This window comes from Sutcliffiella horikoshii (assembly GCF_044809035.1).
Lineage (GTDB): Bacteria > Bacillota > Bacilli > Bacillales > Bacillaceae_I > Sutcliffiella_A > Sutcliffiella_A horikoshii_G.
Map to the genome: position 1 here is coordinate 4,246,945 of NZ_CP085237.1, position 57,671 is coordinate 4,304,615.

The following is a 57,671-nucleotide window of genomic DNA, read 5'->3' on the forward strand; positions in this document are numbered from 1 at the left end:
TTCTCTTTGATGTTTTTTCAATAAGCTCACCTCAAAACGATACCGATAGATTTATCCCTCTATTTTCCAAACCACGAACCAACTTTGTTTATAATACCAGTGGTTCCCTTTTTAATTGCATCTCCAACAGAATCTTTCTTTCCATCGTTATCTACGTCCATAAATTTCAAGTCACTCAACAAACTAGTAACAACAATACCTGCCACTGCACCTACAGCTGCCCCTACAACTATGCCGACTGGTCCTCCCAGTACAGCTCCTGCCGCAGCTCCTGCTTTTGCACCAAAGGCCGCGGAAGCTGCAATGGAAGCACCCGCAACCACTACATCACCAGTTACATTCCCAGCAATTTCACTAGCAGATTGGTTGTTCTGTACCCCATGGACAATGTCTCCTGTTACGGTTGCCCCTACTCCAATATACCCTAATCGATTACCAGTCCATTTAAAGGCATCTTTTACGCTTGCAGCCGGGTTGACCATTTTCCACAGTTTAGGATGTGAAGTTGCATTTGGACCTTTATAATTATTTTTATTAATTCCACCTAGATGAGGCTCACTTACTTTGATGTGCGGCTTGGTCACTCCTTGTGCAGTTGTATAACTTAATAACTGTACGCCAAACCCTTGTCTGGCAAGATTAATTCGCTTGGAAGCCCCATATGCTGTCGCAGTAACTACACCTAAATTAGTTGCTGCATTAATTGGCTGCTCTCTCCATTGATCAAAGTTTAAACCGAGTGTAGGGGTCGGATCCCATTCAAACGGCACATCCCTACCCGTATCCGATGCATCCACCCCGTTTGCGACAACGCGGGGGTCTGTTGAGAATCCATAGTAAGGATCTCTGCTTCCACCATTCTGGAGATACTCTGATGCATAGCAAAAGTTAGGATTATAGCTGTCGATGGAAACACTTCCACTTGTAAAAAGTCCCTGCACTTGCTGGACATACTGATTCATAAACTGAAGTCCCTGTTCTACTGGGTCGAGGGCACTTGTCTGTGTTTGATCAAATCGGTGCAATTTTTCTATCGTCTGGTCGACATGTTGTCTTGCCGCTTGCACCTGCCCTTGAAAAGAACTATCTTGGATCCTTGGCAAAGATACAATATCTGATATGCTTTGCACCTTTTGATTGGTTTCGTCTGCCAGGTCCATTACGAAATCCCTTGCCTGGTTCAATCCCTGCTCTATATCATGCTGCAGGAAATTTTCTTTTATGACGCCGTTTGAGGCCGGTTCTACACCGTTTAATTCATTTTTCAGCCCGTTTAAAGCGGACTCATACATTTCTATCACTTCTTTAAAAAATTGAAGAAAAGGCTGGTGGCTATCCTGATAAAATCCACGTATGGACTCTCCAGCTTGCCCTTTAAATGATTCGTCAAGGGAGGAGAAATTATGGACCGCAGATTCCAACTGAGATACTTGCTCTCTATGTTGTGACAATTTTGCTAGTAATTGTTCCACGCCAGATTGTAATGTTGAAATTTCGAGAGTTTTCATTATGACTCCCCGTTCTACCGGAGCTGCATGTTGGTGGAAAGCTGTTGATCTTTTTCCACCATTTGCTCTACAGACTGTCTAGTCATTTCTTCGTTATGCAGGATAAGAGCTTTATAGTTTTCTGTCAGTTGTTCTAATGTGCGGTTTAGTTCATTCAACTTATTGACGACATCTAATCGGTTGCCGTTTCCTATTGAAGAAGGAAAAGAGGATGTAAGAGCTTCTGAGGAGGATTTCATTTGTGATAGGGCCTGCTCTATCTCACTTTGCCTTATTTTGATTTCTGTACTCATACGGAGACCTCCATTTGTTTAATTGTATCTATTGGCAGCCCGTTCTTCTGCAAGCTGCAATTCTAATGTAGCGATCGTCTGTTTTAATGAGTTAATTTCCCGATGAAGTTGTTGAATTTTATTTTCGATACCTGAGAAGATCGCACTAAATTGGCTTTGCTCCATTTCGGAATAATAATGAAGCATTCCATTTGTCCTTATGTCTTCAAATCGGTTGGCAAGTGTCCCCTGCCAAGTAAACGAGGAAAGTTCGGGACGTGTGACAGAAGCTTTAAAACTAGCAAACTCCTGTTGTTTTCCTCTCAGTTTACCTTGGCATTCTTGGAGACGCTGGAGATGCTGCTGCTTTTCCCTGAGCAGAGCATTGTGATACGCGATAGACATGTTCATCACCTCATAAAATTTATGGTGAGCCTCTATGATGGAGGCTGATTTAATTCCATTTATTTCTCAATACCTTTTACTATAACATGGAAGAAAAATACCAAAATGATGAAAACTATTTATTTTTGCGTTGGTCGATATGGGTATTTTATACTATTTTTCTAGAATTGGGTTTGATTGCGCTATGTAAGTCGATTTACACCCTACCAGACGAAAAGCACTACTTATTAAATAGCACATTTTCTGGAAAATGAAACCTGTGGGCTTGGGGTTTTTAATGGAGGGGGACATTGACGGGGCATATCTGTTACCTTTTGAGCTCTTGGTGGCTTGTTTTGGGCGGAGAGACGCCCTCTCTGCTACCGTTTGAGTTCTTGGTGACCTGTTTTGGGCGGAGAGACGCTCTCTCTCCTACCATTTGAATACTTCCCGATTTATTTCGGGAGGAGAGTCGCCCTCTCTCCTACCGTTTGAGCACTTCCCGATCTATTTCGGGCGGAGAGACGCCCTCTCTCCTACCGTTTGAACACTTCCCGATCTATTTCAGGCTTACAAAAGCTCTCTCAAACATCCCCCACTCAATACCCCCGCCCCACATCCACCCAATTCCGCAACTCCCCTCCACTCTCCACAGCCTCCAACGTTTCCAAGAAACACACAACCGCTTCTTCAGGCGTCGTAATCGCAGAGATATGAGGGGTAATCGTCACGCCTGGGTGGCTCCACAACGGACTGCCTGCGGGTAACGGTTCCTCCTCAAAGACATCCAGTACCGCGGCTCTAAGTGCGTCGCTATCCAAGCCACCCAACAAGGCGTCGTGATCAACGGTCCCTCCTCTTCCTACATTGATGAACACAGCTTGGTTCATCCGGCCAAAAAACCGCTCATCAAACAAACGCTCTGTCTCCTTTGTCAGCGGCAATGTATTTATGATAAAATCCGCCTTTGCTAAACTAACTTCTTCCATCGACATCACCCTGCAAAAATGGTCCTTATCTGCCCCGCTGCGAGATACGCCAACCACCTGCACACCAAAAAACCTTAGAATCCTAGCAAGCTCCTGGCCAATTTCTCCTGTGCCGAAAACGACTACCTCCATCTCATTCAATGCACGGGGGGCCACCATCTTCCATTCCCCACGCCCCTGCTGATCTCGAAACCTATCGTGATGTTGCAGTTCTTTTAACATATAACTAAGTGTATACTCGCCAATTTTTTGTCCAAAAGAGGTAATCGTTCTTGTTAAAAGGACATCTTCTGGCCATTTGCCTGCCAGTGCCATGTAACGATCGACGCCTGCACCTAGTGAGTGAACCCACCTCAAATTTTCAAAATGAAAGTTCGCCACAGGGTGAAATGCGACATAGGCGTCCGCCCAATGTAAGTCCTCCAACGAAACATCCTCCTCAGCAATAAAACGCAGGTCCCGCTCCTTTAAGATTTCCTCCGAATTAAGTAACCTCTCTAACTCTTTTACAATTCTGCCTGAAAAAAGAATATTAGTTATATTCATAAATCGCGCACTCTCCACTAATTCATATATGCTCCATTCTATCATGGTAGAGTAAAAGTGTAATAGCACACGCAAACACAAGAATGCGTAATTATAACAGAAAACCGCCTAAATATTGGGTTAATATTTGATAAATCTCTGTAACATCTGTAAAATAAGAGATGTTAAATTAATAATTAGGGGGAGTTCGATGAAAAAGAATAGTTTTCTAGTCTTATCTATGGTCTTAGTACTATCTTTATTTCTAGCTGCATGTGGCGGGGATAATGGATCTAGTGGTGAAGGTAGTTCTGAAGGTGCTGAAGATCCGAAATTAATGAGCATGCTAACAGGTGGAACGAGTGGTACATACTATCCGCTTGGTGGCGCAATGGCAAAGGTAATTACGGATGAAACTGGTATCCAAACTGACGCTGTTTCCTCCAATGCTTCTGCTGACAACGTAGTAGCACTTGCTGAGGGGAATGCAGAAATCGCTTTCGTACAAACTGACGTTATGGCTAATGCAGTAGAAGGTACGAATGCATTTGAAGGGAAAGCGGTTGACAATGTATTGGCACTTGGATCTCTTTATCCAGAAACCATTCAAATTGTAACACTTGCTGACTCTGGAATTACTAGTGTAGAAGATTTAAAAGGTAAAAAAGTTTCTGTAGGTGCTCCCGGTTCAGGTACTTACATTAATGCAGAGCAAATCCTTGAGATCCATGGCATGACAATGGATGATATCGATGCTCAAAACCTAGATTTTGGTGAGTCCACTGGTGGAATCCAAGATGGTAACATCGATGCGGCTTTCATCACTTCTGGTACTCCTACAGGTGCGGTTGACGGTTTATCTGCTACTAACCCTGTAAGCATTGTTCCTATCTCTCAAGAAAAAGTAGATGAGTTGGTAGAAAAATACCCTTATTATGCTGCTGATACCATTCCAGCTGGAACATACGGCATGGAAAATGAAGTGAATACTGTTGCGGTTCTTGCAATGTTAGCAGTGTCCAAAGATCTTTCTGAAGATCTTGTTTACAAAATCACAAAAGCAATCTATGAAAACACAAGTGCAATCTCCCATGCAAAGGGTGAATTCATTACACTTGAAACAGCAGTGGACGGAATCGGTATCGACTTCCACCCTGGTGCTGAAAAGTACTTTAAAGAAGAAGGTCTTTTAGATTAATTTAAATAGTAGGACCAAATTGGCCGACACTTAATATCCATTATGCTGTCGGTCCTTCTTTTTATTTATGAGCTGTTAAAAGCAAAGCATTAGGTGGGTTACCATGAAAAAGAAAGTGATTGCCATTATATTATCCTCTACTATCGTTTTACTCTTATTGGGGATTTTTTTGGTCCCTTTTCGAACCGCGCTAGTTTTCCATGTACAAAACACCGAACAAATACAAGCATTCCTTCCCATTGATGAAGAGGACACATTTCATATCATCTTTACGCACTCCATCCATTTAACCGATGTAGTGGAGAAGTATAGGGTGAGAGATGATCACCACATCGTGCAAACAGAAATTATTTATGAAGAATTCGGGATTGGCATGCCATCGAATGCGGAAGAGGGAGAAGAATTTGTATATGAAGATGGAAAATATCATATAAGAGATTTAAATAACATCTTCTCCTCCATGAATGTCCGAAACGGAAAAACCGTTTCCAAGAACCGCCTTGCCTGGGGCGAGGATGGAGAAAAGATGGTATGGTTCAACGAATACTTTACTCCAGGAGACTGGTATAATGTAAGAGTAAAAGAGTTGACATTATGGCAGTATATGAAAGGAATGAAAATACATGAGTGATAGAAACGACCAACAGGAATTAACGGCTGAAGAACAAGAAAAGTTGCTAGAGAAGTACGATCCGGACGCTCAAACAAGAAATCTCACCGGCTACGCAGCAAAAGTTGTCTTCTTCATGTTGATTGCCTTTTCCCTTTTCCAACTATACACAGGAATATTTGGTCAGCTTACAGCATACCTGCAGCGTACCGTTCACTTAGGTTTTGCTTTGACTCTGATATTCTTGCTATTTCCAGCCAGAAAAGGTGGAAATAAAACAAAGATTGCTTGGTATGATTATATTTTAGTAGGACTGACCGTTGTCGTTTGCGGGTATTGGCCTGTTTACTACGACACATTAGTTCAGCAAATCGGAAGCATATCTTCTGCACAAACTGTTATTGGCGGCTTAGCCATCCTCTTAGTCATTGAAGCAACAAGACGGGCAATCGGTCTTCCGATTACCATTATCGCCGTTGTATTTATGGTCTACGCGCTCTTCGGTCCTTACATGCCGGGAATGCTGATTCATAGAGGGCTTAGTCTCCAACAATTGATCCAATCAATGTTCTTTACAACAGACGGAATACTTGGTACACCGTTACAGGTATCATCGACCTATATTTTCTTATTCTTATTATTTGGAGCATTCTTGGTTCAAACTGGTGTAGGAAACTATTTCAACGATTTGGCGATCTCCATTGCCGGAAGACGTACTGGCGGACCTGCAAAAGTTGCCATCTTCTCTAGTGCTTTGCAAGGAACGATTTCAGGAAGTTCTGTTGCTAACACCGTTACGACTGGTTCCTATACGATTCCATTGATGAAGCGACTGGGTTATCACCGTAACTTCGCTGGAGCAGTAGAAGCAGCAGCGTCTACTGGTGGCCAGATCATGCCTCCGATTATGGGAGCAGCTGCCTTCTTGATGATCGAATTTGCAGGGGTTCCTTACTGGGAAATTGCTAAAGCAGCGACGATTCCTGCAATCCTTTATTTCGCCGGAATCTGGATCATGACCCATTTAGAAGCGAAAAAACAAGGCTTACTTGGATTACCGAAAGAAGAAATACCGAAGAAAATGGAAGTTTTGAAAAAAATTCATCTCTTACTGCCGATTATCGTCATTGTTGTACTATTGTTCCAAGGTTTCAGTATTGAAAGAACAGCTTTATTAGGTATCTTAAGTACCATCATTGTAAGTTTGTTTAGAAAAGATACTAGAATTACGCCAGCTAAATTTATCCTTGCACTGACAAATGGGGCACGCACCGCATTAGGCGTGGCTGCTGCAACAGCATGTGCCGGTATCATTGTTGGAGTTGTAACGAAAACAGGTCTTGGACTTAAGCTTGGAAACAGCCTTGTAAGTATGGCTGCATCCATTACATCCACACCTACTTTATTATTATTACTGACGCTATTCTTCACGATGATTGCATCCATCATTTTAGGAATGGGTTCACCAACGACTGCCAATTATATCATTACGTCCACGATTGCTTTACCAGCAATATTGGCGCTTAACGACCAATTGGAATTTGCGATTCCCGTCCTTGCAGCGCACATGTTTGTGTTCTACTTCGGAATCGTAGCAGATATTACCCCGCCGGTAGCCCTAGCCGCATTTGCTGCTACAGGAATATCCAAAGGGGAACCGATTCGTACGGGTATTAATGCATCTAAACTTGCCATTGCTGCGTTTATCATTCCATATATGTTTGTGTTCCAGCCACAGCTACTCATGATTGATACAACCATTCCAGAAGTTGCTTGGATCCTTGTGACCTCCATTATCGGAATGATCTCAATCGGTGCCGGTCTTATCGGTTTCTGGTACAGAAAACTTCACTGGATCGAACGTATCCTTACCGTCTCTACAGGGTTATTGTTGATCTATCCAGAACCAAATACAGATATCTTCGGATTCATCGCGTTTGGTATTATGCTTGCGTTGCAGATTTTCTGGAAGCGCGGGAATACGGATAAAGGTATGAAGAACACTGTAAGAGAAGCGAACTAATTGAAAAAAATCCTGTCTCCAAAAATGGGGACAGGATTTTTTCAATTATTACTAGTTATCGCGTTACTTTCTCAAGCACACTGAAAAACTTGGCTCTTTTTATATATAATGTTTGTGCTTCTTCCACAGACACTTCCTTGAAGCGGATGGTAGTGCCTGGCTGTGCCTGAGCTAAAAGCGGAATATCATAAGAAATGACGGTGGCAATTCTTGTATATCCTCCAGTCGTCTGGCGGTCTGCCATTAAAAGAATCGGACTTCCATCTGCGGGCACTTGAATTCCACCCAAGGGAATCGCTTCTGAAATGATATCTGCGGATGTTTTATGCTCGATTTTCGGACCTTTCAAGCGGTAGCCCATGCGATCGGATTGTGGCGTAACTTCATACGTAGAGGACAGAAACGTTTCCACAGATGATTCCTGAAAAGCATCCAGGTGAGGCCCCAGGCATACTCTGATTTCCAACTCTTTTTTGTAAGAGGGGATTTCCCCAGGATGAATGGACCGCCCGGATCGTACCCCAGCGCAGTCCTCTCCATATAAAACATCATCTTTTTCCAGAGCCCTGCCTTGGAATCCGCCAATTTGCGCCTTCAAGTACGTCGACTTACTTCCCATTACGGCTGGTACATCCAATCCACCAGCAACACAAATATATGCACGGGCTCCTTCCACTGGCCTTCCAAACTCAATAAGTTCCCCTTTTTTTACCTTGAAACTCTTCCACATCGGTGCTTGCTTGCCATTGACTTTCAGGGATAGATTTCCACCGCAAATGGCAACCACCATATCTTCTAGCGCCTTTAGTTCCGGACCCATGATCGTCACTTCAATAGCAGATTCCCCTTTTTCATTTCCAACTAAAAGGTTCCCTATCTGAAGAGCAAACGGATCCATTGCACCAGCTACTACAACCCCGAACTCCTGATAGTCTGTCCGGCCCAGGTCTTGGATGGTCGTTAGCAGGCCAGGTTTCATTACTTGGAACAGCGGACTGCTCATATAGGATTCACCGCCCCAATAGCTTGAATCGCTACTTGGTTTTCCTCGAGTTTTGCTCTTAATTTTCGCACAAACTCCAACGCCTCCGGCTCGTCTCCGTGCACACAGACGGTATCTGCTTGGATGGAGATATCTTCTCCATTAACCGCCGTCACTTTTCCTTCTGTTACCATCCTCAGCACGCGCTCTACAGCAAGGTCTGCATCATGAATCATCGCATTAGCATGGGACCTTGGCGTAAGCGTGCCGTCAGGTTGATACGTTCTGTCAGCGAAAACTTCCTGGGCAACTTTTAACCCGACCTTTTCCCCCGCCAGGACCAGTTCGCTTTCCGCCAAGCCGAATAAAATCAGATTCGGATCTACCTCGTAAACTGCTTTTGCTATGGCTGTAGCTATCCTTTCATCTTTGGAGGCGAGATTATACAAAGCTCCATGCGGTTTTACATGGTGCACATGTGTACCAGCCACCGCAGCAGCCGCTTTGATTGCCCCTATCTGATAAACGACAAGGTTAAAAATTTCATCGTGACTCATGTGCATATCTCGGCGTCCAAATCCGGCAAGATCGGGTAAACCGGGGTGAGCACCTATTGAGACTCCAAGCTCCGCAGCTTTCTTTACAGTTTTCATCAAAACGTTGTAATCCCCTGCATGAAAGCCACATGCGATATTAGCTGAAGAAATATACTTGAGGACTTCTTCATCATTTCCGATCGTATAAGCACCAAAACTTTCCCCTAAATCACTGTTTAAATCAACGGCCTTCATCGTGTCCTCCCCCTTTTGCATAACTTTTCACTCTATATTCCCCACGTGTGACGGATTGCTCTATTTCATTAAAAATTTTTTGATCAATTGGAACAAAGCGAAGATAGGAACCTGCAGATAAAAGGATTGGCTCCTCTCTCTCTGGATCATAAAGTTTCAGGGGCGTTCTCCCGATAATCTGCCAACCTCCTGGAGTTTCTAACGGATACACGCCAGTTTGTTCCCCTGCGATCCCAACAGAACCCGCTTCAATTTTCGCCCGCGGATTCTCACGCCTCGGCGTAGCAATTTTCTTTGACATGCCCCCCAGGTACGGGAATCCTGGTACAAATCCCATCATGTATATTAGGTAGGGTTGGCTAGAGTGGATGGAAACAACCTCGTCTTCTGTCATTCCGTTGTAGGTTGCGACCTCTGATAAATCCGGCCCCACTTCTCCGCCGTAGAGGACAGGAATTTCATAAACAATGGAGTTGGATGGACCCTTTTCCCCTTGAAGTGTCTTCGTAATCGCCTCAAGATTTCTAGACAGATCATGGTAGGAAATTTTATCAGGACCATAAAAAATGGTCAGGGTCGTATAGGCCGGCACCCACTCCACTATTCCGGCTACAGGATTTTCTCTTAGATAATCTGCAAATAACCTGATTTGTTGGTTGGTCTCTTCGGAAATATCTGAACCAAATCTAACCTGTAGACCTGTATCCCCCAATGGGTAAAATTCAATCTTCAAATAGCTCCCCTCCTCAAGTTCTGTCTATTTTATGAGAACAGCTTCGGCACCTGATTTAATAACGTGACCGCTGCCAAGTATGCCGTTGCGATAAAGACAATACCGCCAAAAATCGTTAACCAAAGCGGATGCTTGTAATCTCCGACAATCTCTTTTTTATAAGCTGCGATTAAAAGCGTTCCAAGTGCTACAGGTAAAATAAGACCGTTAAAGGCTCCAGCCAAAATCAACAATAGGACCGGTTCCCCGATGAATGCAAAAATAATCGTAGAAACGATAATGAATCCTATAATAACCTTAGAATTGTTACGATCAATTTTTACCGATAATGTTCGTAAAAAAGAAACGGACGTGTAGGCTGCCCCTACAACAGAAGTAATCCCGGCAGCCCAAAGCACAAGGCCGAACATTTTATATCCAACCATACCGGCCGCTTCCATGAACACGGATGCCGGTGGATTTTTCGGGTCCAATGTAAAGCCAGTCACTACTACTCCCAATACAGCAAGGAATAGGAAGATCCGCATGACAGAAGCAATGATAATTCCAGACACAGAACTCTTTGTCACTTGATGAAGGTTTTCCTGCCCGCTGATCCCAGCATCCAGCAGCCTGTGTCCACCAGCGAATGTAATATAGCCCCCAACTGTACCCCCAACAAGGGTGATGATGGCAAACACATCAATTTTCTCCGGCGCAAACGTACGGAAAACAGCCTCTCCTACAGGCGGATTACTTTGGAACGCTACATATAGGGTGAGCAAAACCATCATCAATCCCAAGTAACGAGCAATCTTGTCCATTGCCACTCCTGCTTCTTTAGATAAGAATATCCCAATAGCAATGGCAGCAGTAATGACGGCACCAATTCGTACATCGATACCGAAAATTACATTCATTCCGAGGCCCGCTCCCCCGATATTCCCGACATTAAAGGCAAGGCCCCCTAACGCAACGGCAAAAGCGAGGAAATACCCAAGTCCAGGCAAGACCATGTTGGCTATGTCCTGGCCTCGCTTCTTAGAAACGGCAATGATTCTCCATACGTTTACCTGTACCCCGATGTCTAAGATAATCGACATTAAAATTACAAAACCAAAACTAGCTAACAGTTGTTCAGTAAATACAGCCGTCTGTGTTAAAAATCCTGGTCCAATGGCAGATGATCCCATCAGGAAAGCTGCACCAAGCAGGACACTCCAATTACTCTTAGTAGGCTGTTTTAAATCCGTGTACGTGTTCTTCTGTTTTGACGACAATGGAAAAACCCCCTTTTATAAAATTCTAACTATTATTTTGATATACTAACACTACCATAAAACCTCACGCGATAAAAATTCATAAAAAAAACCACCTTTACGGGTGGCTTGACATACATTATTTTTTTTCAACAAAGAACATGGAAAGCGCACCAAGTCCCACATGTGTACCAACAGATACTCCCATCTGCATGATGTGAATGGTGCCGACAAAATCCGTTTCATTTTCTATTTTCATTTTCAAATTCTCGGCAATTTTGATATCAGATGTATATCCGATGATGATAAAATCCGTCACCGTCTCATCATTACGCTTGATGAACTCCTCCACATAATGCTTCAGAACCCGTTTAACGCCTCTTTCTTTCGCGACGATAGCCCCTTTGCCATTTTTCATCGTCATAATCGGCTTCAACATCAGCAGCTTTCCAAGGAACGCGCTCGCATTTGTCAACCTGCCGCTTTTAATCAGATGATCTAAATCATCTACTGACAAGAAGTGCTTCACATTTGTTTTATGGCTTTCATTAAAGTCTACTAACTCTTGGAATGTTGCGCCGCTCTCTCTCATCATCGCACTCTTCAGCACAAGCCAGCCGCTTCCATGACTCATACACTTGGAATCTACCACATGAATTTTCACAGTGGAATCCGGATACTCCTCAAAGAAATACCCCTTCGCCAACTCAGCTGACTGATGCGATCCACTTGTCCCGCTCGACATGCAGATGCATAGAATTTCTTTATAACCGCTCTCGATAGCCTCTTTTATAATCGACAAATACTCCACCGGACTTGGCATACCTGTTGTCGGAAACTCCGAAAGCGCCTCCATCATTCCGTAAAATTCATCCGGTTGAATGTCTACTCGATCCTTATATGTTTTTCCATCAATATTTATACTTAAGGGTGCTAAGCTGATGTCATACATCTCCAACACTTCGTTTGATAAATCACAAGTTGAATCTGCCATTAATTTAATCATTCCGTTCCTCCAATAACACATACTGCATTTATCATAACTGAAAGGGCTTTATTAGACTATTCTTTTTGGGTAAATAGTTGGTGGGTAAAAAAAGGAAAGGGAATTGTGGTTTATTTTTTTGAAAATTCTTTTAATTACTGGTAGTTAACTGATATAGTTAAGTAGACTCTAAGAAAAGGATGTGGGACATGCTAGTTAAATCGTTTCTATGGAAATGAAAGTCTATTTATCTTTGAATGCCCGAATGACGCTTCTCGAAAAGGAAAAACAATACTTTTGGAATATGGAGAAAGGCTATGAAGGCGAGTGCATGTTTGATGCCTTGACCGAAAAGTTGGAGGGGGACCACCTGGTGTTAAATGACCTCTTACTTAAACATAATAACACCACTTTTCAAATTGACTCGCTAATCATTACGGCAGGGAGTGCTTATCTTTTTGAAGTGAAGAATTTTGAAGGGGATTATATTTATGATGCCGCATCCAATCAACTTCATCTGAAACTCCCTTCCAAAGAGTATGAAGTGACCAATCCCTTGACCCAACTAAGCAGGTGCAACTCCTTGCTCCGCCAACTGCTGAGTAGTTACGGCTTCCATCTACCCATTCTCGCATCCGTAGTATTTATCAACCCCGAATTCACCCTGTATCAATCACCACTAGATAAACCATTTATTCATCCAACCCAAATAAATAGATACCTAAAAGGCTTACAAAGTAATTCTTCTTCTAAGTTGAATATCATGCACACTTCACTTGCCGAAAAACTAACCTCCCTTCATTTGGTGGACTCTCCATTTAGGAATTTGCCTGAGTATGGATATGATCAAGTTCAGAAGGGGTTAGTGTGTGGGGGCTGCTCCACTTTGTCTGTTTTGGTAGAGGGGCGTTCGGCGCGGTGTGTGAGGTGTAGTAGGGTGGAAACGGTTGAGGAGGTTGTGCTGCGGCATGTGCGGGAGTTTCGGATGTTGTTTCCGGAGAGGAAGATAACTACTAGTGGTATTTGGAAATGGTGTGGTGTTGGTGTTTCTGCTAAAACGATAAATCGTATACTAGATAAGCACTTTGCAGTTAAGGGAAGCCGTAGGTGGAGATATTACGAATAGAATTATTGTGCAATGTGTAGAGAAGTAAAGATGGGGAGTATTTCAGTAATCCATTAGACAGTATGAGCTGGGGGATTGGGTGATGGGGATTGGGTGAATAGAACGTTTCTATTAGACAAAGTTGGAGCTTCGAGGGGTGCTTCGGGCTTTTAGAGACCTTCTATTAGACAAAACTCGTACCTGGAATCGCGCTTCCGGTGTTTAGAGCACTTCTATTAGACAAAGCTGGCACTTGGAAGGGCGCTTCGGGCGGATAGAGCCCTTCTATTAGACAAAGCTGGCACTTGGAAGGGCGCTTCGGGCGGATAGAGCCCTTCTATTAGACAAAGCTGGCACTTGGAGGGGTGCTTCGGGCTTTTAGAACCCTTCTATTAGACAAAACTCGTACTTGGAATGGTGCTTCGGGTGTTTAGAGCCCCTCCATTAGACAACTCCGACTCTCAATGCACAGCTTCGGGCGGATAGAACGCTTCCATTAGACAACTCCGGCGTTCTGCTCTCCGCTCAGGCAAAGAAACCCGCTCCACACCAAACAAAAAACCCTCAATCCAAAGGAGGATCAAGGGTTTTGCCATTTATTCGAATTTTAATGAAAGGAAAGCGCCTTTTGCTCCTTACCTTGAATAAGAAAAAGTGTATCCGCCGTGGAGGCAAAAAGCTCATCAAATAGCGCAGGGTTATCTACCAAAGATACCCCATAGCTAGGTATCATTTCTTGGATTTTTTCTTTCCATTCGAACATCTGCTCTGGGAAGCATTTTTCAAATACTTCTAGCATAACGTGAACAGCTGTGGATGCGCCTGGAGATGCACCAAGCAACGCGGCTATGGAGCCATCACTTGCGCTGACCACTTCTGTACCGAACTGGAGCGTGCCTTTCCCGCCAGCCTCGGTGTCCTTAATGACCTGAACACGTTGACCTGCAACGACAACTTCCCAATCTTCGCTTTTGGCGTTCGGGATAAACTCGCGTAACTCGTCCATGCGTTTTTCATTGGATAACAGCACTTGTTGGATCAAGTACTTGGTTAATCCCATCTCTTTAAATCCAGCAGAAAGCATCGTCATGACGTTGTAAGGTTTAACAGAGCCAATCAAATCTAGATTGGAGCCTGTTTTCAAAAACTTTGGTGAGAAACCTGCAAATGGGCCGAACAGCAGGGTCTTCTTGTTGTTGATATACCTTGTGTCAAGATGCGGCACGGACATTGGAGGCGCGCCGACTTTTGCCTTTCCGTACACTTTCGCGTGGTGCTTTTCCACGACCTCCGGGTTGTTACATACCAAAAACAGTCCGCTTACCGGGAACCCGCCAATATTTTTTGATTCCGGAATACCGGTCTTCTGTAATAGAGGAAGGCTTCCGCCACCGCCGCCGATGAAGACGAACTTAGCATGATGAGAATCGACTTGACCAGTTTTTAAATCACGAATCTTTAACTCCCAAGAGCCGTCCTTGGCACGCTTTAAATCTTCTACACTATGCTCGTAATTGATTTCCACATTATCCTTCTCAAGCTGCTTAAACAGCATGCGGGTCAATGCACCAAAGTTCACATCTGTACCCGAATCGATTTTCGTTGCGGCAATCGGCTCCTTGGATGTGCGCCCTTCCATCATAAGTGGCATCCATTCTTTTAGCTTCTTTGGATCTTCGGAATATTCCATTCCTTTGAAAAGCGGATTTGCTGACAGCGCTTCCATACGTTTTTTCAAAAACGTGACATTTTCTTTCCCTTCCACAAAGCTGATATGTGGTATTGGCATGATAAAGTCCTGTGGATTGCTGATTAGGTTTCGTTTCACTAGGTAGGACCAGTATTGTCTGGAAAGCTGGAACTGCTCGTTAACTTTTACCGCTTTGCTGATATCAATGGAGCCGTCCGCTTTCACGGATGTATAGTTAAGTTCGCATAGTGCTGCATGTCCCGTTCCTGCATTATTCCACTCATTTGAGCTTTCTTCCCCTGCACTTGCCAGCTTTTCGAACACTTTGATTTCCCAATCCGGTGCTACTTCCTTTAATAACGATCCCAAAGTCGCACTCATGACTCCGGCACCAATTAAGATAACGTCTGTTTTCTTCTGCATGTTGCTCATCATTACACATCCCCTAAGTTTATAAAAAAGAGCAGGCATACTTGCCAGAATCACTTCAGCAAGACACCACCTATAAACACACTTGTCCATCTTAATTACTATCATATCATATTCTACTAATTTTTTTCACAAGAGTAACATTCTATTATCAGACTATTATAAACTATTTTGAGCACTTAAAAAAGTGCGAAGTCTTTCCACTAGCTTTTTTGGAAAAAGAAAACCCCTCATTTTAATGTGAGGGGTTGGTTTACTTAAAAAGCAGGAATGGCCGTTTCATCATAGTTTTCTTCTAGGAAATCACGGACTTCTTTGCTTGTCATGGCTTCCGCAAGCTTTTTGATTGCTTCTGAGTCTTTATTGTCTTCGCGGGCAACAAGAGTGATGGCAAATTCGTTGTCGGTTCCTTCTGTCAGGAGCGCGTCACTTTTTGGGGTCAAGCCAAGTGGTGCTGCATAGGCTGGAGTCATGACTACCGCATCTGCGTCATCGTACATTCTTGCGAGCATCAGCAAGTCCACTTCTTCAAACTTATAGTTTTTGGGATTTTTTGTAATATCTGCTTGCGTATAATATGGGCCTGTCTTTCCTTTTAACGTAATTACGTTGTGTTGAGCGAGCAATGCCAAGGAGCGGTCGATGTTGGAAACGTCATTTGCGATGGCAACGACAGATCCTTCAGGCAGTTCATCCATGGAATTGTAATCCTTGGAATACACGCCGTAGTTTGCATAATAGATCGGGGTGATTCCAACCAGCTCTGCGTCATTGTTGCGGTTGAATTCCTCCATGTAAGGAACGTGCTGGAAGAAGTTTGCGTCCACTTCTTCATTTGCAAGGGCACTGTTCGGCTGGACATTATCGCCTAGCACTACCACTTCTAAATCAATGCCTTCTTCTGCAAGCTTTGGTTCTATAAGCTCCAAGATCTCCGTCATTGGCGGAATTAAGGAAGCTACTTTTAACGTTTGTTGTTCGGTCTCTTGGTTTTGGCTGGCATCTGTAGCATTGCCTTCGTTTGATTGATTGTTTTGTGCGCATCCAGCTACCATCACCATAGCCAGTGTCATGATAAATAATATTTTTTTCATCTAAAAAATCCTCCTGTTGCAAATTCATGCTTATCTTTTATCGATTATTCTTGATACCGTCATGCCTGTAAATTGTATCAGTTGTACCAGTATGACCATAATGATGATCATATACATCATCAGTTCGGTTTCAAATCGTTGGTAGCCGTAGCGAATGGCAAAATCCCCGATTCCTCCGCCGCCAACCACACCCATGATCGTGGAGTAGGAAATGAAGCTGATGGTGGAGGTGGTCAAGCCAAGCACAAGACCGGACCTTGCTTCCACATATAGAAATTTGAAGACGACTTCCCTGACGGAAGCACCCATGGAAACGGCCGCCTCCATTACTCCTTTCGGCACGTCCAATAAAGACTGCTCGACCAAGCGTGAGTAATGGGCAATCGCAATGATTGCGAGCGGCACGGTTGCGGCAGCGGTTCCGATAGCCGTTCCGATCAGCCAGCGGGTAAAGGGGATTAAAAATACGACCAATAGCAAAAATGGAAAAGAGCGGATGATATTTACCAGTAAATTCAAGGTGGAAAACACCGCTTGGTTGGCAAGCAAATTTCCTTTCCTGCTTAAAAAAAGAAGCGTTCCAACCGGGAGACCGACCAGGATAGCAGCAAGTATGGAAACCCAGACCATGATGAAGGTTTCCCCAATAGACCTCCATATTTCCGCTTCATATTGAAGTAAGATTTCAGGCATGGTCCATGTCACCATCCTTCACCAATTGGTCCACAAAGTATTGTGGATTGCTGTCTATTTGTTTGACACCCTGCGGTTTCGTCCGCAACGTCTCAAAAACTTCTCCGTTGGCCATGACTGTCACGTGATGACAAATGCTTTTGATGACGTCCATTTCATGACTGACGACAACAACTGTCACACCAAGGCTTTTATTTACATTCTCCAATACACGTAAAACCTCGGCAGTCGTGTTTGGATCAAGCGAGGAGGTCGGTTCATCACACAACAGAACCTCGGGATTATTGGCCAACGCTCTTGCAATCGCTACACGCTGTTTTTGCCCGCCGCTTAATTGAGCAGGATATTTTTCCACGAATCCTTCCAGGCCGACAAATCGGAGACATTCCAGCACTCGTTCTCTGCGCTTTTTCCTTGGAAAGCCCGCAAGTTCCAAGGATACGGCTATATTTTCATATACCGTTTTGTTCGCTACCAAATTGAAATGCTGGAAGATCATCCCAATGGACTTTCGGGCCTCTCTGAGAGTATTGCCCCGTAACATTGTCAGATCCTTGCCGTTTATTTCTACCTGTCCTGCATCGGGTACTTCCAACAGGTTCATCAGCCTCAGCAAGGTTGATTTACCTGCTCCACTGGCTCCGATTATTCCATGAACGTCCCCTTTATGTATCTTCAAACACACCGATTTTACCGCTTGAAAACCGTCAAAGTTCTTGCTGACTTGATGTAAATGGATCATAAAAAAAACCCCTTCCCATAGATTGAAAGGTGATTACAACGCTCCTAATTATAGCCTAAGTTAGCAAGGCTTGTCACATTGGCCGCTTTGTTTCTATCCAACAAAAAAGAGGTACTGTACGGCCTACCGTCAAGCCGACAATACCTCTCCCCTATTAACCTCGTTCTCTGGCATTTTGCGTATCACGGATATTCTTCTGAATCGTGATTGCTGCAAATAAGCTGAGGACAAATGACATGCCGTAAAATCCTTTTTCACTTAAGATAATACTTCCCGCATTGTACAGCCCGATCGCCATTAAGGAAATGGAGACAATAACTGCAAACCAACTAAGTCCATAGTAAATGCCGGAAACCGGGATATCCTCTTCTTTGTCACGTACCGCTTTTTGTAAGGAAACAGCAGCATACAGTCCAAATACCAAAACAGCAAAATAGTACCCCTTCTCATTCAATTCCATGGTGGCATTGAATAAGCCAATCAGATAAGCAGATACACCGACGGCAAGGGCAGCCCAACTTGCTCCTTTAAAAGCAGCGGTAGGTTCCCCTTCTTTTCTTTCTACCTTGATCTTTGGTTTATTTTCATCTCTTTTTAATAACGGATTTTCATTCATCTCTGCCATTCCATTCTCCCCTTTGCTGACATTATATATGGTTTATTATAGCAATTTTTTACAGAGAATGGTTTGTTGTAAAAAATTTTTCTTGGATTACTGAATTATCCGACCTCTGCCAAAACAATCCGATTTCTCCCGCCATTTTTGGCTATATAAAGCAGTCTATCCACTTTTTCTACTAAAAGGTCTGGACGTTCTCCGTTTTGATTACCAGATCCAAAGCTCATGGTCACATGGAACGCTTCTCCGTTATCCAAGAATACGTGGCTTGCTACTGCCTGTTTAATTTCAGCGAGCAGCTCTTTTACCTCGGCTTCCTCTTTGTAGTAAAGAATGAGCGCAAATTCCTCTCCTCCATAGCGGAAAGCCTTCCCCTGCTTGGTTGAAAGGACAGTAGTAAAGATTTCGCCAATCTGGCGCAGCACCTTATCTCCCGTAACATGTCCATATTTATCATTAATCGATTTAAACTTATCAATATCCGCCAATGCCAAGTAAAATTCTTTTCCTTGATCAAAATCATTGCGCAAGCATTCCTGAAAAGAACGGTGATTTGCAAGATTCGTAAGGTAATCGCGATTGGCCGCTTCCACTAGTAAACTATTTTTCGATTGGTGCTGACGCTCCCTTGAGACAATAATGCCACCTAAACCACCAATCAGAAGCAAAAAGAACACCGCACTGGAATAATTAATCATACTATGTATAGATGTGGCGTCCTCTGCCTGTAAGAAGAAAATTATGGAGTAGACCAGTGTAAAAAAACCGGCTGCAATCATGCCGCCAAGAAACCTCCAGTAAACGGCCACATGTAAAATAATTAAGTATGCTAATGGAAAAAGCGGACTCTCCAATCCCCCTGTTAATGGGACCAAAGCCGAAAACGCCACAAAATCAAAAAACGGTCCACCCTTTGTCATCATGACATACATCTTTGACCCTTCAGGTGTCTTATGTAAATAGTAATCTGAAACTCCCATATATAGAAAACCAAAAAGGACTAATAGGACAAATAAAAGTAACTTCCATTCTACCGGGTTCTCAACATACTGAACCGCAAACACAACTATCGATAGAACAAGAAAAAACCAACGCAAAGAAGAAAAAATAATCTCCAGTGCATGATGCGACTGGTAAGCATTCTTTAAAAAAGCATTCATAACGTCCACATCCTGTAAAAAACTTATACTTCTACATTATAAAGGAAAATCGCATAGAAGGGAACGCTGCGGGGTTTAGGGGACAGGCACTGACCCTTCTACCCTTTAACGGACAGACGGGCAGAATTACCTGTCCCGTTGGCCCCAACTATTAACAATCCAATCCCAACCATCAATAGGACCATTCCTATCCATGAAGTGGCATTCAAGTTTTCCCCAAGCAAAAATACGCCGAATAAGGTCGCCGTCAACGGCTCTGCTAAAGCAAGGGTAACCGCTGTGGAAGAGGAAACATGCGTAAGACCTCTCGCAAAAAGCATGTAAGCTACTCCCGTCGTCATCACACCAAGATAAAGAACGATGCCCCACCCTCGCACATCCGTCACCCATGTCATATCAAATACAAGCATAAAAGGTGCTAAAAAAACGGCGCTAAGTGTAAACACCACCGCTACAATAGAAAGAGACGGAAATTTCCCGGCCATGTCCCGACTGACAATGGCGTATACGGCAAACGAAAGCCCTGCCCCCAATGCCATTAATACGCCAATAGGATCGACCACGACAGAATCTTTATGGAGAAAAAGCATCATGCAGCCCAAAATAGATAAAACAGTCGAACTCCACCAAATTCTACTCGGACGCCTTTTGAGAAAGATCCACTCAAGAAAACCCGATAACACCGGAGCACTCCCTATTGCAACCACTGTACCGATTGCTACACCTGTTATCGTAACGGCAGTGAAAAACAAAGGCTGAAACAGCGCCATGCTTAAAGCAGCTAAGACCGTTGCCTTGATTGGCCAATTTTTCAAGCTCAACCCGCCGGTCATAAAAACAAGCGCCAATAAAAAAAGGCCGCCAACAACTAAGCGGGCGGCACCTATGGCCACCGGATGTGCCGTTTCAGGCGCAAAAGTCTGTGCCGTGCCTGTGGTCCCCCAAAGGACAGCGGCAAACAAGATAAGAAAAGGAGCTACTTTTTCTTCCAACACCCCCACCCCATACATTACTTTTTATTTTCTAAAAGCTTATACTTCTCCTTTAGCGAAGCAGGTGCTATTTTCACTATACGCTCCAACACAAACGTCACAATCATCACATCATCCAACACACCAAAAAATAAAAGATAATCCGGAATCAAATCAAAAGGGAAAATCAAATAAGCGAGCAGGAACAACACACCAACTATCTTTTTCGCCCCGGATACTTCGCCTGATCTAAAATAATCTATTAAAAAAGGAATGAACCTCCAAAAGGTGAAGATAAACTTTAAGCGCCTGACAAACCTCCACATACATACTTACCTCCTTTGGACTGAAGGGAAAAGGAGGTCGACCCATCTTTGCTTTAAAGTGCAAACAGGCTGATGGACCTGTCCCCTAAACCCTATTTATATTTACTCAATAACTCTGCTGGAATATGACAATAATCCTCAGGACATCTAGTTAACCTGTCTTGATGTTCTTCTGCACTTCTCACATAGTTTGTAAGTGGTAGTACTTCCACGACTATACGATCACAATCAGCTCTCTTACTAATAAACGTCCTTGCCTCTTCCAAATGTTCAGTATGCTCACTATACACTCCCGTTCTATATTTCTTTCCAACATCCACTCCTTGTTGATTCAAACTATACGGATCAATTATTTCAAAGTAATAATCCATTAACCTAGTCAAAGTAACAACTCGCGGATCAAACTCGGTTTTCACACACTCCGCATAGCCATCATACTCCCCCTCAAGTGTATGACTAGTTCCGTTCGCTCTCCCCGCTTCCGTAAACGTTACACCTGGCAATGTTTTCATAAATGCCTGTACACCCCACAGACATCCACCTGCAAAATAAACTTCTTCCATGTTTGTCAGTCCTCTCAGGTTGAAGGGACAGGTGCGTGACCCACCCATTTATTTCCTTACCTTTTACTATTTACCCCACTTTAAACTTTGTTTCGTAGGTGTCTTTATCACAGATGATGTAAAGCTTTGCTCCGTTTGGGATTTTTTCATCAAGTTTCCGGTTAATATCCAGTTCTTTTCCATTTGCCAGCAGGGTTGCCCCTTTATCGAGGATTGCGTGAAAGGCATGCTTATAGGTACTCCAGGCAGGATCTGCTGGAATCTCATAAATATTATCACCGTTCATTCTACTCGTTAATTGGCTGAACAGGTGCGTGGAACCGTTATACAAAGTTGCCTTTGCCATTAGGCGCGAAACTGTATCTCCAGAGATAACAAACTCATCTACATTGGCATGAGTGAAATTCGGAATGCTCTTTTCCTTACGTATTTCCACAATCGTATAAATGTTTCGATGATGCAATTTAGCAAGCCGTTCCACCGAGGAGGCAACCAGCAGTGTTTTTCCATCAGAAAGAGAAGCGTCATCAATCATTTCATCTGAAAAAATGGTAACAGACCTTGCTTCAAGGACATTTGCCTTTAACAAAACCTCATCTTCACTTGCATCCCCACACACATAGTCAATCTCTAAATCACATGGTTTGGTTGTCTTCAAATCTATTAAAACAATTGGTGCATTCGGATTGTCCTCTAGGATTTCTTCCATCGTACGCCTCGTCTTTTCCGTCCAGCCAACAAAAATGAAATGGTTCATTTTTTTACTACTCAACTTTCCTTCCTCCTTCAAGCGTTGATATAATGACAAAAGATTTACGACCTTTCCTATCAACACACCAATTAGCCCAATCCCAAAGATAAACAAAAACATCGCAAAGGTTTTGCCATAAACCGTTGCTGGAGACACATCTCCATACCCTACCGTGGTCACTGTCGTCATTGTCCACCATAACCCCTCAAATACCGTCGGAAACGTATCGGGCTCTAATAAATGCATGATGAACGAACTTCCGCCAATCACTAAAATGGAGATGAGAACAATTGCAAAATTATTTGTTTTGATCATACTTTTAAAAAGCCGTTGCAGTATCCACACTCGTACTCACTTCCCAACACTATTTTCCCCTATTTTACCATTTTTCTTTTTAGCAGGGATAATTGTATCAAAAAAAGAATAATCACTATCTCTTACTAGATGGCGATTACTCTCCTTTGATTTGTCATTATGCTACTTAATAATCCCGCCAAGCCTTCAAATACTTTTCCAGCAGATTGGGATCTATAAGAGTATTAACTTCAAGCTTGACCTGCTCCCCATTTTTATCCACTATATCTGCATCGACATCCTTGCCAAATGCACGCAGTCCGGTAAGCACTTCCGTCGTTAAAAATTCCGTTTCAACCTCAATGGAAATATCATCCCAATGAACCGGTTCGCGTTTTGCTAAGACAAACCCCCAATCACCGAAGCTTGGAATATCGACATGGAGATTCGAAGTTTCTAGACCAGCTGCTTGTACGGTCTTATCAATGCCCCAGTATACTTCTGTTGCGAAGGTTGGGCTTGTTGCCTGAATCATAACACTTCCGCCAGGGAGCAAGTGGTTGCGAATTAATTGGTAAAACTCTAATGTGTAAAGCTTATTTAATGATTCATTGTTTGGGTCCGGTAAATCGACCAAGATGGTCCCGTAAAGATCCGAAGACTTCTCCAAAAAATTAAAGGCATCTTCATGTACGACCTTCACTCTTTTATCCTCGAAGGCTTGCTCATTAAGATCCACAAGGTCATGGTTTGTTTTTGCCAATTCTACGACGTTGGGATCGAGGTCAACAAGCGTAATAGATTTAATCTCCTCATATTTGAGAAGCTCCCGCACTGCTAAACCATCTCCCCCGCCTAAAACCAGTACGTTTTCCCTGTTTTCACTGAGTCCCATTGCTGGATGCACCAGTGTTTCATGGTACCGATATTCATCAGTGGAACTGAATTGGAGCTGTCCATCTAAAAACAGCCTCAGATCACCTTGCTCTTTTGTTAAGATAATTTGCTGATATGTGCTTTGCTCATTAAAAATGATGGGATCACGGTATAGTCTTTGCTCAAAGCTAAAGGCCATTTCCTCCCCAAAAAAGATGCCACTGAATAGGAGGAGTATAATGAAAAGGCCTGCTGTAGCGTGCGTCTTCACCCGCTTAATCTCATCTCTGAAATAATATAAAAGCCAAAGGGCAACACATGCATTAATGGTCGCAACAATAAAAGCTGTTTTAACTAAACCGAATTGCGGGCGAAGTATATATAAAAATAAAAGGCCTCCTATTAGGCCCCCTGCGTAATCGGAAAATAGGACTCTCGCTGCACTTCTGTTCAGCGTTTCTCCAATCTCATTCGCTTTCCGAATGAGGATTGGGAGTTCTACACCCGTTAAAGTGCCCACTAAAAGAGTGACAAAATAGAGGAAAAATGCATCTGTTCCCTCGGCTAAAAAAGCTGTCACTCCAAAAAGAAGAAACGTAGATACCCCGCCAATGATGGCAATAAGAAACTCAATCCATACAAAGGATATGATTAAGTTTCGTGTGACTTTCTCGCTTATGTAAGACCCAATTCCCATACCAGTAAGAAAGAGGGAGATGGTCAACGTATATTGCTTGATCCCATCTCCCAAAATATAAGAACCTGCCGCTCCAAATAAAACCTCATATATAATTCCACAGATGGACACAATCCCTGAAGACCAGTAAATGGCATTGGTTTTCTTTTGACTAGTTAGCATTTTCCAAGCCCCTTATCGGGAGATTTTACGTAATGGACGCGCCAATTACCAAGGCTAATCCAATAGATACTCCTATACTGATAATACCAACAGAAACATTACCCTTTTTCAGTTCTTCTTCAACAGAAAATTTTCTCGAGAACAATTCAAATAATAAATATGCAATCATTTGCAGAACGACTCCGATTCCACCCCACAGCAAAGTATCTAGTAATTGTGCGCTGTGATAGATAGAAAAAGCGAGGACGATACAAATTCCGATGATTTTTCCTGTAATTGATAGGGCAACTGCATGGTTACCATTGTGTATTTCATCCCAGTCTTTATACTTCCTTGTCATCATTTCAAAAATGACTAATCCAACAATGACAATCACTACGGCTAGTGCAAAATACATCAAGGTTAATAAAATAGCTTCCATATGACTGCCTCCTTCTCCTATTTCCCCGCTCCTGGGCCGCCGCCGCGAACAGACGAACCTCCATTACGGATCGTTGGGGTTTGATTACTTCCTTTAAACGTTCCACCTGATGGCCCATAACCCCCATAGCAATTATCCGGGTTTCGTTGACACTTTTGCTTTTGTGTATTTCCCCAGTCGTTACCTAGCAGGTTACTCAACAGCCAATAGGCCAATAAGCCGTCAAAAAAATCCGGGCTATAATTATTCCGTACAAACTGCTCGTTCGCTACTTCAATAAAGGTATTGGACGAATCTTCTTCATCCACTGTTAAGATAACAAAAAGATTGTCATATACCAGTACTTGCTTTCCGTCCTTCCTCTCACTCATCTCTTCGGGTTGTTCATGGGATGAAATAGTCGATGCCACTTCATCCAGTTCCCGATCTTCTGCAATGTAAATCTCTGAAAAGTTCTCTGAGTCCGTTACGCTGGATACAGTATCATAGATTCTATACTCATTGCTGATAAAATCCACTATGTCATCTTTAAACAGCCCACTACTTCCAGAGGAGCATGCAGACAACAGTAAGGTAAAAGTGAGTATGAGGCTAAGAAGTGGTTTTTTCATCGGTTCCCCCACTTTCTATGCAACTTTGCCATTATTCACGAATTTCTCTTTCAAAAAGCTTGGAAAAGTTATTCTTTTCCAAGCCTTTTCTTCAATGCAGCAAGTTCATCATCGACCGCATTCCCTTTATCCAATGCAGCAAGTTCATCATCTAAACTGCGGCTTGAGCTACGAAGATCATCACTTGTTTCTGCTTCAGCTTCATATCGCATTACTTTTTCCTCCATGCGTTCAAAGCCTTTACGCCCTTCATCTCCACCTATACTTGACATTGCACGGTTCATTTTCGTTCTCGTTTTAGCAGATTCCGCTCTTGCTTTTAAGGAATCTTTCTTCAATTTCATTTCATTGTATTCATTTTTCATTTCGTCCAGCTTAGCTCTAAGTACATCTGCGTCTTTTTTCGCAATTATATGAGATTCTCTAAAGGAATTAACAGTAGCTAGGTGTGCATTTTTATCCTCTAAAGCTCTTCTTGCCAAATCTTCATTTCCAGATTCTAATGCTTTAATGGCTTGACTTTCACGCTGGTTGACCATCTTTTCCGCATCTTGCAGTTTCTTTAGCAGCATTTTCTCGTTTGCAATTTGATTTGCTACCGCTTTTTCTGCGTCGCGTATATCTGCTTCCATTTCCCTCATAAACTGATCAAGCATTTTAACCGGGTCTTCCGCTCTATCAAGCATAGAATTCAGCTCAGAATCAACAACCGTTTTTACTCGTTTAAAAAATGCAAACATCTCAACATTCCTCCTATATTTTTATTGGCCTGCAATAATTTTGATTTCGAATTCCTCTATCTCATAACCATGGCTTACTTCCACTTCAGTGCCCCATACTTCAACAGATAGAAATTCTTCTTCCTCATCATCACAATAGCCGAAATACTTACATTCCATGTTATTTACGTTCTTGCCTCTGCCTTCTCCTTTGACTCTAGCTACACCCGACTCATCAAAATAATAAGTTTTACCAGCATAGTTGATTTCTTTAGGCAATGGTTCTTGCAGCTTTAATGCAGGTACCTTCTTATAAATACCTACATTCAGCTCATCATCCATTTCCGCGCTAAGCCAAATGGTTTTGTCTGGATGCTGAAGCTGATAGGCAATCCATTCATAGCCATGGGCATTATATATCAGCTTGCTTACAACTTGATAATCCTCAAGGTCATACTCCACAATATCTCCCACTTCAATCGAAAGTACTGTTCTCTCCTTGACCTCCCGGATTACCTCTTTGTTCCCGAAAAGCTTTTTAAAAAAACTCATTACAACACCTCTATACTGATATACTGTGAGAATTAGAATTCACATACATACATACGCCCTCATAAAAAGAAAGTTTCATTTATGAGAGATTTTTTTTATACTTCCTGTTTAAGTATATTAGCAATAGGCTTTTGAGGCAATTTTTTTGTCAATTGATTACAGAACGACAAGCCTCTTCAGTGACCTTTATATATTCCATTATTAATCCTCCCTATACTTCTCTAATAACTCTTCTGGAATATGACAATAATCCTCAATTTAAGGTTTACTTAAGGTTTAGTTAAGCTTCTATTAACGTTTCTTCTATACAATTAATATTAAAGGAGTGATAAACATGCTTTTGGATGACAATTACCACATGCATGCAGGCTACTACAAGGACGGCCACGATCTGGAAGCCATCCTCTTGAAGGTGAAAAACCAAAACGTATGGTGTATGTTCTTTGAAAATGATTTCTACCAACTGAACCTCCCACAAGATCTCTACCCAACCCTTAAAAACTTTGGTCAAATGGTAGGAATCTACTGTCTAAAAACAGAACACCTAACCGAACAAAAGGCATCTAAATTACTGGAAGAATTTTTAAAAGAACATAAATTGATTTTGATGGAAAAGAAATGATTTCTTTGTCTTTAAGCATAAAAAGAAAACCTTCCTTTAAACCAAGTTTAGGAAGGTTTTCTTTAATTTTTTATTTTACATTATTTCCTACAGATGGAATCGTAGTTTCAGTCTTTTCGTCGTTAATCTTTGAGGTTGCTCCAACATCCGACCATAAAGCCCATGAAGCGCTGCCTTCTTTAAAAGTATGGTTTTTAATCTTGCTTGTAGGCGGATTTTTCACTTCTAGTACGACATTATCAATCGTCACTTCATGCTGGTCGTAATCTGCATACCCGTGCCACTAGCATCGAATTTCGGAACATTAATTTTTGCTTTGCCATCTACGACTTGGATCTCATCGATAACTTTCCTCCTTTATAATTGGTGTAACGGCGGGCCCGCGTAAAGCCCATCTGCAGGAATTTTCTTGCCCTGTCCATCCCGACAAAATCCTCTTTCTCCTTATAATCAAGAAACATTTGATAGATTTTTTCAGATGACTCCCGAGCAATTTCCGGGTGCTTAAAGCGCCAATGCTGTAGGATATCACTTTTATAAGGTTCCACAAGCAAGACACCCTATTCCCCTCTGCCAACCCTATACATTTCAGGATTTTTACGAAAATCTATCTTCTCAAAGTCCAAGTCGTAATCGAAAGCCATGGCTATCACCCTTTTTAGTTGAGGAATACCCTTGGGAAGGTATTTGTATTCATAGAAATGGGCAAGAGGGACAGGTACCTTGATTCCCTTGATTCATTTACTTATATGTACCTAAATGAGGTTTTACAATCTCAAAACTACTCTTGTTCAATAAAATATAAATGTATAGCAAATACTAGAAATATCTTGGTTTCTGATGGAGTGATTTGAATGTTACATAAAATAAAAAATCCGATGCATTTTTTCTTCTTATTTGTAGTTATACTTGTTCTTATTTGGTCTCTAATTAAACCTGAAGAAGGTTATATGATTTTGTTGGTGGAGGTTTTACCTTCCGTATTAGTCTTAATCTTTTTAATATCAACATACAATCGGTTTCGCCTAACCACTGTTTCCTATGTCATCATTACCCTTCTAGTCATTTTAACGTTTATAGGAGGGCATTATTCTTATTCCAAAGTCCCTCTCTTTTCATGGATCAAAGATTATTTTGATTTACAAAGAAACCATTATGATCGGTTCGGTCATTTTCTTAAAGGGTCTATTGTGTTAGTTATAATAGAGATATTATTAAGAAAAACAGCTTTATCTAAAAGTAAAACCACAAATTTTATTGCTCTATGTATTACTCTAGCAATCGGGGCTTTCTATGAAATCATTGAGTGGGCAAGTGCAAAAATAGGGAATGAGGGAAAAGTCACAAAAGATTTTTTAGGTATGCAAGGAGATATATGGGACGCCCAGTGGGATATGGCACTTTTACTAATAGGATCCATTCTTTCGCTTTTTTTTACAAAGATTCTTTATAAAGATTTAAAAAATCTAGATAATTAGTTGATATCTTGGTTGGAGGGACAGGTACTTCTACCCACCTGTGCTTTAAAGAATAAACGGGTCACCCATTCAGATTTTTAGGTAAGCTGGTCAACTTAATCCAATAAAAATATCCCGCTCCAATATAGGAAGGGGACGTTTTATGCTGGGAATTCATCACCATCAAGAAGTGTTGGCTGCAAATCAGCTGCTAACTAATCTGACCTCACGAAATTTCAATAGAATTCGGGGCACAGTAACGGGAGTATATCAAAATGCAACAGATTTTAAATCAGCAAGAACCTTGCAATCAGTCTATTTCCTCACTAATATATCACGAGTTAAGGCAGAAACAGCATCCACTCCCGCAGTAGCCATGGTTGCATCAAGATCATAAATGAAGTTATCTAATACTTCTTGAACCCCTTCTTCGCCATTAATTGCAAGGCCATAAACATACGGCCTGCCCAATAGGACAGCATCTGCCCCAAGTGCCAGGGCTTTCACCACATCGGCCCCTTTTCGGATGCCACTATCAAATAGAACAGGGATGCGCCCTTCCACTTCCTCAACAACCTCCGGTAAGGCTGCAATGGAGGAGATGCAGCCATCAAGCTGCCTCCCTCCATGATTGGACACAATGATCCCGTCTACTTTGAACTCTATAGCCTTTTTAGCATCTGATGGATGCAGTATTCCTTTTAAGAGGATTGGAAGTGTAGTGGCCTTTCGCAAGACGGCAACGTCCTCCCAAGAGAATCCAGGTGCAAATAGGTGTTTCAATTGTTCATCAACAGCCCTTTGAAAGTCATGGCTCGGCGAACAGGCCAATTTCTCTTGGAAAACAGGGTCCGAAAAATAATTCCCAGATGCCGCTCCGAGCTTGAATGGAGCGTATTGATTGGTTAAATCTGCTGCTCTAAAACCAAGAGCCGGCATATCCACTGTAATGACGATTGCTCCATATCCCGCCTGCTCGGCTCTTCTAATGAAGCTTAAGGTAATATCCATATCACTGCTGCAGTATAGCTGAAACCATCTATCTCCGGCCTCCGCTGCAATTTCTTCAAGTGAAAAAGAGATGACTGTGCTGGCAATGATCGGGATTCCTACCTGCTTGGCAGCCCGGGAAACAGCTAGTTCAGCTTCCGGATGAACAATACCCAGATTACCGACTGGAGCTAGAAGATAGGGTGTTTTATAGTTTTTTCCAAAGAGAGATATGGATAGGTCGCGCTTGGAAACATCTCGTAGAAATTTTGGCCTTATTTTCCATTTTCGAAGGTCTGCTATATTATCTCCCATGGTTTCCTCATCACCTGAACCACTTTTTATATAAGTGAAGGGATGAGAATCTAAGATACTTTCTGCTTTTTTTTCTAGGTCGGCAAAATGATATAGTTTCATAATAGATACCTAATCTTTCTTAAGCTTTGATGCTATGGTATTTCCAAGTGACTGTAATCCCTGAACAAGGATGATCAGTAAAAATACGGTGACATACATAACATCCACTTCATAGCGAAGATGCCCGTATCTATAGGCCAGGTCACCCAATCCGCCAGCACCAACCAGTCCTGCCATCGCAGTCGCCCCAATCAATCCTATTGTTGCGATAGTCAAGCCTAAGACGATAGATGATCTTGCTTCCCTAATCATAACATTCCAAATGATGTCTTTTGTCTTTATTCCCATCGCTTCATATGCTTCTAGAATGCCTTTATCCACTTGTAGTAGAGAAGATTCCATCAGCCTTGCAATATAGGGGGCTGTATACACAACAAGTGGTACAAGCACACCCTTCACACCAATGGAGGTACCAACAAGAAATTTAGTGAACGGCAGAATGAAGAACAATAAAATGATAAATGGTATAGAGCGGATGATATTAATGATAGTGTTCAAGAAACCTTGGAGGTATTTGTTTTCAAGACTTTTCCCTGGCCTAGTTAGAACAAGGAAAACACCAAGAGGCAAACCAATCACAATAGATATGGATAAGGAAATCGAAACCATTTGGAAAGTCTGAATTATTGCCTCCCAAATATCTATTCCCCAATTGTCAATAAATGCTTTCAACGTCTAGGCACCTCCTCTATGATGATTCCTTGTTCTTTTAAGTATTGAATGGACTTATCTGTTTCTTCTATTGAACCTTTTAAATGTACAAGCAAGCTTCCAAAGGGGATTCCTTTGAGCTGTGTGATATTTCCAGAAAGAATGTTTGGGTACACATCAAATTTTTTGCTGATAGTCGCAAGTGCCGGGTCGTTCGAAGAGGATCCGATGTACTTAAAAGATACAATTTTCCCTGAGTCTTGAAGGGTTCTGGTAATCTCATCTGTTAGCTGATGGTTAAACAGACTATTGACGAATTTTTGCGTCGTTTCCTCTTTTGGACGAGTAAAAATATCTACGGTTTTTCCCTGCTCAATAATTTTCCCATTTTCCATAACTGCCACTCTATCGCAGACACGTTGGATAACGTGCATCTCATGAGTGATGAGAAGGATGGTTATTCCCAACTCCTCATTGATTTTTAATAATAGGTCTAAAATAGATTCTGTTGTATCAGGATCGAGGGCACTTGTCGCCTCATCACTTAATAAAATCTCTGGTTCATGTGATAATGCACGGGCAATCGCGACCCGTTGCTTTTGACCTCCAGAAAGTTGAGCGGGAAAGGCATCCGTCTTATCATTCAATCCAACGATAGACAAATACTTTTTTACCCTTTCATCAATTTTAGACTTGGGCAAGCCTGTTAAACGCAGGGGAATGGCAATGTTATCGTAAACCGTCGCTGTCTTCAAGAGGTTAAAGCCTTGAAAAATCATGCCGATCTTTCTTCGGGCAAGTAACAGTTTCTGTGAAGATAATGAAGTAAGGTCCGTTCCGTCTACCAGGACCTTCCCCTTAGAAGGCCTTTCCAGAAGATTTACGCACCGGATCAACGTGCTTTTCCCTGCACCACTATAACCGATCACACCATAAATCTCTCCTTTTTGGACCTCCAAGGAAACATCGCGCAATGCCTCTACCTTTCCTTTCTTTGATATAAATGTCTTTTCTAGATGGTCTAACTTAATCATTATTTTCCTCCTACTCTAAGAAGTAAGAGCCGCTATAGATAGCAGCTCCCTCTTTTACCAAGATGCAACAACAGAACCTCCAAATGTTTCTTCAATAAATTGCTTCACTTCGTCTGAATGATAAGCTTTGATCAATTTCTCTAAGACTGGGTCATCTTTGTTTTCCGTGCGAACAGCCAGCAAGTTTACCCAAGGAGAGTCACTTGGCTCCATGAAAATGGAATCCTCCGTAGGTACAAGTCCGTGTTCCACAGCAAAGTTTGTGTTAATCGCAGCAGCAGCCAACTCATCTAGCTGACGCGGGATTTGAGATGCCTCAAGTTCCACGAATTCAAGATTTAAAGAGTTCTCCTCCACATCTTTTACGGTAGCAGCAACTCCCACGCCCTCTTTAAGCTTAATTAATCCTGCTTGTTCAAAAAGGATAAGGGCGCGGGCCCCGTTTGTTGGATCATTGGGAAGTCCTACTTTATCCCCATCTTTTAATTCACTTACGTATTTAATGGAAGAAGCATACATTCCCATTGGAAAGTTAACTGTAGTAGCTATCTCTACAAGATCTAAGTTCCGGTCTTCTTTAAACTTATCCAGGTACGGCTTGTGCTGGAAGCTATTTGCGTCTAATTCCCCTTCTGCAAGGGCCACATTTGGCATTACATACTCGTTGAACACGACAATTTCAATCTCCAGGCCATCTTCTTCTGCTACTTCCTTAACCTTCTCTAAAACTTGTTCATGAGGGCCCGCGGTCACGCCAATTTTCAACTTATCCTCACTTAACGCTTGCCCTCCTCCTTGCTCTCCACCACACGCGGTGACTACCAACAATAAAAGAATGCTCATGCATAAAACAGCTATTTTTTTCATATTAATTTCTCTCTCCTTCTTTTTGTAATGCTTCTAGTTTTTCAATGGCAGCAACTATATCTTGCTCCTTGAATTTCTCTTTCATAAAGTGGATGGATTCCTGAGGCAACAGTGCCTTTTCAGCGATTGTACGGATATCTTCCTGCCCCTGGATAGATAGGTGCTTACATGAGGATGGCAACCCTATTTGTCTATAGAATGGGAGCAGCGCTTTGATTTCTTCTTCGTTCCCCTCCAGTGCAAGTTGTACTAAAATTCCATATGCCACCTTTTCCCCGTGAAGGAGTCCCTTTGTGCCAGGGAGATGCGTGAGAGCATTGTGAATCGAATGGGCTCCGGCCACTCTTCCATACTCATCCCCAAATCCCCCTACCATTCCCCCCAACAAAATATTCGCTTCCATAATGGTGAGGACAGAAGAGGATAAGTTGCCTTTCTCGCAATCTATCAGAGCTTGATGGCTTTCCTCTAACAATCGGTGCCTACTTAACTTGGCCGCATACAGTGCTACCTCAACAGGCAATGGCGTATACTCCAAATCGTGTACAAGGGCATTTGCCTCATACCATTTTGCGAGCGTATCCCCAATCCCAGCCTTTAAATACTCTAAAGGCGCTTCAAGAATCACTCTTGGTTCTACAAGGACCATATAGGCGCTTCGTGGAAAGACGGTGTAGGTTTGGAAACGTCCCTCCTCATCATAAATGACGCTTAACGGTGTCCAGGCTGCACAGGTAGAAGCCAAGGTTGGTATGAGGATAACATCCTTATCAGCCTCGTGGCTTGAAGCCTTTGCAAGATCAAGGACTTTCCCTCCGCCAATTCCAATGACAGCATCGATATGTAAGGAGTGTGCCTGTTCTTTACATCTTTTAATTTCAGCTTCTGAACATATACCAGAGTAAGCAACATATGTAGTTTCAATTTCCGCAAGCTCCGGCCAATACGGTCGGATGGCCTGGAAGGACTTCTCGCCATGGATGATAAGCAAGGAACGAATATTTCTTTCCTTTAAGAGCGCGGGCAATTCTTGCAGTACATCCACCTGGCATTTATAAAAGCTTGGTGCTCCTTGAATTCGAATGGATATGTTCGTCACCCCCAATATGTATTGGGAAGCAAAAATAAAAAGCCTCCCTAAAAGAAGAGAGGCTTACGTATTAAAAATACTCTGTCCTCTCTCATCTTCCAAAACACTAAAAGTGTCTTGCTGGAATTAGCACCTTTCCTTACAAAAACATAAGAATGGTTGCCGGGCATCATAGGGCCAGTCCCTCCGCCTCTCTTGATAAGAGAATTTACATATTAAATTAGCAAAATTCTAAAACTTAATAGTTAGTATAATCTGTATTTTTAGCACTGTCAAGGGGTGAAGCGACAAAGGGAAGGCCCATCTGCCCGACACAGAGTTAAGGGGACAGGCAAACGACCCGTCTACACTTTAAAGCGTAGACGGACTGCATCACCTGTTCCCTTGAGTACCTGATTCTATTAAAACCCAGGAGTACGCGAACTTAAAGGAATATCCTCATATCTTTCTGGATCCAGATCGTTCACAGAGCCATCTGCTACACCGTTAATGATGCCCATCAGACCCGTTTCCACTGTTTTTACCAGCTGCCCTTTTTTCTTTTGCCCGAAGTTCTGGGTTTGGCCGCTTACTTCGAAAAGGACGGTCCCACTTCCGTTTAATGCAAAGGAACCAAGGGCCGTTCCAGGTAGGTCAATATTTTGATCATATAGAGAAATATTGGTGAAGACCGATTCCCCTTTTGCTTGCAGGGCATCATAAAGTGCCAAGTTCAGTTGGCGGGAGAAGTCGTAGTCATAATTATCGGCATAGGCAGCATATTTTTCCCCGCCAGGACTGTTTGGATTGGTGACAAACTTTCCTGAGATCGACATGGTCACTCTGTCATCCGTCCCTTCGATATACGGGAATCCTTGGTGATGGAGATCCACGAACACATCCACATTGCCGAATTCAGCTTTTAACTCCTTGTACACATCTCTCACTGTTTGTGCTTCAGGTGTGATATACCATCCATAGGCACTGGAAGTCCCAGGGAAATCTTCCGCCTGTGGAACATAGTCCAGGTCAGGGTTGAAGTCACGGTTCACGTCAAAGCCTGGGTTCTGGTCATAATTCCAGACTCCAGGAAAGGAATAGTAGTTCCATGCAGGCGAGACTTCTGCTAGCTGAGGGAATGCTGCCACAACCTCTGCCCATTCCATCTCATTTGCACGGCGGCTCAGCTCAGAGCCATCCACATTCAGCATAGGAATGGCCACAATCGTCAGCTCATCCAATATTCTATTTACTTCAGGAGAGTTGCTTGATCCAAGTTTTTGTAACATGTTGAGTAGGGCAACTGTACCTGTTTTCTCGTTACCATGGATTTCACTTTGAATCAGGACCACCTTATCGCCACGCCCCACAGACGCCTTGTAAATGCCGCGACCCTGATTCGTATAGCCGGCAGTCTCCACTGTTACCTTTCCTTTACTTGTCTGTTGGATCTGCTCTAATTTTCTACCAAGCTCCTCATAATTGATGTACCCATTGATAGGCAAAGTTTCATTCGGTTGCGGACTCGGCCCCGGGTTAGCAGAACCCATTGTCGGTACAGCCAGTAAAGAAGCTGCCAAAGCTGTTGAACTTAAAATTTTCCATATCTTATTCATTCTAAATCCCTCCATGCTTATATGTAGTTTCATAGAAGGATTTCTATATTTTTCGGCCGATACCTTTCGGGTTCCGAAAAATGAATAGATAAGACTAAAAGAAAAATAAAGAGGTGGGAATAAATAATCATATTTTTCTGACTAATTGGAAAATAGGGTTTCTAATGGACTATTTAGGTAGTGGAAATTTTCGTTTTGCTAAAAAGTATTTATATATGATTAATGCCCCTTTCCTCTACTGTCACTGCAAACAATCGCACCTCGATACAACTATGCTAAAAAGCGTAGACGAGTTGAGGAACCTGGCCCTTTGATTTAATAAGCGGAGATACTCCGGTTAAAGTCGAAATAGAGCTCGTTTCGAGGTAAATAAGAGAAGATTTTCCGGTTATGAAAAGTAAAATATCACATTTCCACGTCTTTTAAGTAAATAAGCGGAAATACTCCGTCTATTTTAGCTATTTTTAAATTGAATAAATAATTAAGCGGAGTTCTTCCGTCTATTATTCAGACTGGGTTATTAACCTGATCTCCTAGCCGATAAGACCGGATTCTCTTGGTTCCAGATGCGGGAATCAGCATCTTTTTTTCGACTAGTTGGGTAAGTATTTTTTTACAGTCTTGTCACTTAGCTTCAAATATTTCTCAACTTCTGTTGGGTATACCTCTTCCCCTCTTCGAATTACTAGCCGAAGCACTTCCTTTTCAAAAATGGACAGAGAGGTCTGGTCCAGCTCATCACCCAGCCATCTGCCTATCACTTGCTGAACAACCTGTTGGCATCTACGAGGATTCTGTTTCACTTGGTCAAAAGAAAAGCGGATCACGGTCCATCTATCAATTACCAGCTGGTTTTGACGTTCTAGTTTATCAGAAAATTGCCATCTGCTAATATTCATTAGGTGAGGACCATATCCGTCGACCTCAAGGCTAATTCGAATGCCGGGGCGAATATAAGCAAAATCCAAATACCTTTTGCCATCCTTGTAATCATCAATTTCATATTCAGGATGAAGATACTTGAATTGGTAAAATAATGGCCACCACACTTGCTTCAAAACACGGCGGAAAGCCTTTGTAAAATCCAAAGATCACTAAATCTCCCTCTCGATTAAAGTCACCTCAGTTTAAAAATTAATCCGTAATTCCTATGTACAAGTGAAATACTGCTTACCTCCATCGCCTTTCATAATAAATCAGTTTCCCATAACCCAAGCTGGCCTTTTGCAGGGATACGTTCATTCAAGATCTTCATGTCTTGAAACTCCCAAGCATATCCTCCCACATTAAAGTCTCCTAAAAAAAAATCATTTCCTGATACGATTTGTCCATTTTCCAGGACTGCTGATGTCTGATTTTTTTCAGTTATCTTCAGACAATTTTCAAGCCGGCCTACAGCAATGATCATTCCGGTCGGTAGGGTCTCTTCTGTATATCCATGCTTACCGAGCAGCGAACGGATGGCCACATGCCTGCAGACTGCCTTATCTATTTTTTTACTTGTATGAATGGCCAGCGGCCCGCGATAATTTGTTTTCCATGACCTTGTTTCAAATTCATTCTCTCGAAGGACAAAAAGACTTGCCCAGGGCTGAATCATAGATAATACCTTCATTCTCCCGGCCACCAATCTATAAAGTTTCGTTTGTCTTATCGTTTCCGTAGAGAAGAATATTATTAGCAAAAAAGGACCTGAGAAAAAGGATAACGATTATACAAGCTGACGGTCGCCCTTTGCCTCTATTTGTGGTACGGTTCCCCCCGATTAATCCTAAACCCCCGATAAACCTGCTCCAACAATATCAATTTCATCAATTGATGGGGAAATGTCATCTTCGAAAAAGACAATGTATCATTCGCCCTTTTCATCACATCACTGCTTAAACCTAATGATCCCCCGATAACAAACGCTATCTTACTCTTTCCGTATGTCGCAAGCTTGTCCATTTCTTTTGCCAATTCTTCAGAAGAGCGTTGCTTTCCTTCAATCGCCAAAGCAATGACATGGGTGTCATCGGAAATCTTCGCGAGGATCCGTTCGCCTTCTTTGTTTTTCACCTGTTCCATTTCGGCGTCGCTTAGTTGTTCGGGTGCTTTTTCGTCTGGGAGCTCGATGATGTCTATTTTTGCATAGGCACTCAGGCGTTTCAAATATTCATCTATCCCTTGTTTCAGATACTTCTCTTTCAGTTTTCCAATTGTGATTATTGAGATATTCACATGTCATACCACCTTGCAAACAGTTTATCCACAAAAGTTATCCACATATCAACAGTTTCTATCCACATTTAGTGGGCGAATATCAGTTCCCCACCATATATATTGCAGCTTCTTTACAAAATTCACAGGATGTTGATAACTTTTCTTCCTCTGGTAACATCTCTAGAATTGGTGCTTCTTCGTGCTCATCTATGTACATTTCCATCGCTAATTCAATATGCTCTAAACAGCATTTCATTTTATCCACATTCCTTTCCATTCCTGCATTAACTTCACTAGGATACCATTTATCCACATGTGTGGAAACAAAAAGAGGAGAGATTTCTATTATCCCTCCCCTTTTTCCTTATTCGCCGGTTGTGTCTTCTGTCAAATCAACGGTCGTTGTTTTTTGATCCTGGCCTCGATAAAATGTAACTTCCATTTTATCGCCGACCTGTTTTTCGTTATAGAGATGTTTGCGCAACTCGATCACATCACGAACCTGTTCCCCGTCCAGCTCCACGATTACATCATACTCTTGCAAACCTGCGTTTGCTGCCGGTGAACCAGGAGCCACTCCTGTAATATAGACGCCTGCACTAACCGCTTTTGGAAGCTTCAATGTCTGCTGCCAGTGGTAACTGGATACATCCGACAACGAGCCGATGCTAACACCAAAATAAGGACGCTTAACCTGACCATATTTCTCGAGATCGTTAATGATTGGAATCGCCGAGTTGACCGGAATGGCTAAACCGATTCCTTCTACCGCAGACTGGGCAATTTTCATCGAGTTGATGCCGATGACTTTCCCTTGAATATTGATTAATGCCCCTCCGCTGTTACCAGGGTTGATGGCAGCATCCGTCTGCATGACATCTGCATGCCAGTCAGGTGTGCCGTCCCTGTTCACATCAACAGGGATGCTTCGGTCTGTTCCAGAGATGATTCCCTGTGTTACAGAACCGGAAAATTGCAATCCTAGTGGATTCCCTATCGCGATAACAGGCTCCCCTGTCCGGACGCTGTCAGAATCACCGAAGTCCGCAACCTTTGTGACCATCTCATCTGCCATGGATAATACAGCAAGATCTGTCAGCGGATCTTCCCCAAGCACTTCTGCAGGCACCCTTGTCCCGTCTACTAGGCTCAATTCGACCTGACCTGCTCCCTCGATAACATGATAGTTCGTCACCACATAGGCTTTCCCGTTTTCTTTCTTATAGATGACCCCAGAGCCTGTCCCTGCTTCTCCTTCTTCGTCTGTTTCCACTTCTGTGTCGTTCCAGAAGGAGGCATTCTGCAGGTTAATGACGCCGACCACTGCTTCTGCAACATTATCAACCGCTTCAGTGACACCTGACGTTACATTAACGGAAACATTACGGATTTCCGCTGACGTCCCGCCGGATTCGGGCTGTTCAAGCAGCTGCTCGCGCTCCTCTACCGCCTGACGCTGACTTCCATCTGGCATACCTCTTCCAGTTAGTCCGGGGAACGCCACCACCAGTAGTAATACGCCAAGTGACAAGGCTACAATTCCAGGGAGAAAATACTTTCCTCTGTTTCCTTTTTGTTTAGAATGTTCGGATGGATCTTGTTTGTCGTAATATCCCATGTTGTCCTTCCTTTCTTTCACGTCTCACGTCGTAACCAATCGTCTCGTACGCCGCTTTGTGTAAAAAGTCCGGAAAAAAGACAAAAAGAAAGGCGCTTTAAGCCTAAGACTTTTACACGAAAGCAAGCGCGGTTGGTTTATTAGGGTCTGTGTCATACAACTCTACTTGTTCTCCCACGATGACTCCTTGAGTGGCAAGTGTTTGCTGGACAGACATCCTCGCTAGATCTTTCATGTTATTATCTTTACTTAAATGCGCCAAATAAATACGCTTCGTTTTGTCTCCCATGACATCTGCCATGGCAAGGGCCGCATCCTCATTGGATACGTGGCCGACATCGCTTAGAATACGGCGTTTGATGCTCCATGGATAGTGTCCCATCTGCAACATCTGAACGTCGTGATTGCTCTCGAAAACATAGGCGTCGGCGTCAGAAATGATGCCTTTCATCCTGTCACTCACATAGCCTGTGTCGGTGATGACGACAACCTTTTTATCGCCATCATGAAAGGAATAGAACATCGGCTCTGCTGCATCGTGGGAAACACCAAATGATTGAACATCCAGTCCCCCGAATGTTTTCACTTGTTCTATCTCAAAATTGAATTTTTGCTCAGTCGGGATGAGGCCGACCAGGCCGTCCATCGCCTTCCATGTCTTTTCGTTGGCATAGATCGGGAGCTTGTACTTTCTCGCAAGCACGCCAAGCCCCTTAATGTGATCGCTATGCTCATGTGTAACTAAGATTCCGGATAGATCTTCTATTTTTCTGCCTATTCCGTTAAACAGTTCTTGCATTTTTTTGCCGCTCAAACCAGCATCAATTAATAAAGAATGCTCCTCTGTTGCGACATAAATTGCATTTCCTGTGCTGCCGCTCGCTAGCACGCTAAAATGCAGGCTCATGTCACTTCACTCCAATGTTCGTATTTCTTTTTTAATGACGGACCCTTCAAATGCGTTGACGAAAAAGTCCTCTTTATCATTCACGACGATATGCCAAGTCGGGATCAACACATGGGAATTCGTATAATCCACCAGGGTGTAATAACCAAGCTTTACATTCCCCACTTCACTTCCCGGCTTCAGGTCTCCAGTGCCATACAGGTTATAAAGTGCATCCAGGACTGGTATAACGTCTTGTTCCACATCCATTTTTTCCAAGTCCACAATATAAGTTTGTTCGTAAGAAATCAATTCGTTCAGGTCGTTCAAATAGGCAACCACCATGGCACTTGAATTGCTGTAAATGTTTTTCCCATCATATTGTTGGAAGAAAATAAGGGTCTTGTTGAGTGGGTTATATCCCCAGAATTCATACTTATCACCAAATAACAATTCTTCTTGAAAAATCGTCTCCAACCTGGTGATCATATTCATTTCAGGCAATGGGATCGGCTCTTCCCAAGTTGCGCTCAGCTTGATTTCGTCTATAATTTCCGCTTTTTGCCCTTGTTCCGTCAACTTTTTCTTATCCTCTTCTGAAAATACATAACTGTTTCCACTGATATAACTTGCTTTGTCCGGTGCTTTCGGCAAGGCGCCATAAGATATTTCATCTACCTTGAACTGCTCTTCCATAGAAGCTTCTGCCAATATTTCTAGCTGATTGCTTTCCCTTTTTTCAAGGATTTGAAAGACAAGGAATATATTGAGGATGAGAAAGGTGATGATGAAAATGGTCTTGGTTCTTCTCCAATCCATTCTACATTCCTCCTTCCAACTCATCACTGACGGTAAAGTTTATTTTGTTCCAGGCGTTGTTCTCCTTGTATACCCAGATTGGATCGATAATATAGACATCTGATTCCCGTCTTAATTCGTATCCGACTCGAATGTCTTGAATATTTCGGAGGCTACTGAAGTTTTCGAGTTCCCTCTTTACTTCTTTTCCAGACGGGATGTTTGTCCCAACCGATTTCCAAGAGAGGAATTCAAAGACGGGCCTTACGTATTCATAAATCTCATTATTTCTCCATGACTGCGATATATCCGCTACACCTTTTTCACTAAAATGGTAGATTGGATAATCCCCGATAAACATGCGGTACACAACATTGTGCTCTATCGTGCTGCTTGTCCAATTGTCCAGTTTAAACCGCTCCGGCTGTCCTGTCCAACCGCTATGTTCGTTCACAAACTCAATTCCCCGCTCAATTACATTAAAGTCCATGGAATTCCCAAGCCCTGTATTCCCAGGGTTCACATAATGTAAGTTGTTATCAGGACGCGAAACACTCATCAAGCTGGAATCATCTCGAAAAACAATGCCATCTGTTACTTGATCCCGTGTTACAATGCTAGGATTTCTAAATAACGCATTTTTGAAATCTTCCGGATTCAACTGTTTCGCATAGTAATACCCTATCCGCATTTTCGGTGCCTGTTCCGGGAAGAACACAAACTGGTTTTCATCGACTTCTTCAAAAATGAACGTTGGTAAGATCTTCGCCGTTTGATAAAACGTTCGAGCTAATTCGTTGGTAGACAAATTACGGACCTTCGCCTGATATACAGTTTTATCTTCATAATGGACCAGATAGATTACTGGTTCACTTCCAAACGTTTCTCCCGAAAAATCAATCAGTATCCGGTTAACAGATACATTCGGAATCTCACTGTCGGTAAATCCCGTTACATACCTAAGTGTTTCCAAAGGGATGTTGGTTGGAAAGACAACCTCCATTTTTTCACTGCCATGCATGAAAGTAAAAAAGTCTTCTTCGGAATAATCGGTTGCGACCTCTATATCAAATAGGCTCCATCTTCCGAATTCTTCCATGAATAAATTAAGATCCGGGAGTTCCTCTGTTCCATGATGAACACCATCAAAATGGTATAACAGTTTGCTAGGTTGAATGAGCTGGCCTATTTCTTTCTTTTCGTTAATTTCCACTTCACTGATGGTACTATCACTTTGATCTATATAATCGAAATCCGGCTGATAGGTCCATAAATTCCAAGTGAGAATCAAGCTTGTCAAAACAAGAATGGTTAATACAAGCGATTTAATATTTTCATATTTCATTCCCAGTCACCTTCTTGTTCTTCCTTGGAAATTGGAAGGGTAAAGTAAATAGTTGTGCCTTTTCCTTCCACACTGGAGGCCCAAATGTCTCCATCATGCGCTTGAATCATTTCTTTTGCGATCGCTAGACCCAGGCCTGTCCCCCCAAGCATTCTTGTTCTTGCTTTGTCCACCCGGTAAAAACGTTCAAAGATCTTGTTGATATCAGATTTAGGTATTCCAACCCCTTGGTCGCTTATGCTGACTAAGATTTGATTAGCCGCTTCTTCAATATCCACGGTAAACGTGATCGTACCACCTTCAGGAGAATACTTCATCGCATTTGAAATAATATTATCTAGCACCTGTGTAATTTTATCTGTGTCGATTGAGACAAAGATTTCTTGATCTGGCATGCTTCTGACAAAGTCCACTTTTTGAGATTTAGACATTTCGAAACGGTCCACGATCCTATTGAAAAATTCTACAAAGTCGACGGCATTTTTATAAAAGTTATAATCTCTTGAATCCATTTTGGATAGTTGCAACAGATCATTTACCAGTCGGATCATCCGCTCTGTCTCCGTTTGCGTAACATCTAAAAATCTAGGTGCAATCTCGTCATCCTTCCATGCGCCATCTGCCAGCGCCTCTAAATAACTTCTCATCGTAGTCAAAGGCGTTCTTAGCTCATGCGACACATTTGCAACAAACTCTCTGCGTTCAAGATCTATCTTTTCTTGCTCGGTAATATCGTGTAAAACGGTAATTAAACCATTGATGAATCCAGTTTCCTTTTGAATGATCGAGTTGCTTGCTCGCAAGATATAGGGCTCTTTTGCTGTACTAAAATCCAGTATCAGAGATTCTTGTTCAGATACGAGCAGATCAAAGGAATGCGTTTCCTCGATTCCAAGCACTTCTACTATCGGTTTATTCAGTACTGTTTCACGTGAAACGTTCAGCATTCCAAGGGCAGGTTCATTGATCAGAATTATCCTGCCTTTTCGGTCTGTCGCAAGGACCCCATCTGTCATATGTGACAAGACAGAGCTCAATTTCCTTCTTTCCCCTTCCGTAGTAGCTTGTGCTTCTTGAAGCTTTTTCGTCAGGTTATTAAAGGATAATGCCAACTGACCGATTTCATCATTTCCATAAATATTAACTTTTCTCGAGAAGTTACCTCTTGCCATTTCAAGCGCTTGCTTTCTCATATCAGACATCGGCCTTGTTATGGTTTGGGCAAGCAATACACCAAGAACCGCTGTTACCGCTAGAGCTATAGTGGTCCCAGTGGCAAAGATGCTATTGATCTGACGCATTTGGGCATAAACCTTCTCCATAGAGGCTTCGAGATAAATGGCACCTATAATATCTTGATTGTTCGACTTGACGGGAGCTGCAATTAGTCTCAGACGATTCTGAGTTTGCGGATCGATGACCGTCTTCTTTGACATCTGTCCTACTACCAATGCACGTTTCACCAGCAACTCTGTCGTCCTTTTCCCAACACTTGACTGATTGTAAGGATTGGAGGTTCCTAGGACCTTGCTTTGATTATTTGTTATGCGAATTTCTTCTATATCTTCCATCGTGACATCCTGTAACACCGTCCGAATATCTTCTTCTATCGTTGGTGTTGTATCATCACGCTGTTTTTTAATTTCCTGCTCAATGCTATAGGCAAGTAAATGAATTCTCTCTTCTAATGATTCATTAAAGTTATTTGTCAGTTGACTTTCGAGCTTGCTGACAAAATAAACCCCAATAATTTGCATTGCAATGAGGATGAGCAATACATAAATTAACACAAATTTAAGATGTATGGACCGAAAAAAACCTACCTTTTTCATGTAAATTATTCCTGCTCAGTTTGTCGCAGGTAATAGCCAACTCCTCTTCTTGTAACAATCCATGTCGGGTGACTTGGGTTATCTTCAATTTTCTCACGAAGGCGGCGTACCGTTACATCCACTGTTCGTACATCTCCGTAATAATCATAGCCCCATACCGTCTGCAGAAGGTGCTCACGCGTCATTACCTGACCGATATGCTTTGCAAGATAGTGCAGCAATTCAAATTCGCGGTGAGTCAGTTCAATCATATCGCCCCTTTTGGTTACCATGTAAGCGTCAGGGTGGATTACTAGGGAACCGATGGCAATCTCTGAAGGCTCTTCCGTATCCGCAGCTTTTTGTTGGTGACGTCGCAAGTTTGCTTTTACTCTGGCAATTAGTTCACGGGTGCTGAAAGGCTTGGTCACATAGTCATCCGCCCCTAGTTCTAATCCCAGTACCTTATCTATCTCCGAATCCTTTGCAGTAAGCATGATAATAGGCATTTCATACTTCTTACGTACTTCCCTGCACACTTCCATTCCGTCTCGCTGAGGCAACATAATATCTAAAAGAATCAAGTCAGGGCGCACTTCCTCCACCTTGTTGACCGCCTCTTCGCCGTCATAGGCACAATACACCTCGTACCCTTCTTTTTGAAGATTAAATTTTAATATATCTGCAATCGGTTTTTCATCGTCTACTACAAGTATTTTCTTTTCCATATGATTTCGCTCCTTCTTGGCTCTATCTATTTCTAACAGTTAGTATGGCTCTTTTCCAAAGATTGTTGACATTTAGCTACTAAAAAGTCGGCATCACGCCGTAATTATATTTAAAAACATTCTACTACTTACTTTACCATGTACAGCGGGGTAGCGCATCTATTAAGAGAAAGCTCCTATACAGTCTTTAAAAACATAAAAACCTCTAGCTAACTTTTCTTTTGCTAGAGGTTTCATGTATGTGTTTAGTTGTTTAAATACTGCATCGGATCTTTCAATTTTCCATCTTGGTACACTTCAAAGTGTAAATGAACACCTGTAGATTGCCCTGTCGTTCCCATGATACCGATTTTTCCGCCACGAGAAACAGTTTGTCCTACTGACACGCTGATAGAATCAAGGTGAGCATAAGTTGTCTTCATCCCGTTTTGGTGATTGATGACAACTTTGTTTCCATAACCGCCGTCCCATCCAGCAGATTCAATGACTCCGTTGTCTGCTGCCTTAATCGTACGGTCGCTTGGACGGGCGATGTCAATTCCTTTATGCATCTTACCCCAACGGTGACCCATTTTACTGGAAATATAACCACCAACTGCTGGCCACGCAAGGGATCCGCTGCCACGGGAAGGAATTACTTTTGTTCCTTTTACTACGATATGCTTAACAGGTTCTTTTAACGTTTCATCATGTGTTACTTCTGTCTTGATCGTTATACCGTTTTCTTTCGTATTGATGGTACGGACATTTTTCTCTCCGTTTTCACCTTGTTGCTTTACTTTCGTTTCTCCCTTTGGAAGTTCTTTATCTTCCACCACTTCTTGCTCGTAAGGGATTTCTTCATTTTTAGATACTTCTTCTTTTACTAAAATACTCAAATAAGGTTTTTTTGCTGAAACATTTAACACCTTGCCAACTTTCAATAAAGAATCCACTGCAATATCAGGATTCATTTGTAAGAGTTCTTCTGAAGTAAGCTCATGTTTCTCTGCAATATCGCCTAAAGAGTCGCCAGCTTGTACTTCATATTTCTCGGCTTGCTTTTTACCTTTTTTGATCAACTCTACTGCTTCTTTTACAGAAACAACTTTTTTAGGATCTACGTCTTTATCACTGTATGAAACTTTTTCTGTGATAGATACGTCTAATACACGAGACTCATTTACTTTCAACTCAGGAAGCTTTACCTCTTGGTTCTTTTGTCTTTCTTCTAAAGCTTTCAGGTCTTTATCAGAAACAAACTCTAACTTAAGAAGTTCCATTACCTTTTCCACTTCTTCTTTGTTTTTAAGGAGTACCACTTCTTCTCCTTCAATTGATAATGCAGAAGCGCTTGCCTTCACTTCAACCTGCTCGATTACTGTGTCAATCGTCTCTTGGTTTTCTGCAGAAGGGCGGAAAACTTTTTCAGGTACAACTGATACTTGCTCCCCAACGGAAAGGTCTAGTTCTTTATGGTTCTTCTGAACAGACTCGACCTTAGCCTCTATCGCTTTGTCCAGCTGATCCTTATTATCGACCGCTCCAACACGCTCGCCATTTAAGTACACATGATATACCGTTCCAAGAAGTGAATTTTCACTAGCATGAACAGCAACTGCACCAAGTGTAATGGTAGAAGCAGCGATCGTCGTGACCATTACTCTTTTTGTAAAAGTGGATAGACGGTTTTTTTGAGATTTATGTTTACTATCTTGTTTTTCGGTGTAAGTACTATATATACGTTTTAATCGGTTCATCATGGTCTTTCTTTCCCCCTGATTTCTTCCCCGTTCTATAAACAGATTTATTTAGGTTATTTAGCCAGCCTAGATTTTTCGTCATAGGACTAACGATACCCATTTAAAATTTTCGACTCTTTTACCATACCATAGGTTTATAAACAAATAGAATAGTAGAACAAAAGATGTAATGTATTTGTATTATTGTTGTCATATTTAGGCGATTTATAGGGTTTTTTCCTTATTTAGGTATAAAACATGGGTAATTTTACATAGTTTTGACGATTGGGTTGGAAGTAGAGGAGAAATTACCCTTTATTGTTACAGAGGGGTAACAAGGAGTGTAGAGTGGCGGAGTGTTTTTATTGGATAGTTGAAGTTGATGGAGTTTTTTGTGGGCTTTTGGCGTTTAGGGTGCTTCTGTTAGACAGATGGCGGGTATTCGGGCGGGCTTTGAGCTTATAGAACGCTTCTATTAGACAGTTGATGAGTTTTCGTAGGAGCTTCGGGCGTTTAGAACGCCTCTATTAGACAGTTGATGGGTTTTCGTGAGGACTTCGGGTGTTTAGAGCGCTTCTATTAGACAGTTGCGGGGTATCCGTACAGGCTTTGGGCTTATAGGGCGCTTCTATTAGACAGTTGCAGGGTATCCGTACAGGCTTTGGGTTTATAGGACGCTTCTATTAGACAGTTAATGAGTTTTCGTGGAGCTTCGGGCGTTTAGAAAGCTTCTATTAGACAAATGATTCCGACAGTAAACGCTTCAAACGCTTCGGGCTTATAGCAAACAATAAAAGTATATAACCAGCTAATTACCGCTTACACCAACCTCACAAACACTCTTTGAGATACAAAAAAACAGCACGCTCATTAACAATAATGAACGCGCTGCTTTGTGATGGCTCGGGACGGAATCGAACCGCCGACACATGGATTTTCAGTCCATTGCTCTACCAACTGAGCTACCGAGCCAAAAATGGCGGTCCCGACCGGGATCGAACCGGCGATCTCCTGCGTGACAGGCAGGCATGTTAACCGCTACACCACGGGACCTAAAAAGTAAAAATGGTGACCCATACGGGATTCGAACCCGTGTTACCGCCGTGAAAGGGCGGTGTCTTAACCGCTTGACCAATGGGCCTTACTAATGTAAATAAAATGGTGTGCCATGAAGGACTCGAACCTTCGACCCTCTGATTAAAAGTCAGATGCTCTACCGACTGAGCTAATGGCACATTCAGAAAATGTTATAACTATTTAAGTACTGCTTTGCATTTACATAGATTCGAGGAAGCTTACTCTGTCGACGCCCTCGTCTCTTCTAGCTTAATCAGGATGTATAATCAACGAGTGCGCTGAAGTTTCGCTTCGCAGCTTATTCAACGTGCTCTACCGACTGAGCTAATGGCACCTAGTATTATCTTCGCCTTATGTAACTCTGAATCTCTTTTGACGACGTTTTTAATAATAGCATACTATTAACAAAACTTGCAATAACTTTTTTAAAAAAATAATAGTTTCCTGAAAAGTCCCCGCAACATCTGTCTAAACCTTAAAAAATAACAAAGCCCCCACAAAGGAGGGCTCCAATAATTTACACTTTTAATTACTTCGCATACACACTGCGTACCACGTTCGTCTGAGAGCGATCTGGCCCTACAGAGAAGATGGACAAAGGAATGCCTGTAAGCTGAGATACGCGCTCAATGTAATGACGAGCGTTCTCTGGAAGTTCACTTAAGCTTCTTACGCCTGTGATGTCTTCTGTCCAGCCTGGCATTTCTTCGTACACCGGCTCACATTCAGCAAGTACTTTCAAACTTGCAGGGAATGCTTCCATCACTTCACCTTTATATTTGTAAGCAACGCAAATTTTAAGGTTTTCAATACCTGTTAAAACGTCGATCGAGTTTAAGGAAAGGTCTGTCATCCCACTTACGCGGCGTGCATGACGAACAACTACACTGTCAAACCAACCTACACGGCGAGGGCGTCCAGTTGTTGTACCATATTCTCTTCCTACTTCACGAATTCGATGACCGATTTCATTATCTAATTCTGTAGGGAATGGACCATCTCCAACACGTGTCGTATATGCTTTTGCAACACCTACAACGTGATCTATTTTAGAAGGACCTACTCCAGAACCGATGGTAACTCCACCAGCTACAGGATTGGAAGATGTTACGAATGGGTAAGTTCCTTGGTCGATATCAAGCATAACCCCTTGAGCACCTTCAAAAAGTACACGGCGGCCATCATCAAGCGCGTCGTTTAGCACAACAGATGTATCTGTTACGTACTTTGCAAATTGTTGCCCATACTCATAGTACTCATCCAGAATGTCTTCTAATTTGAAGCCTTCTGTTTCGTACATTCTTTCTAATAAACGATTCTTCTCCGCTAAGTTGTGTGCAAGCTTTGCTTCGAAAAGTTCGCGGTCAAGCAAGTCAGCGATTCGGATTCCAACGCGCGCTGCTTTGTCCATGTAAGCCGGTCCGATACCTTTTTTCGTTGTACCAATTTTGTTTGCACCTTTACGCTCTTCTTCCACTTCATCTAGCTTCAAATGGTAAGGAAGGATAACGTGAGCACGGTCTGAAATGCGCAGGTTATCTGTGCTCACACCACGGTCATGCAAATATTTTAATTCTTTGATTAATGCTTTAGGATCTACAACCATTCCGTTACCGATTACGCACGTTTTGTCACTATAAAAAATTCCAGAAGGTATTAAGTGTAATTTATAAGTTTCACCGTTAAATTTAATTGTGTGTCCTGCGTTATTACCACCTTGGTAACGCGCAATCAGCTCGGCATTCTCAGAAAGAAAATCGGTAATTTTCCCTTTTCCTTCGTCTCCCCATTGTGTTCCTACTACGACTACTGATGCCATAGTCCGTACACCTCCACTAAATATGTAACTTTTTTTATTCTTTTGAACCAAAGTAAGTTTATCAGCTGCTCACTAGAAAGTCAACCAAAACACGAACGTTACATAAATTTAATATTATATTTGTTCGTAAATAAGGCTGAAAACGGTTAATTACGATCCATAAACTTTAAAAAGGCATCTACATGTCGTAGATGCCTTTTTATTATGCCCCTGGAGGGACGGATTCATCATCAAATCGCCGCTCCAAGTTAACAAATTTATTATATTCTTTTACAAAGGCCAAAGAAACCGTTCCAACTGGACCGTTACGCTGCTTGGCTAGGATGATCTCGATAATATTCTTGTTTTCACTTTCTTTATCGTAATAGTCATCACGATATAGGAAACCAACGATATCGGCATCCTGCTCGATACTTCCTGATTCACGGATATCTGACATCATCGGACGTTTGTCTTGACGTTGCTCTACACCACGGGAGAGCTGGGACAGGGCGATAACAGGGACCTCTAATTCCCTTGCCAGCGCTTTTAGGGAACGGGAAATCTCAGAGACTTCCTGTTGACGGTTCTCCCCGCCACCGCGTCCACTACCCTGGATCAATTGAAGGTAGTCAATCAGAATCATGCCAAGACCGCTTTCCTGTCTCAGACGGCGGCACTTGGATCGTATTTCACTGACGCGGATACCCGGGGTGTCGTCAATGTAAATTCCCGCATTGGACAGACTTCCCATCGCCATGGTCAGCTTGCTCCAATCTTCTGCCGTCAATTGGCCTGTCCTCAAGTTTTGCGCATTGATGTTACCTTCCGCACAGAGCATCCTCATAACAAGCTGCTCGGCACCCATCTCCAGACTGAAGATGGCAACATTCTCTCGTGCCTTTGTTGCAACGTTTTGAGCTATATTCAGCGCAAATGCCGTTTTACCAACGGAAGGACGCGCAGCGATGATAATCAAGTCGTTTCGCTGGAACCCTGCGGTCATTTTGTCCAATTCGGTAAAGCCTGTTTCAATTCCCGTCACTTCCCCTTTACGGTTATGAAGGGTTTCGATATTATCATACGTTTTAACCAGTACATCTTTAATGTTCTGGAAGACACCGGAATTTTTGCGTTGTGATACTTCTAGAATCTGTTTTTCCGCTTCGTTTAATAATCCCGCCACTTCATCTTCCCTGCTGTAACCTTCTTGGGCGATGTTGGTTGCGGTACGGATTAGACGGCGAAGAATAGACTTTTCTTCCACGATCTTTGCGTAGTACTCTATATTGGCTGCAGTTGGCACCGAACCTGCTATATCACTCAGGTAAGATACCCCGCCAACTTCTTCTAAAAGTTTTAAGTTTGCAAGCTCTGATGTGACGGTGACCAGATCGACCGGTTCGCCCCGGTCGGAAAGATTCAGCATGCAGTCATATATCTTTTGATGGGCAGCGCGGTAAAAGTCATCCGGCATGACTAGCTCAGACGCCAATGTCAATGCGGACGGTTCTAAGAAAATAGCCCCGATGACCGCCTGTTCCGCTTCTATATTTTGCGGTGGTATTCTATCTTCAAAAATATCACTCATCCTTGTTCCTCCTTCCAGAAAGCGAATCCTTTATAGTCTTTCATAAAGAAAACCCGGCAAATGCCGAGCACTTTTCTTACTTTTGTTCTGTTACGTGTACTTTCAAGGTTGCTGTAACATCTGTATGCAGCTTTACAGGTACATTTGTATAACCTAGAGCGCGAATGGCATCATTCAATTCCATTTTGCGCTTATCGATCTTTATTTTATGCTTCTTTTGAAGCTCTTCAGCAATTTGTTTGGTTGTGATGCTACCGAATAAACGGCCGCCCTCACCTGCTTTTGTCTGGAATTCAAGTGTAAGCTTTTCCAGTGTTTCTTTTAATTTCTTAGCGTTTTCGACCTCTTGTTCCGCCTCTTTGGCTTCTTTGTTCTTTTGAGCTTCCAATGACTTAAGGTTACCATTTGAAGCTTCCATCGCCAACCCTTGTTTTAGTAGAAAATTATGGGCATACCCATCTGCCACATTTTTCACTTCGCCTTTTTTCCCTTTACCTTTTACATCTTTTAAAAATATTACCCTCATTCCTTGGAACCTCCTTCTAAGTACTCGGTTATTGCTTGTTTCAGTTGTTCTTCTGCTTCATCAATGGTCGTATTCAACTGTGTAGCTGCATTTGTCAGGTGTCCGCCGCCGCCAAGTTTCTCCATGACAACCTGTACGTTGACATCCCCAAGCGACCTTGCACTGATGCTTACCTGTTCCCCGTTTCGGTGAGCGATCACAAATGATGTATTAATGTCGCTCATCGCAAGCAGCGTGTCTGCAGCCTGGGCAATCATCACCTGATCAAAGGACTCTTCCGGGACACCTTTGGCAATAACAACGCCTTCTTGATACAAATACGCACTCTCGATCAATTTGGCACGTTTCACAAAGCGATCTAGGTTTTCTTTTAACAGCTTCTGCACGAGGATAGTATCTGCCCCTTGCGAACGCAAATAGGATGCTGCATCAAAAGTACGGGAACCAGTTCGGACCGTGAAGCTTTTCGTATCTACTATTATACCAGCTAACAGGGCGGTCGCTTCAAGCATTGTGATTTTGATTCGTTTTGGCTGGTATTGCAGAAGCTCTGTTACAAGCTCTGCAGTGGAGGAAGCATAGGGCTCCATGTAAACAAGCAATGGATCCTCTATAAAGTCCTCTCCGCGTCTGTGATGATCGATCACGACCACATTATCCATTTTGTTTAAGAGCTTTTCCTCTATGACAAGAGAAGGCTTGTGTGTATCCACGACCACCAAGAGTGTATCGTTCGTCGCAATTTCCATAGCATCTTCTGGTGAGATGAATTTTTCCCATAGATCACTATGACTTTTCAATTCTTCCAGCAGACGGTGAATGCCAGCATCCATTTCGTTCTGATTAAGGACAATATACGCATCCTTGTGATTGAGTTCCGCCACTTTAGCAATCCCGATGGCCGCTCCAAGCGCGTCCATATCCGGATAGCGATGCCCCATGATGATCACTTTGTCACTTTCGTGAATCAGCTCTTTCAACGCATGGGAGATAACGCGTGCCCGGACACGAGTCCGTTTTTCCATCGGATTGGTTTTTCCGCCATAGAAACGTACTTTTCCATTGGTCTGCTTAATGGCTACCTGGTCGCCACCGCGTCCTAAAGCGAGATCCAGACTTGATTGGGCAAGGTGGCCAAGCTCAGGTAGGGAAGGAACTCCTGTACCAATACCCACGCTTAACGTAAGTGGCATGCTTTGTTTAGCTGTTTGTTCCCGAACCTCATCCAATATAGAAAACTTGGTCTTCTCCAATTGCACGAGGATATGCTCATTTAATACGACAATAAAGCGCTCTGTTGACGTTCTTTTCAAGAAGACACCGTTTTCCATAGACCATTTATTAATAATGGAAGTTACCTGGCTGTTGATCGCACTTTTCGTTTGATCATCCATTCCCTGTGTCACTTCATCATAATTATCTAGAAAAATGATGCCAAGAACCGTTCGCTCGTCTTCATATAATTTCTCGATATGTGTTTGTTCGGTAATGTCAAAAAAGTAAATAAGTCGTTCTGCTTTCTTGATCACCACTTTATATTTCCTATCATGCAAAGGAATCGTTTCCGTTTCAATATCCTGCTTTAAAAGAGGAATCAAGTTTTCTCCGACATCATATAACGACCTGCCTACAAGGGTTTCCTCATGAAAACAGGAAGCGAGAAAAGGATTGGTCCATTCGATTTGATAATCGTCGTTATATAGCATGATACCAATCGGCATTTCCATTAATGCTTCTTCCCCGACCTTTTTTAACCGGTATGAAAGGGTGGAAATGTACGTTTCCATTTCCTTTTTAGCCTTTTGTTCCACTTTGATGTAAAGATATACAACCAAGCCTAGGAGCAGAAAGCTGACAATCCCTATTTGCCATTGGAAAAACACGATTATCCCGAGTTGAATCAATGCGATTACAAACAATAAATAAACGGGATAACGCAAATTCAGTTTTTCGAAATAATTAGGCATGTTTGTTCAGCTCCTAATTAATAGTTTAGCTCATTATTTTCCTTGATTATTTCTCTGTAATCTTTCTCTTAATTGAAAACCGATATCTATTATTCCTATCATTCTTATTATATAGACCAAAGGAGTGATTAGGAAGGATAAAATTAGCAGCGTAATCGGGATCGCTTTTGAAATCTTTTTTAAATGACAATAAAAGAAAATGAATGAAAACCCTTGAACCGTCATTAACAGCATTAAAATGAAGGAAAGGTTAAGGACCACCATAAATAAAGTTGTCCCTTCTTGCGGAGACATCATCGATAATATCAAAACAATAAGATAGTACCACAACAAGCTCTTTGGAAGCACCAATTCCCGAAATGGAGGGAACGGCACAACTTGTATTTTCAGTCTTTTTAAAATAAAAAATGTGATGAGCTGCGAGAAATATGCGTGCACAAACGAGATCAATACGAACATAGTCGGTAATAGGTAGCTAGTATAGCCCAGGGCTTTCTCGAACTCTTCTACCGTTTCCTTTGCGTTCTCCTGCCCGAGGGAGGTAGCAATCGCTTCGGATGCTTGTATTGACTCTTTAATCATCTCTTGCGTTACTTCTAAAACATCAATATTAAAAAGTACGATTGCCACCACGTATGCCAATATATAGTTAAGCAAAAACACCCCTGTAGCAGCACCTAAAATCGCATAGCGACTTGCATTCTTTTGTATAAGATGGCCCATCGCCAGTCCGGCGGTACTCGCTGGTATGCTAAACGCTAAAGCAACCGGTGATCCAATCAGAACACTGAGCACCCCGGCAATCACGATTAGCCATACTCCTTGCTTCCAACCGTTTCTCGCTGTATAGACGACAAATGGTACAACGAGAGCGAGTAAGGTGACCAATCCTATAAAAGGTATAAAGAGTGTCATGAGAAGGAGCAGGACATAGATACCGAGCAATGCTGCACCTTCTGTAATATGTTTTGTTTCTTTCACAGCATAAACCTCCATGAACGCTTAGTTACACAATATGTATAGTTTATCCTTAAGATTCTATTACAATCAAATGTTATGTGATGGACGTATCGCATAACTCCCTGTTATCCTTCGTTCCAGGTGTTCACTTTCCGCGGGACGGTGCTTGAGCCTCCTCGGCTTCGCCTGTGGGGTCTCAAGCTACCGTTATCCCCCGCAGGAGTCTCACACCCTCCACTTCGGACAACAGGGTAGAATTTGTTATACCTAAGGGCCGACTAGCAAAAAGGAAGGCAGCAAGATATTCTCTCACTGCCTTCCTCTTTATTTATTGGTTGAATTACTCACCAGATACGTATGGTAGTAATGCCATTTGACGAGCGCGTTTGATTGCGATCGTTAATTTACGTTGGTATTTAGCGCTAGTTCCTGTTACACGACGAGGTAAAATTTTACCACGCTCAGAAACGAACTTTTTTAGTACATCAGTATCTTTGTAATCGATATGAGTGATACCGTTAGCTGTGAAATAACAAACTTTACGACGTTTGTTACGTCCACCTCTGCGTCCTCCTGCCATTTTATTCACCTCTTCTTTTTTAGATTTTTCGGCTTATAGAGCCATTTTTATAAAACGATTCCTTCTAGAATTAGAACGGCAAATCGTCATCGGATATATCAATTGGTTGGCCATCGTTCTTAAATGGGTCGTCATCAACACGAGTATAACCTTGGTTGTTGTTATTGCTGCGCTGTTGGTTCTGATCATACCCAAAGTTAGGTGATGAACCATAGCCTTGATTTTGATTTGGATTAGGGCGAGATGCATTTCCAGATCCAGAACCGCCGGATCCCTTAGGCTCCAAGAACTGAACACTTTCTGCCACTATTTCCGTTACGTATACACGTTTTCCATCTTGGCCTTCATAATTGCGTGTCTGAACTCGGCCATCCACTCCAGCGAGGCTTCCTTTTTTTAGGAAGTTTGCTGCGTTTTCGGCTTGTTTTCTCCATATCACACAGTTAATAAAATCAGCTTCGCGTTCGCCCTGCTGATTCTGGAACGCACGATTGACTGCCAATGTAAAAGTAGCAACCGCCACTCCACTTGGGGTATAGCGCAATTCAGGGTCTTTCGTTAAGCGACCGACTAATACTACGCGATTTAACATCAGAACCACTCCTCCTTGAGACGACGTCCATAAAGAGGACAACTATTATTTAACTTCTTTTTTAACAACGATATGACGGATGATGTCTTCGCTGATTTTAGCAAGACGATCAAACTCTTGAACAGCAGCTGGCTCAGCAGCTACGTTTACTAGCATATAGTAGCCGTCGCGGAAATCATTGATTTCGTAAGCTAAGCGGCGTTTGCCCCACTCTTTTGATTCAGAAAGATCTGCACCGTTGTCAGTTAGGATCGTATTGAAACGTTCTGTTAGAGCTTTTTTAGCGTCTTCCTCAATGTTTGGACGGATGATATACATGATTTCGTACTTGTTCATCACAGTCACCTCCTTTTGGTCTAAGCGGCCCTTGGTGGGCAAGGAGCAATCAATTATAAATAATCATTACTCACAAATAAAGATTATACCAGAGGGGTCGATTTTTTGCAACATGTCCTATTAGAACGATTGAATTAGGGTGTAATGTCGTTTTGGCACGAACTTGGGGTGTTTTGGCACGAACTCGATGCATTTCGGCACCAACTTGCCTCATTTTGGCACGAACTTTTCAAAAAACTAAAAAAAGAGAGGAAAACTCCTCTCTCATCTAATAAATATTATACGTTAAAACGGAAGTGGATAACGTCTCCGTCTTTTACGATGTATTCTTTTCCTTCTAGGCGGACTTTACCGGCTTCTTTTGCCGCTGTGTGGGAGCCTGCAGTTAGTAGGTCTTCGTAGGATACCGTTTCGGCACGGATGAATCCGCGCTCAAAGTCGGTATGGATCACACCCGCACATTGTGGTGCTTTCATGCCCGTGCGGAATGTCCATGCACGAACTTCTTGTACCCCTGCAGTGAAGTAAGTTGCAAGGCCGAGCAAGTTGTATGCTGCACGGATCAATTGATCTAGACCGGATTCCTTGATTCCTAACTCTTCAAGGAACATCGCTTTTTCGTCTGCATCTAGTTCTACGATCTCAGACTCGATTTTTGCACAAACTGTGATAACTTCTGCATTATCTTTTTCAGCAAATTCACGAACTTGTTGAACGTATTCGTTATCAGAAGTGTCTGCTACATCGTCTTCGCCAACGTTTGCTACATAAAGGACAGGCTTGCTTGTTAATAGGTGCATACCTTTTAGGTATTTTACCTGCTCGTCCGTTACTTCTACTGTACGTGCTGGAAGCTCATTTTCAAGCGCTTCTTTTACTAGTACAAGCACTTCATGCTCATATACAGCTTCTTTATCTTTTTGCTTCGCCAATTTGGCTACTCGCTCAAGACGCTTATCTACTGATTCTAAATCGGCTAAAATAAGCTCAAGGTTGATCGTTTCGATGTCATTGATCGGGTTCACTCCGCCTGAAACGTGTGTGATGTTGTCATCTGCAAAGCAACGAACCACATGGCAGATTGCATCTACTTGACGAATGTGAGATAAGAACTTGTTTCCAAGGCCTTCCCCTTTGCTTGCGCCTTTAACGATACCGGCAATATCGGTAAACTCGAAGTGTGTTGGTACTGTTTTCTTCGGATTTACAAGTTCTGTTAATTTTTGCAGACGCTCATCCGGAACATCCACGATACCTACGTTCGGATCTATGGTACAGAACGGGTAGTTGGCAGATTCCGCCCCCGCTTGTGTGATTGCATTAAAAAGCGTTGATTTCCCTACGTTTGGAAGACCAACGATACCTGCTGTTAAAGCCATTTTATCCACTCCTAACTTCCGTTAACACATATTTAAACCTCCCACAATTATAGATAGGATGGGAGAAAAAGACAAGCTGTTTATAAGATTGGCCATACTTGGGGTGCTTTTATAAGCAGAAATTTTTTCTATAAAAAGAACCAGCAACAAAGGCTGGTTCTTTCATGCACTACTTTAGTGCATCCGGGAAAACATTTAAGGTGATATCCAAAATAAGCGGAAGAACCAGATAAACGGCAGACACTATGACCAAAATGGCAAAAATGTTAATCCAAAAACCTGCTCGGACCATTTCCGCAATGGTAATTTTTTCTGTTGCA

59 protein-coding genes, 4 tRNA genes, 1 pseudogene and 1 riboswitch (2 of these 65 only partly in view) are annotated in these 57,671 nt (G+C 42.4%); of the genes and pseudogenes, 6 read left to right on the plus strand and 58 right to left on the minus strand.

Annotation, left to right across the window (positions count from 1 at the left end; translation table 11 throughout):
* The 5 genes from LG307_RS21655 to LG307_RS21675 all read right to left on the minus strand — a co-directional run.
* Nucleotides 1-21, minus strand: partial view of a hypothetical protein gene (locus tag LG307_RS21655; RefSeq protein WP_404446503.1) — the beginning only. The gene continues 702 nt to the left of window position 1, outside the view; 21 of the gene's 723 nt are visible here — the first part of the coding sequence; the start codon lies at nucleotides 19-21; its stop codon lies beyond the left edge, outside the window.
* A gap of 38 nt (nucleotides 22-59) precedes the next feature.
* Nucleotides 60-1,508, minus strand: a complete 1,449-nt coding sequence (locus LG307_RS21660) for a ribonuclease YeeF family protein (RefSeq protein ID WP_404446506.1) — start codon at nucleotides 1,506-1,508, stop codon at nucleotides 60-62.
* Nucleotides 1,509-1,522: 14 nt separating this feature from the next.
* On the minus strand, nucleotides 1,523-1,801 hold the full coding sequence (locus LG307_RS21665) for a YwqI/YxiC family protein (RefSeq protein ID WP_404446509.1): 279 nt from the start codon (nucleotides 1,799-1,801) through the stop codon (nucleotides 1,523-1,525).
* An 18-nt stretch (nucleotides 1,802-1,819) separates the two neighbouring features.
* Nucleotides 1,820-2,185: a DUF5082 family protein gene (locus tag LG307_RS21670; RefSeq protein ID WP_404446512.1), complete on the minus strand. Its 366-nt coding sequence runs from the start codon at nucleotides 2,183-2,185 to the stop codon at nucleotides 1,820-1,822.
* Between the two features lie 578 nt (nucleotides 2,186-2,763).
* Nucleotides 2,764-3,699, minus strand: a complete 936-nt coding sequence (locus LG307_RS21675) for a D-2-hydroxyacid dehydrogenase (protein WP_404446515.1) — start codon at nucleotides 3,697-3,699, stop codon at nucleotides 2,764-2,766.
* Between the two features lie 190 nt (nucleotides 3,700-3,889).
* On the opposite strand from LG307_RS21675, the gene LG307_RS21680 reads away from it, so the two are divergent.
* From LG307_RS21680 to LG307_RS21690, 3 genes are all read left to right on the plus strand, one after another.
* The gene (locus tag LG307_RS21680; protein ID WP_404446518.1) at nucleotides 3,890-4,876 is read left to right on the plus strand and encodes a TAXI family TRAP transporter solute-binding subunit; all 987 of its coding nucleotides are present in this window, start codon (nucleotides 3,890-3,892) and stop codon (nucleotides 4,874-4,876) included.
* 103 nt (nucleotides 4,877-4,979) lie between these two features.
* Nucleotides 4,980-5,507 (plus strand): DUF1850 domain-containing protein, encoded by a 528-nt coding sequence (locus LG307_RS21685; protein ID WP_404446521.1) that lies wholly within the window; start codon nucleotides 4,980-4,982, stop codon nucleotides 5,505-5,507.
* The gene (locus LG307_RS21690) at nucleotides 5,500-7,509 is read left to right on the plus strand and encodes a TRAP transporter permease (RefSeq protein ID WP_404446524.1); all 2,010 of its coding nucleotides are present in this window, start codon (nucleotides 5,500-5,502) and stop codon (nucleotides 7,507-7,509) included. The genes LG307_RS21685 and LG307_RS21690 overlap by 8 nt, the downstream gene beginning before the upstream one ends.
* 55 nt (nucleotides 7,510-7,564) lie before the next feature.
* Here LG307_RS21690 and LG307_RS21695 read toward each other — a convergent pair whose 3' ends face one another.
* From LG307_RS21695 to LG307_RS21715, 5 genes are all read right to left on the minus strand, one after another.
* Nucleotides 7,565-8,512, minus strand: a complete 948-nt coding sequence (locus LG307_RS21695) for a biotin-dependent carboxyltransferase family protein (RefSeq protein WP_404446527.1) — start codon at nucleotides 8,510-8,512, stop codon at nucleotides 7,565-7,567.
* Nucleotides 8,509-9,282, minus strand: a complete 774-nt coding sequence (locus LG307_RS21700) for a LamB/YcsF family protein (protein WP_404446530.1) — start codon at nucleotides 9,280-9,282, stop codon at nucleotides 8,509-8,511. The genes LG307_RS21695 and LG307_RS21700 overlap by 4 nt, the downstream gene beginning before the upstream one ends.
* The gene (pxpB, locus tag LG307_RS21705; protein ID WP_404446533.1) at nucleotides 9,269-10,015 is read right to left on the minus strand and encodes a 5-oxoprolinase subunit PxpB; all 747 of its coding nucleotides are present in this window, start codon (nucleotides 10,013-10,015) and stop codon (nucleotides 9,269-9,271) included. Before pxpB ends, LG307_RS21700 begins: the two co-directional genes overlap by 14 nt.
* A gap of 29 nt (nucleotides 10,016-10,044) precedes the next feature.
* Nucleotides 10,045-11,274, minus strand: coding sequence for an NRAMP family divalent metal transporter (locus LG307_RS21710; protein ID WP_404446536.1), 1,230 nt, complete (start codon nucleotides 11,272-11,274; stop codon nucleotides 10,045-10,047).
* 118 nt (nucleotides 11,275-11,392) lie between these two features.
* Nucleotides 11,393-12,259: a DegV family protein gene (locus LG307_RS21715; protein ID WP_404446539.1), complete on the minus strand. Its 867-nt coding sequence runs from the start codon at nucleotides 12,257-12,259 to the stop codon at nucleotides 11,393-11,395.
* 283 nt (nucleotides 12,260-12,542) lie between these two features.
* Between LG307_RS21715 and LG307_RS21720 the strand changes: the two genes are divergently transcribed.
* A complete protein-coding gene (locus LG307_RS21720; protein WP_404450528.1) occupies nucleotides 12,543-13,364 on the plus strand; it encodes a nuclease-related domain-containing protein in 822 nt (273 codons plus the stop codon).
* Nucleotides 13,365-13,950: 586 nt separating this feature from the next.
* Here the strand turns inward: LG307_RS21720 and mqo are convergent.
* The 15 genes from mqo to LG307_RS21795 form a co-directional block, all read right to left on the minus strand.
* On the minus strand, nucleotides 13,951-15,465 hold the full coding sequence (mqo, locus tag LG307_RS21725; protein WP_404450529.1) for a malate dehydrogenase (quinone): 1,515 nt from the start codon (nucleotides 15,463-15,465) through the stop codon (nucleotides 13,951-13,953).
* Nucleotides 15,466-15,719: 254 nt separating this feature from the next.
* Nucleotides 15,720-16,556, minus strand: coding sequence for a MetQ/NlpA family ABC transporter substrate-binding protein (locus LG307_RS21730; protein ID WP_404446542.1), 837 nt, complete (start codon nucleotides 16,554-16,556; stop codon nucleotides 15,720-15,722).
* 30 nt (nucleotides 16,557-16,586) lie between these two features.
* Nucleotides 16,587-17,249 carry a methionine ABC transporter permease gene (locus LG307_RS21735; protein ID WP_404446544.1) on the minus strand — a complete coding sequence of 221 codons (663 nt, stop codon included), beginning with the start codon at nucleotides 17,247-17,249 and terminating at the stop codon, nucleotides 16,587-16,589.
* The gene (locus tag LG307_RS21740) at nucleotides 17,242-17,991 is read right to left on the minus strand and encodes a methionine ABC transporter ATP-binding protein (protein ID WP_404446547.1); all 750 of its coding nucleotides are present in this window, start codon (nucleotides 17,989-17,991) and stop codon (nucleotides 17,242-17,244) included. The genes LG307_RS21735 and LG307_RS21740 overlap by 8 nt, the downstream gene beginning before the upstream one ends.
* A gap of 154 nt (nucleotides 17,992-18,145) precedes the next feature.
* Nucleotides 18,146-18,616 (minus strand): inner membrane protein YiaA, encoded by a 471-nt coding sequence (yiaA, locus tag LG307_RS21745; RefSeq protein WP_404446550.1) that lies wholly within the window; start codon nucleotides 18,614-18,616, stop codon nucleotides 18,146-18,148.
* 95 nt (nucleotides 18,617-18,711) lie between these two features.
* Nucleotides 18,712-19,770, minus strand: coding sequence for a GGDEF domain-containing protein (locus LG307_RS21750; RefSeq protein ID WP_404446553.1), 1,059 nt, complete (start codon nucleotides 19,768-19,770; stop codon nucleotides 18,712-18,714).
* 98 nt (nucleotides 19,771-19,868) lie between these two features.
* The gene (locus LG307_RS21755) at nucleotides 19,869-20,762 is read right to left on the minus strand and encodes a DMT family transporter (protein ID WP_404446556.1); all 894 of its coding nucleotides are present in this window, start codon (nucleotides 20,760-20,762) and stop codon (nucleotides 19,869-19,871) included.
* A 17-nt stretch (nucleotides 20,763-20,779) separates the two neighbouring features.
* On the minus strand, nucleotides 20,780-21,067 hold the full coding sequence (locus LG307_RS21760) for a YkvA family protein (protein WP_404446558.1): 288 nt from the start codon (nucleotides 21,065-21,067) through the stop codon (nucleotides 20,780-20,782).
* Between the two features lie 92 nt (nucleotides 21,068-21,159).
* Nucleotides 21,160-21,630, minus strand: a complete 471-nt coding sequence (locus LG307_RS21765) for a peptide-methionine (S)-S-oxide reductase (RefSeq protein WP_404446561.1) — start codon at nucleotides 21,628-21,630, stop codon at nucleotides 21,160-21,162.
* Between the two features lie 70 nt (nucleotides 21,631-21,700).
* Nucleotides 21,701-22,726 (minus strand): ion channel, encoded by a 1,026-nt coding sequence (locus LG307_RS21770; protein WP_404446564.1) that lies wholly within the window; start codon nucleotides 22,724-22,726, stop codon nucleotides 21,701-21,703.
* A 136-nt stretch (nucleotides 22,727-22,862) separates the two neighbouring features.
* Entirely contained in the window at nucleotides 22,863-24,410 is a 1,548-nt protein-coding gene (locus LG307_RS21775) for a polyamine aminopropyltransferase (protein ID WP_404446567.1), read from the minus strand.
* 25 nt (nucleotides 24,411-24,435) lie between these two features.
* Nucleotides 24,436-24,831 (minus strand): DUF350 domain-containing protein, encoded by a 396-nt coding sequence (locus tag LG307_RS21780; RefSeq protein WP_404446570.1) that lies wholly within the window; start codon nucleotides 24,829-24,831, stop codon nucleotides 24,436-24,438.
* Between the two features lie 17 nt (nucleotides 24,832-24,848).
* A complete protein-coding gene (locus tag LG307_RS21785) occupies nucleotides 24,849-25,442 on the minus strand; it encodes a DUF4247 domain-containing protein (protein ID WP_404446572.1) in 594 nt (197 codons plus the stop codon).
* Between the two features lie 68 nt (nucleotides 25,443-25,510).
* Nucleotides 25,511-26,182: a PspA/IM30 family protein gene (locus LG307_RS21790; RefSeq protein ID WP_404446575.1), complete on the minus strand. Its 672-nt coding sequence runs from the start codon at nucleotides 26,180-26,182 to the stop codon at nucleotides 25,511-25,513.
* Between the two features lie 21 nt (nucleotides 26,183-26,203).
* On the minus strand, nucleotides 26,204-26,713 hold the full coding sequence (locus LG307_RS21795) for a DUF4178 domain-containing protein (RefSeq protein ID WP_404446578.1): 510 nt from the start codon (nucleotides 26,711-26,713) through the stop codon (nucleotides 26,204-26,206).
* A gap of 334 nt (nucleotides 26,714-27,047) precedes the next feature.
* Here LG307_RS21795 and LG307_RS21800 point away from each other — a divergent pair, with 334 nt between their 5' ends.
* Nucleotides 27,048-27,335, plus strand: coding sequence for a DUF3986 family protein (locus tag LG307_RS21800; RefSeq protein WP_404446581.1), 288 nt, complete (start codon nucleotides 27,048-27,050; stop codon nucleotides 27,333-27,335).
* 70 nt (nucleotides 27,336-27,405) lie between these two features.
* Here the strand turns inward: LG307_RS21800 and LG307_RS21805 are convergent, their stop codons facing one another.
* Together LG307_RS21805 and LG307_RS21810 are read right to left on the minus strand one after the other, a co-directional pair.
* Nucleotides 27,406-27,585 carry a hypothetical protein gene (locus tag LG307_RS21805; RefSeq protein ID WP_404446584.1) on the minus strand — a complete coding sequence of 60 codons (180 nt, stop codon included), beginning with the start codon at nucleotides 27,583-27,585 and terminating at the stop codon, nucleotides 27,406-27,408.
* Between the two features lie 97 nt (nucleotides 27,586-27,682).
* Nucleotides 27,683-27,979 (minus strand): annotated as a pseudogene (locus LG307_RS21810) (DUF4385 family protein); the annotation flags it as partial.
* A gap of 210 nt (nucleotides 27,980-28,189) precedes the next feature.
* Between LG307_RS21810 and LG307_RS21815 the strand changes: the two are divergent.
* Nucleotides 28,190-28,813: a DUF2238 domain-containing protein gene (locus LG307_RS21815; RefSeq protein ID WP_404446587.1), complete on the plus strand. Its 624-nt coding sequence runs from the start codon at nucleotides 28,190-28,192 to the stop codon at nucleotides 28,811-28,813.
* Between the two features lie 294 nt (nucleotides 28,814-29,107).
* Here LG307_RS21815 and LG307_RS21820 read toward each other — a convergent pair whose 3' ends face one another.
* From LG307_RS21820 to LG307_RS21970, 31 genes are all read right to left on the minus strand, one after another.
* A complete protein-coding gene (locus LG307_RS21820) occupies nucleotides 29,108-30,199 on the minus strand; it encodes an alpha-hydroxy-acid oxidizing protein (RefSeq protein ID WP_404446589.1) in 1,092 nt (363 codons plus the stop codon).
* Between the two features lie 9 nt (nucleotides 30,200-30,208).
* The gene (locus tag LG307_RS21825) at nucleotides 30,209-30,808 is read right to left on the minus strand and encodes a methionine ABC transporter permease (protein WP_404450530.1); all 600 of its coding nucleotides are present in this window, start codon (nucleotides 30,806-30,808) and stop codon (nucleotides 30,209-30,211) included.
* 59 nt (nucleotides 30,809-30,867) lie between these two features.
* A complete protein-coding gene (locus tag LG307_RS21830) occupies nucleotides 30,868-31,884 on the minus strand; it encodes a methionine ABC transporter ATP-binding protein (protein WP_404446592.1) in 1,017 nt (338 codons plus the stop codon).
* 54 nt (nucleotides 31,885-31,938) lie between these two features.
* Nucleotides 31,939-32,751 (minus strand): MetQ/NlpA family ABC transporter substrate-binding protein, encoded by an 813-nt coding sequence (locus LG307_RS21835; RefSeq protein ID WP_404446595.1) that lies wholly within the window; start codon nucleotides 32,749-32,751, stop codon nucleotides 31,939-31,941.
* 1 nt (nucleotide 32,752) lies between these two features.
* Nucleotides 32,753-33,850 (minus strand): iron-containing alcohol dehydrogenase family protein, encoded by a 1,098-nt coding sequence (locus LG307_RS21840; protein ID WP_404446598.1) that lies wholly within the window; start codon nucleotides 33,848-33,850, stop codon nucleotides 32,753-32,755.
* Nucleotides 33,851-33,929: 79 nt separating this feature from the next.
* A riboswitch (SAM riboswitch) is annotated at nucleotides 33,930-34,046 on the minus strand.
* Nucleotides 34,047-34,242: 196 nt separating this feature from the next.
* Nucleotides 34,243-35,436, minus strand: a complete 1,194-nt coding sequence (locus tag LG307_RS21845; RefSeq protein ID WP_404446601.1) for a M14 family zinc carboxypeptidase — start codon at nucleotides 35,434-35,436, stop codon at nucleotides 34,243-34,245.
* A gap of 593 nt (nucleotides 35,437-36,029) precedes the next feature.
* Nucleotides 36,030-36,524 carry a DNA-binding response regulator gene (locus LG307_RS21850; RefSeq protein ID WP_404446604.1) on the minus strand — a complete coding sequence of 165 codons (495 nt, stop codon included), beginning with the start codon at nucleotides 36,522-36,524 and terminating at the stop codon, nucleotides 36,030-36,032.
* 98 nt (nucleotides 36,525-36,622) lie between these two features.
* Complete coding sequence (locus tag LG307_RS21855) at nucleotides 36,623-37,051, minus strand: 2-oxoglutarate dehydrogenase E1 (RefSeq protein ID WP_404446607.1); 429 nt, start codon at nucleotides 37,049-37,051, stop codon at nucleotides 36,623-36,625.
* A 125-nt stretch (nucleotides 37,052-37,176) separates the two neighbouring features.
* Entirely contained in the window at nucleotides 37,177-37,656 is a 480-nt protein-coding gene (gene rlmH, locus LG307_RS21860; RefSeq protein ID WP_404446610.1) for a 23S rRNA (pseudouridine(1915)-N(3))-methyltransferase RlmH, read from the minus strand.
* A gap of 82 nt (nucleotides 37,657-37,738) precedes the next feature.
* Complete coding sequence (locus tag LG307_RS21865) at nucleotides 37,739-37,915, minus strand: CxxH/CxxC protein (protein WP_404446613.1); 177 nt, start codon at nucleotides 37,913-37,915, stop codon at nucleotides 37,739-37,741.
* Nucleotides 37,916-38,002: 87 nt separating this feature from the next.
* Nucleotides 38,003-39,256, minus strand: a complete 1,254-nt coding sequence (locus LG307_RS21870) for a S1C family serine protease (RefSeq protein WP_404446616.1) — start codon at nucleotides 39,254-39,256, stop codon at nucleotides 38,003-38,005.
* A gap of 112 nt (nucleotides 39,257-39,368) precedes the next feature.
* Entirely contained in the window at nucleotides 39,369-40,163 is a 795-nt protein-coding gene (locus tag LG307_RS21875; protein WP_404446619.1) for an MBL fold metallo-hydrolase, read from the minus strand.
* A gap of 6 nt (nucleotides 40,164-40,169) precedes the next feature.
* The gene (locus LG307_RS21880; RefSeq protein WP_404446622.1) at nucleotides 40,170-40,961 is read right to left on the minus strand and encodes a two-component system regulatory protein YycI; all 792 of its coding nucleotides are present in this window, start codon (nucleotides 40,959-40,961) and stop codon (nucleotides 40,170-40,172) included.
* A gap of 1 nt (nucleotide 40,962) precedes the next feature.
* Nucleotides 40,963-42,285, minus strand: coding sequence for a YycH family regulatory protein (locus tag LG307_RS21885; protein ID WP_404446625.1), 1,323 nt, complete (start codon nucleotides 42,283-42,285; stop codon nucleotides 40,963-40,965).
* Complete coding sequence (gene walK, locus LG307_RS21890) at nucleotides 42,282-44,117, minus strand: cell wall metabolism sensor histidine kinase WalK (protein WP_404446628.1); 1,836 nt, start codon at nucleotides 44,115-44,117, stop codon at nucleotides 42,282-42,284. The genes LG307_RS21885 and walK overlap by 4 nt, the downstream gene beginning before the upstream one ends.
* Nucleotides 44,118-44,122: 5 nt before the next feature.
* Entirely contained in the window at nucleotides 44,123-44,824 is a 702-nt protein-coding gene (gene yycF / locus LG307_RS21895) for a response regulator YycF (protein WP_010197838.1), read from the minus strand.
* A 245-nt stretch (nucleotides 44,825-45,069) separates the two neighbouring features.
* Nucleotides 45,070-46,566 (minus strand): peptidoglycan DD-metalloendopeptidase family protein, encoded by a 1,497-nt coding sequence (locus LG307_RS21900; protein ID WP_404446631.1) that lies wholly within the window; start codon nucleotides 46,564-46,566, stop codon nucleotides 45,070-45,072.
* A gap of 878 nt (nucleotides 46,567-47,444) precedes the next feature.
* Nucleotides 47,445-47,517, minus strand: a tRNA-Phe gene (locus LG307_RS21905).
* Nucleotides 47,518-47,522: 5 nt separating this feature from the next.
* Nucleotides 47,523-47,598 (minus strand) — tRNA-Asp (locus LG307_RS21910).
* A gap of 13 nt (nucleotides 47,599-47,611) precedes the next feature.
* Nucleotides 47,612-47,686 (minus strand) — tRNA-Glu (locus LG307_RS21915).
* An 18-nt stretch (nucleotides 47,687-47,704) separates the two neighbouring features.
* Nucleotides 47,705-47,780, minus strand: a tRNA-Lys gene (locus LG307_RS21920).
* Between the two features lie 371 nt (nucleotides 47,781-48,151).
* Nucleotides 48,152-49,441 (minus strand): adenylosuccinate synthase, encoded by a 1,290-nt coding sequence (locus LG307_RS21925; RefSeq protein WP_404446634.1) that lies wholly within the window; start codon nucleotides 49,439-49,441, stop codon nucleotides 48,152-48,154.
* A 202-nt stretch (nucleotides 49,442-49,643) separates the two neighbouring features.
* Complete coding sequence (gene dnaB / locus LG307_RS21930) at nucleotides 49,644-51,011, minus strand: replicative DNA helicase (RefSeq protein ID WP_010197842.1); 1,368 nt, start codon at nucleotides 51,009-51,011, stop codon at nucleotides 49,644-49,646.
* A 76-nt stretch (nucleotides 51,012-51,087) separates the two neighbouring features.
* Nucleotides 51,088-51,537 (minus strand): 50S ribosomal protein L9, encoded by a 450-nt coding sequence (gene rplI / locus LG307_RS21935; protein ID WP_226681702.1) that lies wholly within the window; start codon nucleotides 51,535-51,537, stop codon nucleotides 51,088-51,090.
* On the minus strand, nucleotides 51,534-53,504 hold the full coding sequence (locus tag LG307_RS21940) for a DHH family phosphoesterase (protein WP_404446637.1): 1,971 nt from the start codon (nucleotides 53,502-53,504) through the stop codon (nucleotides 51,534-51,536). The genes rplI and LG307_RS21940 overlap by 4 nt, the downstream gene beginning before the upstream one ends.
* 33 nt (nucleotides 53,505-53,537) lie before the next feature.
* Nucleotides 53,538-54,485, minus strand: coding sequence for a YybS family protein (locus LG307_RS21945; protein ID WP_404446640.1), 948 nt, complete (start codon nucleotides 54,483-54,485; stop codon nucleotides 53,538-53,540).
* A 319-nt stretch (nucleotides 54,486-54,804) separates the two neighbouring features.
* Nucleotides 54,805-55,044, minus strand: a complete 240-nt coding sequence (rpsR, locus tag LG307_RS21950) for a 30S ribosomal protein S18 (protein ID WP_010197852.1) — start codon at nucleotides 55,042-55,044, stop codon at nucleotides 54,805-54,807.
* A 70-nt stretch (nucleotides 55,045-55,114) separates the two neighbouring features.
* Complete coding sequence (gene ssb / locus LG307_RS21955; RefSeq protein WP_404446642.1) at nucleotides 55,115-55,636, minus strand: single-stranded DNA-binding protein; 522 nt, start codon at nucleotides 55,634-55,636, stop codon at nucleotides 55,115-55,117.
* A gap of 45 nt (nucleotides 55,637-55,681) precedes the next feature.
* Entirely contained in the window at nucleotides 55,682-55,972 is a 291-nt protein-coding gene (rpsF, locus tag LG307_RS21960) for a 30S ribosomal protein S6 (RefSeq protein WP_063559084.1), read from the minus strand.
* A gap of 278 nt (nucleotides 55,973-56,250) precedes the next feature.
* Nucleotides 56,251-57,351, minus strand: a complete 1,101-nt coding sequence (gene ychF, locus LG307_RS21965) for a redox-regulated ATPase YchF (RefSeq protein WP_404446645.1) — start codon at nucleotides 57,349-57,351, stop codon at nucleotides 56,251-56,253.
* Between the two features lie 169 nt (nucleotides 57,352-57,520).
* Nucleotides 57,521-57,671, minus strand: the 3' end of a protein-coding gene (locus tag LG307_RS21970) for an SLC13 family permease (RefSeq protein ID WP_404446648.1). 1,484 nt of this gene lie beyond the right edge of the window; 151 of the gene's 1,635 nt are visible here — the last part of the coding sequence; its start codon lies off the right edge, out of view — the gene reads right to left on this strand; it ends in the stop codon at nucleotides 57,521-57,523.

What these genes read in the sequence shown, in the direction of transcription:
- LG307_RS21815 (WP_404446587.1), top strand. Translation starts at nt 28,190, where the DNA reads ATGTTACATAAAATAAAAAATCCGATGCATTTTTTCTTCTTATTTGTA.
- rpsF (WP_063559084.1), bottom strand. Translation starts at nt 55,972, where the DNA reads ATGAACAAGTACGAAATCATGTATATCATCCGTCCAAACATTGAGGAA.
- LG307_RS21855 (WP_404446607.1), bottom strand. Translation starts at nt 37,051, where the DNA reads ATGAAGGTATTATCTATGATTCAGCCCTGGGCAAGTCTTTTTGTCCTT.
- LG307_RS21665 (WP_404446509.1), bottom strand. Translation starts at nt 1,801, where the DNA reads ATGAGTACAGAAATCAAAATAAGGCAAAGTGAGATAGAGCAGGCCCTA.
- LG307_RS21795 (WP_404446578.1), bottom strand. Translation starts at nt 26,713, where the DNA reads ATGAGTTTTTTTAAAAAGCTTTTCGGGAACAAAGAGGTAATCCGGGAG.
- LG307_RS21825 (WP_404450530.1), bottom strand. Translation starts at nt 30,808, where the DNA reads ATGGTTTCGATTTCCTTATCCATATCTATTGTGATTGGTTTGCCTCTT.
- LG307_RS21835 (WP_404446595.1), bottom strand. Translation starts at nt 32,751, where the DNA reads ATGAAAAAAATAGCTGTTTTATGCATGAGCATTCTTTTATTGTTGGTA.
- LG307_RS21880 (WP_404446622.1), bottom strand. Translation starts at nt 40,961, where the DNA reads ATGGATTGGAGAAGAACCAAGACCATTTTCATCATCACCTTTCTCATC.
- LG307_RS21785 (WP_404446572.1), bottom strand. Translation starts at nt 25,442, where the DNA reads ATGAAAAAACCACTTCTTAGCCTCATACTCACTTTTACCTTACTGTTG.
- LG307_RS21750 (WP_404446553.1), bottom strand. Translation starts at nt 19,770, where the DNA reads ATGAATGCTTTTTTAAAGAATGCTTACCAGTCGCATCATGCACTGGAG.
- LG307_RS21925 (WP_404446634.1), bottom strand. Translation starts at nt 49,441, where the DNA reads ATGGCATCAGTAGTCGTAGTAGGAACACAATGGGGAGACGAAGGAAAA.
- LG307_RS21875 (WP_404446619.1), bottom strand. Translation starts at nt 40,163, where the DNA reads ATGAGCCTGCATTTTAGCGTGCTAGCGAGCGGCAGCACAGGAAATGCA.
- LG307_RS21740 (WP_404446547.1), bottom strand. Translation starts at nt 17,991, where the DNA reads ATGATCCATTTACATCAAGTCAGCAAGAACTTTGACGGTTTTCAAGCG.
- ssb (WP_404446642.1), bottom strand. Translation starts at nt 55,636, where the DNA reads ATGTTAAATCGCGTAGTATTAGTCGGTCGCTTAACGAAAGACCCTGAA.
- dnaB (WP_010197842.1), bottom strand. Translation starts at nt 51,011, where the DNA reads ATGAGTGATATTTTTGAAGATAGAATACCACCGCAAAATATAGAAGCG.
- LG307_RS21765 (WP_404446561.1), bottom strand. Translation starts at nt 21,630, where the DNA reads ATGGAAGAAGTTTATTTTGCAGGTGGATGTCTGTGGGGTGTACAGGCA.
- LG307_RS21760 (WP_404446558.1), bottom strand. Translation starts at nt 21,067, where the DNA reads ATGTGGAGGTTTGTCAGGCGCTTAAAGTTTATCTTCACCTTTTGGAGG.
- rplI (WP_226681702.1), bottom strand. Translation starts at nt 51,537, where the DNA reads ATGAGGGTAATATTTTTAAAAGATGTAAAAGGTAAAGGGAAAAAAGGC.
- LG307_RS21730 (WP_404446542.1), bottom strand. Translation starts at nt 16,556, where the DNA reads ATGAAAAAAATATTATTTATCATGACACTGGCTATGGTGATGGTAGCT.
- ychF (WP_404446645.1), bottom strand. Translation starts at nt 57,351, where the DNA reads ATGGCTTTAACAGCAGGTATCGTTGGTCTTCCAAACGTAGGGAAATCA.
- LG307_RS21715 (WP_404446539.1), bottom strand. Translation starts at nt 12,259, where the DNA reads ATGATTAAATTAATGGCAGATTCAACTTGTGATTTATCAAACGAAGTG.
- LG307_RS21685 (WP_404446521.1), top strand. Translation starts at nt 4,980, where the DNA reads ATGAAAAAGAAAGTGATTGCCATTATATTATCCTCTACTATCGTTTTA.
- LG307_RS21660 (WP_404446506.1), bottom strand. Translation starts at nt 1,508, where the DNA reads ATGAAAACTCTCGAAATTTCAACATTACAATCTGGCGTGGAACAATTA.
- LG307_RS21720 (WP_404450528.1), top strand. Translation starts at nt 12,543, where the DNA reads ATGGAGAAAGGCTATGAAGGCGAGTGCATGTTTGATGCCTTGACCGAA.
- LG307_RS21885 (WP_404446625.1), bottom strand. Translation starts at nt 42,285, where the DNA reads ATGAAATATGAAAATATTAAATCGCTTGTATTAACCATTCTTGTTTTG.
- LG307_RS21680 (WP_404446518.1), top strand. Translation starts at nt 3,890, where the DNA reads ATGAAAAAGAATAGTTTTCTAGTCTTATCTATGGTCTTAGTACTATCT.
- LG307_RS21675 (WP_404446515.1), bottom strand. Translation starts at nt 3,699, where the DNA reads ATGAATATAACTAATATTCTTTTTTCAGGCAGAATTGTAAAAGAGTTA.
- walK (WP_404446628.1), bottom strand. Translation starts at nt 44,117, where the DNA reads ATGAAAAAGGTAGGTTTTTTTCGGTCCATACATCTTAAATTTGTGTTA.
- LG307_RS21780 (WP_404446570.1), bottom strand. Translation starts at nt 24,831, where the DNA reads ATGGAAGCTATTTTATTAACCTTGATGTATTTTGCACTAGCCGTAGTG.
- LG307_RS21845 (WP_404446601.1), bottom strand. Translation starts at nt 35,436, where the DNA reads ATGAATAAGATATGGAAAATTTTAAGTTCAACAGCTTTGGCAGCTTCT.
- LG307_RS21775 (WP_404446567.1), bottom strand. Translation starts at nt 24,410, where the DNA reads ATGCTAACTAGTCAAAAGAAAACCAATGCCATTTACTGGTCTTCAGGG.
- LG307_RS21700 (WP_404446530.1), bottom strand. Translation starts at nt 9,282, where the DNA reads ATGAAGGCCGTTGATTTAAACAGTGATTTAGGGGAAAGTTTTGGTGCT.
- LG307_RS21865 (WP_404446613.1), bottom strand. Translation starts at nt 37,915, where the DNA reads ATGGAAAGGAATGTGGATAAAATGAAATGCTGTTTAGAGCATATTGAA.
- LG307_RS21830 (WP_404446592.1), bottom strand. Translation starts at nt 31,884, where the DNA reads ATGATTAAGTTAGACCATCTAGAAAAGACATTTATATCAAAGAAAGGA.
- LG307_RS21900 (WP_404446631.1), bottom strand. Translation starts at nt 46,566, where the DNA reads ATGATGAACCGATTAAAACGTATATATAGTACTTACACCGAAAAACAA.
- LG307_RS21800 (WP_404446581.1), top strand. Translation starts at nt 27,048, where the DNA reads ATGCTTTTGGATGACAATTACCACATGCATGCAGGCTACTACAAGGAC.
- yiaA (WP_404446550.1), bottom strand. Translation starts at nt 18,616, where the DNA reads ATGGCAGAGATGAATGAAAATCCGTTATTAAAAAGAGATGAAAATAAA.
- LG307_RS21735 (WP_404446544.1), bottom strand. Translation starts at nt 17,249, where the DNA reads ATGCCTGAAATCTTACTTCAATATGAAGCGGAAATATGGAGGTCTATT.
- LG307_RS21790 (WP_404446575.1), bottom strand. Translation starts at nt 26,182, where the DNA reads ATGTTTGCATTTTTTAAACGAGTAAAAACGGTTGTTGATTCTGAGCTG.
- rpsR (WP_010197852.1), bottom strand. Translation starts at nt 55,044, where the DNA reads ATGGCAGGAGGACGCAGAGGTGGACGTAACAAACGTCGTAAAGTTTGT.
- yycF (WP_010197838.1), bottom strand. Translation starts at nt 44,824, where the DNA reads ATGGAAAAGAAAATACTTGTAGTAGACGATGAAAAACCGATTGCAGAT.
- LG307_RS21870 (WP_404446616.1), bottom strand. Translation starts at nt 39,256, where the DNA reads ATGGGATATTACGACAAACAAGATCCATCCGAACATTCTAAACAAAAA.
- LG307_RS21690 (WP_404446524.1), top strand. Translation starts at nt 5,500, where the DNA reads ATGAGTGATAGAAACGACCAACAGGAATTAACGGCTGAAGAACAAGAA.
- LG307_RS21940 (WP_404446637.1), bottom strand. Translation starts at nt 53,504, where the DNA reads ATGCCTAATTATTTCGAAAAACTGAATTTGCGTTATCCCGTTTATTTA.
- LG307_RS21820 (WP_404446589.1), bottom strand. Translation starts at nt 30,199, where the DNA reads ATGAAACTATATCATTTTGCCGACCTAGAAAAAAAAGCAGAAAGTATC.
- mqo (WP_404450529.1), bottom strand. Translation starts at nt 15,465, where the DNA reads ATGAGCAACATGCAGAAGAAAACAGACGTTATCTTAATTGGTGCCGGA.
- LG307_RS21670 (WP_404446512.1), bottom strand. Translation starts at nt 2,185, where the DNA reads ATGTCTATCGCGTATCACAATGCTCTGCTCAGGGAAAAGCAGCAGCAT.
- LG307_RS21695 (WP_404446527.1), bottom strand. Translation starts at nt 8,512, where the DNA reads ATGAGCAGTCCGCTGTTCCAAGTAATGAAACCTGGCCTGCTAACGACC.